Source organism: Pseudomonas sp. FW305-28 (assembly GCF_017351395.1).
GTDB lineage: Bacteria > Pseudomonadota > Gammaproteobacteria > Pseudomonadales > Pseudomonadaceae > Aquipseudomonas > Aquipseudomonas fluorescens_AA.
On record NZ_JACNDD010000022.1, the window covers coordinates 1 to 55759 of the forward strand.

A 55759-nucleotide genomic window follows, 5' to 3' on the forward strand; every position below is an offset into this window, starting at 1 on the left:
GAGCGGGAGCAAGCTCCCTCGCCACGGTGAATCAAGCGCGACCTCATTAACCAAACGATAATTCCTCTTATTCAAACTGCCCCGCCCTGTTAGACTTTGCGCCCTCTTTTCACCTATCTCCCAGGTCGCCCGATGCCGTCGTTGCCTCTTCGTTTATGTGCACTGTTCATGGCCCTGGGCCTGAGTGCCTGCGATGATGCCCCGCGTTTTACCCAGGCCGAACCGGGTGAAGCCCGTTCCGGTGGCGCCGCGACGGTTCGCAAGAGCGATCAGAACGCCTTTTCCCTGCCCTCGGCCAACCTGCCACCTTCGCGGCGCGTGGATTTCAGCGTCGGCAACAGCTTCTTCCGCAGCCCGTGGGTGATCGCCCCCTCGACCACCACCGCCCGCGATGGCCTCGGTCCCTTGTTCAACACCAACGCCTGCCAGAACTGCCACATCAAGGACGGTCGCGGCCATCCGCCGGCGCCGGACGCGAGCAGCGCGGTGTCGATGCTGGTGCGCCTGTCGATTCCCGATGCGCCAGCCTACGCCAAGGTCGTCGAACAACTGGGGGTGGTGCCGGAACCGGTTTACGGCGGGCAGTTGCAGGACATGTCCGTCCCCGGTGTCGCTCCCGAAGGTAAAGTCCGGGTCGATTACAGCCCCGTCCCGGTGCGCTTCAAGGACGGCACCGTCGTGGAGCTGCGCAAGCCAAACCTGCAGATCACCCAATTGGCCTATGGGCCGATGCACCCGGACACGCGCTTTTCCGCCCGTGTCGCTCCGCCGATGATCGGCCTGGGGTTGCTGGAGGCGATTCCTGACGAAGCCATCCTGGCCAACGCCAAAGCCCAGGCGCGGGAAAACAACGGCATTTCCGGTCGTCCCAACCAGGTCTGGGACGATGCCCAACAGAAAACCGTACTTGGACGGTTTGGCTGGAAGGCCGGCCAACCCAACCTCAACCAACAGAACGTCCATGCGTTCTCCGGTGACATGGGCCTGACGACGAGCCTGCGGCCCTTCGACGACTGCACCGAAACCCAGGTCGATTGCAAGCGCGCCCCCAGCGGCAACGGCCCGGACGGCGAGCCGGAAGTCAGCGACAACATCCTGCGACTGGTGCTGTTCTACAGCCGTAACCTCGCCGTACCGGCCCGTCGCGAGGTGAATTCTCCCCAGGTATTGGCGGGCAAGAATCTGTTTTTCCAAACCGGTTGCCAGTCTTGCCACACCCCCAAATACACCACCGCTGCCAACGCCGCTGAACCGGAGCTTGCCAACCAGGTCATCCGCCCCTACAGCGACCTGCTGCTGCACGACATGGGCGAAGGCCTGGCCGATAACCGCAGCGAATTCAAGGCCAGCGGCCGTGATTGGCGAACCCCGCCGCTGTGGGGCATCGGCCTGACTGAAACCGTTAACGGCCACACCCAGTTCCTGCATGACGGTCGTGCCCGCAACCTGCTCGAAGCCGTGCTGTGGCATGGCGGCGAAGCACAAGCGGCGCAACGCCAGGTTTTAGCGTTCAATGCCGAGCAACGCGCTGCGTTGCTGGCCTTTCTGAATTCCCTTTAAATGCCTTTTCCAGAAATGGGAGCCTGACATGTTCCGTCCCAAGCTGTTGTTCACCAGCCTCGCCGCCCTCGCCCTGGGTGCCTGCTCGCCCCAGGACCCGCAAGCGGTCACCTCGGCCGCCATCGCCAAGCAGGTGATCCTGCCGACCTACAGCCGCTGGGTCGACGCCGACCGGCAACTGGCAACCAGCGCCCTGGCGTTCTGCCAAGGCAAGGAAAACCTGGACACCGCCCGCGCCGACTTCCTCAAGGCGCAAAAAGCCTGGGCCGAGTTGCAACCCCTGTTGATCGGCCCGCTGGCCGAGGGCAATCGCGCATGGCAGGTGCAGTTCTGGCCGGACAAGAAAAACCTGGTGGGTCGCCAGGTCGAGCAACTGGTCAACAGCCAGCCACAGATCGACGCCGCCGGCCTGGCCAAGTCCAGCGTGGTCGTACAAGGGCTCTCGGCCTACGAATACCTGCTGTTCGACGCGAAAATCGACATGGCCGACAGTGCCCAGAAAGCCAAGTACTGCCCGCTGCTCACCGCCATCGGCGAACGCCAGAAACAACTGGCCGAAGAGATCCTGTCGGGTTGGAACGCCAACGACGGCATGCTCGCGCAGATGAGCAAGTTCCCCAACCAGCGCTACGCCGACTCCCACGAGGCCATCGCCGATCTGCTGCGCGTGCAGGTCACGGCCCTGGACACGCTGAAGAAAAAACTCGGCACGCCGATGGGCCGCCAGAGCAAGGGCGTACCTCAGCCATTCCAGGCCGATGCCTGGCGCAGCCAGTCGTCGTTGCAAGGGCTGGAAGCCAGCCTGAGCGCGGCCAGGACCGTCTGGGCCGGGGTGGACAACAAGGGCCTGCGCGGCCTGCTGCCAAGCGACCAGAAACCGTTGGCGGACAAGATCGACGCCGCCTACGATGCCTCCTTGAAACTGTTCGCCAGCAGCCAGCGCTCCTTGACCGAAATGCTCAACGACGATGCCGGGCGCCAGCAACTCAACGATTTGTACGACAGCCTCAACGTCGTCCATCGCCTGCACGAAGGCGAACTGGCCAAGGCGCTGGGCATTCAACTGGGCTTCAATGCCAACGACGGTGACTGATCATGTTTCGACGTCAGGTCCTGGCACTGGGCAGTTTGCTGCTCGGCGCCGTCACCCTGGGCGGCTGGACGCTGTTCAAGCAAAAGGACAAGCACCCACTCTTGCTTTCGGCACGGGACGATGGCGACGGCAAGCACTACGCCGTCGGCTATCGACTGGACGGCACGCGGGTGTTCGCCACCCAGGTCGGCCAACGCTGCCATGACATCATCAATCACCCGACGCAGCCGATTGCGCTGTTCGTCGCCCGTCGTCCAGGCACCGAAAGCTACTTGATCGACCTGCGCGACGGGGCGCTGCTGCAAACCATCGCCTCGCTGCCGAACCGGCATTTCTACGGCCACGCGGTCATCCATAACAGCGGCGAATGGCTGTACGCCACCGAGAACGACACCACCGACCCGGGACGCGGCCTGTTGGGCGTTTACCGTTTCGAAGGCGAGCGGCTGGTGCACAGCGGCGAGATATCCACCCATGGCATCGGCCCTCACCAGGTGTCCTGGATGCCCGATGGCGAGACGCTGGTGGTGGCCAACGGCGGCATTCGCACCGAGGCCGAAAGCCGGGTCGAAATGAACCTCGACGCCATGGAACCGAGCCTGGTGCTGATGCAACGCGATGGCATCCTGCTGAGCAAGGAAACCCTCGCCCAATCGATGAACAGCGTGCGCCACCTTGGCATCGCCAGTGACGGCACCATCGTCTCTGGCCAGCAGTTCATGGGCGCTGCCCACGAATCGTCGGAACTGGTGGCGATCAAACGGCCAGGGCAGCCGTTCCACGCATTCCCGGTGCCCGAAGAACAATTGCAGGCCATGGGGCACTACACCGCCAGCGTCGCTGTGCACAGCGACCTGCGCCTGGTGGCCCTGACCGCCCCGCGCGGCAACCGCTTCTTCATCTGGGACCTGGACAGTGGCGAAGTCCGCCTGGATGCACCCTTGCCGGACTGTGCCGGCGTGGGCGCGGTAGCCGACGGTTTTGTCGTGACGTCGGGCCAGGGACGTTGCCGCTATTACGATTGTCGTCAGACACAACTGGTTGCAAAACCCCTGGATCTGCCGGCAGGGCTCTGGGACAACCATTTGCATCTGGTCTGAACAAGGGAGCGAAGCGCCATCGGCGCCAAGCTCCCTGCTTTTCGGAAAAGTCCCACGCACCACGGGCCCGTCAGCATCTGGAATAGCCCGCACTCTCAGGGTAATGTGCCCGCCTATCTGTATTTTCTCTCAATTTTTTTCCAAGGAAGTGGAACATGCTGCGACGCCGCATGCTGATCATGTTGGGTGTTGTCCTGCTGGTAGTGCTGTTGCTCGCCGGCTACAAGGCCTTTTCCGTTTACCAGGAGATCCAGTCGTTCTCCGAGCCAAAACCTCCGATCAGCGTCGCCGTGGCCACGGCCGCCCAGCAACCCTGGCAGGCTCGCCTGCCCACCGTGGGCAGTCTGAAGGCCCTGCAAGGGGTGGACCTGAGCCTGGAGATCGCCGGGACCGTGCAGAAGGTGCAGTTCCAGTCGGGGCAAAAGGTCAAGGTTGGTCAGCCGCTCCTGCAACTGGACAGCGAAGTCGAAAGCGCCCTGCTGGAAACCGCCGAGGCCGACCTGGGCCTGTCGCAAGTGGATTTCGGTCGCGGCCGACAGCTGGTGGGCAGCCAGGCGATCTCCAAGGGCGAATTCGACCGGCTCTCGGCGCAACTGAAGAAGAACCAGGCCACGGTCAACCAACTCAAGGCGTCGCTGGCCAAGAAACACATCCTGGCGCCGTTCAGCGGCACCATCGGCATTCGCCAGGTGGATGTCGGCGACTACCTGGCCAGTGGCACGGTGATCGCCACCCTGCAAGACCTCAGCAGCCTGTACGTGGACTTCTACGTGCCTGAGCAAAGCGTGCCCCGGCTCGCTGTAGCCCAATCGGTCAACGTCAGCGTCTCGGCCTATCCCGGGCAGACCTTCGTCGGCACCATCAGCGCGATCAACCCCAAGGTCGAGGACAGCACCCGCAACGTCCTGGTGCGCGCCACCCTGGCCAACCCCGACGGCAAGCTGCTGCCCGGCATGTTCGCCAACCTGCAGGTGATCCTGCCGGACGTGGCCGCCGGCATCGTCGTGCCGGAAAGCGCCGTGACCTACACCCTCTACGGCAACTCCATGTACGTGGTGACGCAAAAGAAAGCCGCCGACGGCACCGTCGAGAAAGACGACAAGGGCCAGCCCGTCCTGATCGCCGAACGGCGTTTCGTTGAAACCGGCGAGCGACGCGACGGCCAAGTGCTGGTTTCCAAGGGCGTGCAGAGCGGCGAACAAGTCGTGATCGCCGGCCAGATCAAGCTCGATAACGGTACGCCGATCGCCATCAGCGACGACAAGACCCTGACCGAACAGAACAGCACGCCGCGCGCGGACTGATCAAGGAACCCCCATGGCTTTTACCGATCCGTTCATCCGTCGTCCGGTGCTCGCCACCGTGGTCAGCCTGTTGATCGTACTGCTGGGCTTCCAGGCCTGGAGCAAGCTGCCCCTGCGCCAGTATCCACAAATGGAAAACGCCCTGATCACAGTGACCACTGCCTACCCCGGGGCCAACGCCGAGACCATCCAGGGCTACATCACCCAACCGATGCAGCAGAGCCTGGCCAGTGCCGAGGGCATCGACTACATGACCTCGGTCAGTCGCCAGAACTTCTCGGTGATTTCGGTCTATGCCCGCATCGGCTCCAACAGCGACCGGCTCTTTACCGAACTGCTGGCCAAGGCCAACGAGGTCAAGAACCAGTTGCCCCAGGATGCCGAGGACCCGGTCCTCAGCCGCGAGGCCGCCGATGCCTCGGCGCTGATGTACATCAGCTTCTTCAGCAAGGAACTGAACAACCCGCAGATCACCGACTACCTGTCACGGGTGGTCCAGCCCAAGCTGGCGACACTGCCCGGCATGGCCGAGGCGGAGATCCTCGGCAACCAGGTCTTCGCCATGCGCCTGTGGCTGGACCCGGTCAAGCTCGCCGGCTTCGGCCTGACCGCCGCCGACGTGACCAATGCCGTGCGCCAGCACAACTTCCTCTCCGCCGCCGGTGAAGTGAAAGGCGAATACGTCGTCACCAGCATCAACGCCAACACCGAACTCAAGTCCGCCGAGGCCTTCGCCGCGATCCCGCTCAAGACCGACGGCGACAGCCGCGTGTTGCTGCGGGACGTGGCCCGCGTGGAAATGGGCGCCGAGAACTACGACACCATCAGCTCCTTTGGTGGCACGCCTTCGGTGTACATCGGGATCAAGGCCACGCCGGGCGCGAACCCGCTGGATGTGATCAAGGAAGTGCGCAAGATCATGCCGGAGATGGAGGCGCAACTGCCGACCAACCTCAAGGCCGAGATTGCCTACGACGCCACCCTGTTCATCCAGGCTTCCCTCGACGAGGTGGTGAAGACCCTGTTCGAAGCGGTGCTGATCGTCATCGTCGTGGTGTTCCTGTTCCTCGGCGCCCTGCGTTCGGTGATCATCCCGGTGGTGACCATCCCGCTGTCGATGATCGGCGTGATGTTTTTCATGCAGTTGATGGGCTACTCGATGAACCTGCTGACGCTGCTGGCCATGGTGCTCGCCATCGGCCTGGTGGTGGACGACGCCATCGTGGTGGTGGAAAACATTCATCGGCACATCGAGGAAGGCAAGACTCCGTTCGACGCCGCGATAGAAGGTGCCCGGGAAATCGCCATGCCGGTGGTCTCGATGACCATCACCCTGGCGGCGGTGTATGCACCGATCGGCCTGCTCGAGGGCCTGACGGGCGCCTTGTTCAAGGAGTTCGCCTTGACCCTGGCTGGCGCGGTGGTGATCTCCGGGATCGTCGCCCTGACCCTGTCGCCCATGATGTGCGCCCTGCTCCTGCGTCACGATGAGAACCCCTCGGGGCTGGCCCATCGGCTGGACACGCTCTTCGAACGCTTGAAGAGCCGTTACCAGCGCATGCTCCATGGCACGCTCAACACCCGGCCGGTGGTGCTGGTGTTCGCGGTGATCGTGCTGCTGCTGATCCCGGTGCTGGTCATGTTCAGCAAGTCCGAACTGGCTCCCGACGAGGACCAGGGCATCATCTTCATGATGGCCAACGCCCCGCAGCCCACCAACCTCGACTACCTGAACACCTATACCGATCACTTCATTACCATTTTCAAGGAGTTCCCGGAGTACTACTCCTCCTTCCAGATCAATGGCTACAACGGCGTGCAGTCGGGCATCGGCGGCTTCCTGCTCAAGCCCTGGAACGAACGCGACCGCACCCAGATGGAAATCCTGCCCGAGGTGCAGGCCAAGCTGGAAAGCGTGCCTGGCTTGCAGATCTTCGGCTTCAACCTGCCCTCGCTGCCGGGCACCGGCGAAGGCTTGCCGTTCGCGTTCGTCATCAACTCCCCGAAGGACTACGCAACGCTGCTGGAGGTTGCCGACCGGGTCAAAAAGCGCGCATTGGAATCCGGCAAATTCGCCTTCATGGACATCGACCTTGCGTTCGACAAGCCAGAAGTCGTGGTGGATATCGATCGCGCCAAGGCCGCCCAGATGGGCGTTTCCATGCAGGACCTGGGCGGCACCCTGGCGACGCTGCTGGGGGAATCGGAGATCAATCGCTTCACCCTCGAAGGCCGCAGCTACAAGGTCATCGCCCAGGTCGAACGGCCGTTCCGGGACAACCCGGACTGGCTGAACAATTACTACGTGAAAAATGCCAAGGGTGAATCGCTACCGCTATCGACCCTGATCAAGGTCAGCGACCGGGCGCGGCCGCGACAACTGAACCAGTTCCAGCAGCTCAATGCGGTGACGATTTCAGGCTTTCCCATCGTGAGCATGGGCGAGGCCATCGAGACCGTCCGCCAGATCGCCCGGGAGGAAGCGCCGGTGGGGTTCGCCTTCGATTACGCCGGGGCTTCACGCCAATTCGTACAGGAGGGCAGCGCGTTGTGGGTGACCTTTGCCCTGGCCCTGGCGATTATCTTCCTGGTGCTGGCCGCGCAGTTCGAAAGCTTCCGGGATCCGCTGGTGATCCTGGTGACCGTGCCGTTGTCCATCTGCGGCGCCCTGATTCCGCTGTTCCTCGGCTGGTCGAGCATGAACATCTATACCCAGGTGGGCCTGGTGACGTTGATCGGCCTGATCAGCAAGCACGGGATCCTGATTGTCGAGTTCGCCAACCAGTTGCGCAGGGAACAGAACCTGTCGCCGCGCGAAGCCGTGGAACAAGCCGCGTCGATTCGTCTGCGACCGGTGCTGATGACCACCGCGGCGATGGTGTTCGGCATGGTGCCGCTCATCTTCGCCACAGGCGCCGGGGCAGTGAGCCGCTTCGACATCGGCACGGTGATCGCCACGGGCATGTCGATTGGCACCTTGTTCACCCTGTTTGTGCTGCCCTGCGTCTACACACTGCTGGCCAAACCCGATAAACCCTGAAGGCGGCCAGAAGGGAACCGGATGGTTTTTGTGGCGAGGGAGCTTGCTCCCGCTCGGCTGCGAAGCCGTCGTCAATGCGCCAAGGCTACCTGAGCAATCGATTGGGACCGCTTCGCGGTCCAGGGGAGCAAGCTCCCTCACCACAGGTTTTAGTGCTCGACTGGTGATTGCGGCAGAAAAAAAGGCCTCGCACAAGCGAGGCCTTTTTGGCTTCGTGATGTTCAACTCTGAGGCCTCATCCCCTGGGACAGGCTGAACATGAACAGCAGCAGATCATCGTCCGGTCGGATCGCTTCGCTCGCCTTTGCCACACGCGGCAGGGGACAATGCGCCCCCTCACTGGAGGCACTGAGGATCTGCGAGCGTGGCTGTTCCCATACAGCCACCGCCATTGACGCAACTGCCAGGGCTCCGACTAAAAACAAACCTCTAGCAATTTCTAGTTTCATGGCTATAAACCTTTGATAGCGCTGCCAAACGCCGTCTCATAAAAGTAGACGAGTTTTTTCCAATCGACATCGCTGAACGACGAATGGCGCCGCAGTTGCTTCAGGTCATGGGAGGCCGCACGCCGGGCAGTCAGACGCTGGCGACATTTCTCCAGATCCAGCAGGGCCACTTCGGCCTTGGCCGCTTCGCCCTCTCCTGTCACCCGCACAAAAACATGCTTGATGTAGAGGCAGCCATGCTGCCAACGGCCCTTGTGCATGCGGGCCAGGTTCTCAGCCAGGGCCTGGAGGATTTGATCATGCACCGCTTCGCCATGGCGCTCACGTCCGCCGCCGGCATACCAATGCTCGATCTCCTCGAAGCCTTCCAGCGCATGGGTCACTAACAGCGCACGCCACTTGTGGTCGGGGTCACGCTGGGCACCACAAAAGATCAGCTCTGGCACGCGGACATTCAACTGGGTCAACGCCAGCAACGCGTCTTGCTCACGCAGCACGGTCGGTCGACCGAGCGGATACAACCAACTGCGATAAATGTGCCCCGTTTGACGCTTGGCATACAACAGCTCGCCGTCGTTGCTGTTGATCCGCTGCACGCCGCTTTCACCGCCACGTCGCACGTTGGGTTCTTCCACCCACTCACCTTGCTGGTTCCAAAAATGTTCGAAGCTGTTGCGGGAAATGCCAGTTGTCTCTACTGCCTGCACAACCATGCTCTTACCTCTTGCGTAATACATAAACTCGCCACATGGCATAGAGCGGTAGGAAATCCAGCCGTTCCTGAATGCGAAACCCAGCCTGTCGAAACTCTTCCTCTACTGTATCTGTCGGTAACACAAATCGATTCTGGTAGTCTTTCTGCCCACGGGTGCGCTCCAGACGCTTGCGTTTCCAGGCCTTGAAATTGCCATCGACCCACAATGAAACGATCACGCTGTCACGGCTGACACGCTCGAATTCCTTCAGAATCGCCAATCGATGCGCGGGTTCACCGATGTGATGCAACAAACGCATACAAAAAATACTGTCGACGGCGTTATCAGGCAAGGCGATGTCGAACGCAGAAGTGTGCAAGGGCCGTACCCGTTTCACCACATCGGTCGGTTGGGCCTCCAATGCAGTACTGAGCATGGCCTCGGAATTGTCGGCGCCGATGATGACTCGGTTCGGCTTTTCGGCCAACAAAGACCAGAAGCGCCCGGCACCGCAGGGCAGGTCCAGGACCAGGCCGGGGTCTCCGACGAGGGCCAATGCACGCCGGGCCAGTTGTTGGTCTCGCTGGTTGGACAGACGGCGACTCAAGCCACGGCGATGCTTATGAAAATATTCCCTGGCGTGCTGCTCGTCGTATTTTTCAGAAAATTCCAGCTTGATGGGTTTGGACATTAGGTGGGCCTCGATGACTGATCGGCCCACCTTATGAATCGGAATGTCATGCCTTTGTGAAAATAAAGTCAGGTAAACGCTCCAATATTTACAAGACTTTTCAACAGAGGGGCTTAGCCCTTTGGATTCAATTCCACTTCGAAATGGCAACCATTGGGCTCCATCGTACTGAGGCTGACTGTCCAGCCCTGGTTTTCGCAAATGCGCTGCACCAGGGACAAGCCCAATCCCAAGCCCTCGCCGCGTTTTTCGTTACCGCGCACGAACGGCTCGAACATCGCTTCGCGCTTCTCCTCAGGAATCCCCACGCCGCTGTCCTCGACCACGAATCCGGTGGTGGTCAGCGAAAGGCGGATGAATCCCTGGTCGGTGTAGTGCAGGGCATTACGCAACAGATTGCCCATCACGGCCGTCAGGAACGTGGCGTTATACAGGGTGTCGACGGTTTGCCCAGGTTCGAAGATCAGCGTCAGGCCTTTGGATTCGATGGGCGCACGCCATACGCCAAGGAGGTTCTCGGCCACCTGCCCCAGGGTCAGCCGAGGCGACATGCCGTTGTCTTCACGCTCGGCCCTGGCGAGCATCAGGAAGGTCTGCACCAGCTCGCGCATCTCTTCACTGGCCCGATTGATACGCTCGACCTGGGTACGACCGCGCGGATCCAGCGCCGGGTTTTCCAACAGCAACTCACACGAGGTCGCCAGGACCATCAACGGTGTGCGCAACTCGTGGCTCACGTCGCTGGTAAACAACCGCTCGCGGGTCAAGGCCTGGCGCAAACGTCCCAGTGTGGCGTCGAACGCCACCGCCAGTTCTCCCACCTCATCGGCGGCATAGTCCGGGGCCAGCGGCGGCGCGAGCCCCAGAAGCTGATCGCGATGACGCACTTGCCGGGCCAGACGAACCACGGGCGCCATCACACGGCGGGCCAGGACCCAGCCCAGAAATACCGCCAGCGCCAGGCTGAGCACGAAGCCCACCAGCACCACGGCGAACAGCACCCGTTCGCGCTCTTCGAAGTCGCTCTGGTCTTGCAGCAACACGTAGTGCCGACCGTCAACGATCTCGACCATGGCGTGATAGGACAACTGCTCGCGAAACACCTCGTGGAAACCGCGCTCCAGATGGCGCAGATCCTTGGGCAACTCGAAATCCCCCGGGCCGCCGCTGAAATAAAACAACTGGTCGGGTTCCGGCCGATGGTTCCAGTCCGAGACACTGTCCATCAACAGCAGGCGTTGCAAATCACCGCCAAGCCCGGCGGAAATCAGTTTCTCTTCCACCAGATGGACCGTCGCCACGATGCCCATGGCGAACGCACCGGCCACCAATGCGCTCATCAGCGCAAACGCGATGATGATCCGTTGGGCAAGGCTTTGCTTAAACTCCATCGCGGCCCTCGGCCAGGCGATAGCCGACGCCGTGCACGGTGTGCAACAACGGCTTGTCGAAAGGTTTGTCGATGACCTGGCGCAGTTGATGGACATGGCTGCGCAAGCTGTCGCTGTCCGGGCAATCGTCACCCCACAACGCTTCCTCGAGGATTTCGCGGCGCAGCACATGGGGACTTTTCTGCATCAGCACCGCCAACAGCTTCAGGCCGACGGGGTTGAGCTTGAGCAGCTTGCCTTCGCGCGTCACTTCAAGGGTATCGAGGTCGTAGCTCAGGTCGCCGACCTGCAAGGCCCGCCGGCCACCGCCCTGGGCTCGACGCATGACGGCTTCGATCCGCGCCGCCAGTTCCGACAAGGCGAACGGTTTGATCAGGTAATCATCGGCACCGGACTTGAAGCCCTGCAGGCGATCGTCCAACTGGTCCCGGGCGGTGAGCATGATCACCGGCGTATCACGCCGGGCGTCTTCGCGCAGGCGCTTGCACAAGGTGTAGCCATCGATGCCTGGCAGCATGATATCGAGCACGATCAGGTCGTAATGTTCGGTCGCCGCCAGGTGCAACCCCGACAAACCGTCCTGGGCGCAATCGACGGTGTAGCCCTTGAGCCCCAGGTAATCGGCCAGGTTGGCCAGGATGTCGCGGTTGTCTTCGACCAATAGAATTCGCATGGGTACCTCTGCGTACACAGTTAACGGCTGGCTTGGCCCGCGCAGCTTACGGCCAAGCGTGGCTCACGGCTAGGGTTGTATCCGCCGTAGCGGCGCGGGTCCCCTGTGGGAGCGAGCTTGCTCGCGAATGCGGTGGATCAGTCGCCATCCATGTTGAATGTAGCGACGCTTTCGCGAGCAAGCTCGCTCCCACAAAGGTCAAGCACCCAGGAACAGGGCTGCACGGTCATTGACGAGTTTTTCACCCAACATTCACACCGCCCCAACGCAGCGCAGGCCAGACTGCGCAACGCGCTGCTTAAGAAAACTCCCATCAAAGGTATTGCCATGGTCTCCACCGCCCTCCGCCCCGCTTCCAGGCCGCTGAATTTCCGGGTTGCCTTGGGCCTGCCTGCCGTTGTCGCAGCCGTTCTGGTGCTGCTGGAACTGACCACCCTGGACATGGACGTGGCCAAGCTGTTTTACGACCCGATGGCGGGTGGTTTTATCGGTCGGCACAGTTTTTTTCTGGAGGACATCCTGCACGATCGAGCCAAGGAGGTGGTGATCGCGTTCTCCGTGCTGGCGATCCTCGGGTTCATCGGTACGTTTTTCATCGCCCGGCTCAAACCGTTCAAACGCGAGCTGGGTTGCCTGGTGCTGTCCTTGGCACTGGCGACGTCTTTCGTCACCCCGATCAAAGCCGTGACGGCTGTGCAATGCCCCTGGAGCCTGAAGGAATTCGGCGGCCAGGAAACCTACAGTGAGCTGCTCAGCCCACGCCCGGCCACCGACAAACCCGGTCGATGCTGGCCCGGTGGTCACGCTGCCACCGGGTTCACATTGTTTGCGCTGTTCTTCGTCCTGCGCGACCGCCGCCCGCGCCTGGCCCGCCGGGCCTTGGTACTCGCCTTCACGTTGGGCACGGTGTTTTCCCTGGGGCGGATGATGCAAGGGGCGCACTTCTTTTCCCATAACGTGTGGACGGCGGTGTTCTGTTGGCTGATTTGCCTGGGGTGTTACTACTACATCCTGTACCGACCGGCCGCCACAGCCGAGCGTGTCGCTGTCACCAGTCCCGCCAATGCCTGAAGCCCCCCGGACAAACCCTGTGGGAGCAAAGCTTGCTCGCGATTGCGAGGGCAGCTTCAGCATCCTGACAAGCTGACCCACCGTGATCGCGAGCAAGCTTTGCTCCCACAGAAACAGCTGGCACAGAAACAGCTGGGCCCAGCCCAATGACGGGATAAATCCAAGGCAATAAAAAACCCCGCTTGCTTTCGCAGGCGGGGTTTTTCGCTACAGGGGTAAGGCTGGCTTACATCATGCCGCCCATGCCACCCATGCCGCCCATGTCTGGCATGCCGCCGCCAGCTGGAGCGTCTTCCTTGATTTCAGCGATCATCGCCTCGGTGGTGATCATCAGGCTGGCAATCGACGAAGCCGCTTGCAGAGCCGAACGAGTCACTTTGGCCGGGTCCAGGATACCCATTTCGATCATGTCGCCGTATTCGCCGGTAGCAGCGTTGTAACCGTAGTTACCCGAACCCTGCTTGACCTTGTCGACCACAACGCTTGGCTCGTCACCGGAGTTGGCAACGATCTGGCGCAGCGGTGCTTCTACCGCGCGACGCAGCAACTGGATGCCCACGTTCTGGTCATCGTTGTCGCCTTTGAGTTCGCTGATGGCTTGCAGGGCACGAACCAGTGCCACGCCACCGCCAGGTACCACGCCTTCTTCGACGGCTGCGCGGGTAGCGTGCAGGGCGTCTTCAACGCGGGCTTTCTTCTCTTTCATTTCAACTTCGGAACCTGCACCGACCTTGATCACTGCAACGCCGCCGGACAGCTTGGCCAGACGCTCTTGCAGCTTTTCACGGTCGTAGTCGGACGAAGTCTCGGCCACTTGTGCGCGGATCTGGGTCACGCGAGCCTGGATGTCAGCCTCGACGCCGGCACCGTCGATCACGGTGGTGTTTTCCTTGGACAGGATCACGCGCTTGGCGTTACCCAGGTGCTCCAGGGTGGTGCTTTCCAGGCTCAGGCCGATCTCTTCGGAGATAACGGTACCGCCGGTCAGTACGGCGATGTCCTGCAGCATGGCCTTGCGACGGTCGCCGAAGCCTGGAGCCTTGACGGCTGCGACTTTAACGATGCCACGCATGTTGTTCACAACCAGAGTCGCCAGGGCTTCGCCTTCAACGTCTTCAGCCACGATCAGCAGTGGGCGACCGGCTTTGGCAACGGCTTCCAGCACGGGCAGCATTTCGCGGATGTTGGAGATCTTCTTGTCCACCAGCAGGATCAGCGGGCCGTCGAGCTCGGCGGTCATGGTGTCCGGCTTGTTGACGAAGTACGGGGACAGGTAGCCACGGTCGAACTGCATGCCTTCAACAACCGACAGTTCGTTTTCCAGGCCCGAGCCTTCTTCAACGGTGATCACGCCTTCTTTACCGACTTTTTCCATGGCTTCGGCAATGATGTCGCCGATGGAGTTGTCGGAGTTGGCGGAGATGGTGCCGACCTGAGCGATCGCCTTGGTGTCAGCGCATGGCTTGGACAGGGCTTTGAGCTCTTTGACAATGGCGATGGTCGCCTTGTCGATGCCGCGCTTGAGGTCCATCGGGTTCATGCCGGCAGCGACGGCTTTCAGGCCTTCGTTGACGATCGACTGAGCCAGTACGGTCGCAGTGGTGGTGCCGTCACCGGCGTCATCGTTGGCACGGGAGGCAACGTCTTTGACCAGCTGCGCGCCCATGTTTTCGAAGCGATCTTTCAGCTCGATTTCCTTGGCTACGGAAACGCCGTCCTTGGTGATGGTCGGAGCGCCGAAGCTCTTCTCGATGATCACGTTACGGCCTTTCGGGCCCAGGGTCGCTTTTACTGCGTCAGCCAGGACGTTGACACCGGCGAGCATTTTCTTGCGGGCGGAATCGCCGAATTTAACTTCTTTAGCAGCCATGATCGATATTCCTTAAATACTTTGTAGTCGCGGGAAAATGAGCGGGAAATCAGCCTTCGACAACAGCGAGAATTTCGCTCTCGCCGATAACCAGCAGGTCTTCGCCATCAACTTTCACAGTGTTGCTACCGGAGTAAGGGCCGAACACAACCTTGTCACCCACTTTCACGGACAGCGCACGTACTTCACCGTTTTCCAGGGCCTTGCCTGGACCTACAGCGAGGACTTCACCCTGGTTTGGCTTTTCAGCAGCCGAACCTGGCAGGACGATACCGCCAGCGGTTTTCTTTTCTTCTTCGCTGCGACGGACGACGACGCGGTCATGCAGAGGACGAAGCTTCATTGTCGATCTCTCCTAATTGTGGTTTTCATCGGCCGGTGTAGTCCCGGCGGGTTTAACGAATCCGGCTGTGCCGGGTGCGGTTCGTCAAGCGAACCGCGGAAGTCTGTCCGGTGTTGCCACCGGAAACCTTGCGGTGACCCATACATAAGGGCGCACAAGGCGATTACAAGGGCAGGGCATGAAATTTTTTACTTCTCGGAGCCGAAAACGAACACGGCACCCGAAGGTGCCGTGTCGCGGTTTTTTACTTGGGGTCGCGATGTTCGAATTCGCCTTCGATCACGTTGGGCTCACGGCCCAGGGGTTCTCGCGGAGCCGGCCCGCCACGGGGCTGCAGGTCATCGGCGAAGGCCCGCTGGCGCATCGCCTGCTCTTCGGCGCGCTGGCGCATTTTATTGGCCAGCAACCGACGGGTGAACGGCAACAGCATGACCAGGCCCAGCACGTCGCTGATAAAGCCTGGCAGGATCAACAGGCCGCCACCCAATGCCAGCATCAGGCCTTCGAGCATGGTCTGGGCAGGCAGCTCGCCACGGTTCAGGCTTTCACGGGCACGCAATGCCGTGGCGAGGCCGGCGATGCGCAGCACGAACACGCCGAGCATCGAGCCGAGAATGACCAGCAACAGCGCCGGGAAAAACCCGATCGCACCGCTGACCTTGACGAATACGAACAGCTCCAACACCGGAAACAGCAGAAAGAGCAACAAAAAAGGGCGCATCAAATGGTTCCTCAACGCAAGAATGCCTTGCTATGAAACCTTAAATGACGTCGCCCTTTCGTGAATTCAAGCGTCGGCCTCGGCATTTTTTGGCCATTGCTCGGCGTGAGCCAAGTAAACCAAGGCTTCGCGCACTTGTGTCGGCGTGTTGCAAGGTGCCGCAAACGCCAGCCAGTGCAGGCCCTGGCCAATGCGCAGGTGCATGCCCTCGCTGTCGATGCCCACCAGTTGCGCCGGTTCGCTTTTCGGCAGGCCGGCCAGTTCCACGTAATGGGCGATGGCTTTGGCGTGATCGGCGTTCATGTGCTCGATCATGCTGGCTTCGGCTTTGCCGGCGAAGGGGTTGGCCAGGGTGAGCCGGTCGATCCAGTGAATGGCGCCAAAGCCGCCGATGTAGCGATGGCGCACCGGCTCGAGCACCCAGAAATCGAAATCATGGGCCTTGTGGTAGTTCTGCGAGTCAGGGAAATAGCGGTAATAACGCTCGGCGGCCGCTTCGATGGCGGCGCTGTCTTCGAGCTTCCGGGCTTCGGCCAGATAGGTCAGGCGCCCCACCGCCTGCACATCCTCGGCACCGCGCTCGCCCACCAGCATCGAACACTTGGGGTCTTTTTGCAGATTGTGAGTGTGCTGGGCAATGCGGCTGATCAGGATCAGCGGCCAGCCTTGTGCGTCCAGGCAATACGGGACGACGGAGCCGAACGGAAAGCCGGGCATGGATTTGGAATGAGTGGAGAGCATTCCACGGTATTCCTTGAGCAGCAGTTCCCGGGCATGTCTGGCAGCTTCAACGCTCAATTTATGACTCCTTTTATGAAATCCGTCTAGAAAACGGTCGGGCGACTGGAGTAATGTTCCGATACACCTAGGGGACAGTTCGCGTGTGCAGTCGGGCTGCACCGTCACAAATTCGAGAAACCTCCCAACAGGTCCCCCCTCCACCGCTGCGCCATCTGGAACATGAGAATGCAACTCACTGACAAAGTAATCATTATCACCGGCGGTTGCCAGGGCCTGGGCCGCTCCATGGCCGAGTATTTCGCCGACAAAGGCGCAAAGCTGGCGCTGGTGGACCTCAACCAGGAAAAACTCGACCAGGCGGTGGCCGCCTGCGCAGCCAAGGGCGTCGAGGCCCGCGCCTACTTGTGCAATGTCGCCAATGAAGATCAGGTGATCGACATGGTTGCCCGGGTGGCCGAGGACTTCGGCGCGATCCACGGCTTGATCAACAACGCCGGGATCCTGCGCGATGGCCTGCTGCTCAAGGTCAAGGACGGCGAAATGACCAAGATGAGCCTGGCCCAGTGGCAGGCCGTGATCGACGTCAACCTCACCGGCGTGTTCCTGTGCACCCGTGAGGTGGCGGCGAAAATGGTCGAACTGAAGAACAGCGGCGCCATCATCAATATCTCGTCGATTTCCCGCGCCGGCAATGTCGGCCAGACCAACTATTCGGCCGCCAAGGCCGGTGTGGCCGCCGCCACCGTGACCTGGGCGAAGGAACTGGCGCGCTACGGCATCCGTGTCGCCGGCATCGCACCGGGCTTCATCGAAACCGAGATGACCCTGGGCATGAAACCCGAAGCCCTGGAGAAAATGACCTCGGGGATTCCGCTCAAGCGCATGGGCAAGCCCGAGGAGATCGCCCATTCGGCGGCGTATATCTTCGAGAATGACTACTACACCGGGCGGATCTTGGAGATGGATGGCGGGTTGCGGATCTAAGGTCAGCGCAAACCAAATGAAATGTGGGAGCGGGCCTGTGGGAGCACAGCTTGCTCGCGATAGCGATTCTAAGGCCAACAGATGTGTTGTAGGTGAAGCCGTCATCGCGAGCAAGCTGTGCTCCCACAGGCTTGCTCCCACATAAGACTGCAGTTCAGTCGATCAATCGTCGCTGACGGTGATGTTCGGCATCGCCGGTGAAGCGGCCTCCTGCAACACGATCCGCGCGCCCACATGGCGGGCCAGTTCCTGATAGACCATGGCGATCTGGCTGTCCGGTTCGGCGATGACCGTCGGTTTGCCGCCGTCGGCCTGTTCGCGGATCACCATCGACAGCGGCAGCGAAGCCAGCAGTTCGACGCCGTACTGGGTCGCCAGCTTTTCCCCGCCACCTTCGCCGAACAGGTGCTCGGCATGTCCGCAATTGGAGCAGATGTGCACGGCCATGTTCTCTACCACGCCCAGCACAGGGATGTTCACCTTGCGGAACATCTCCACGCCCTTGCGCGCGTCCAGCAGGGCCAGGTCCTGGGGGGTGGTGACGATCACCGCACCGGCCACCGGGACTTTCTGCGCCAGGGTCAGCTGGATATCGCCGGTGCCCGGCGGCATGTCGATCACCAGGTAATCCAGGTCGCCCCACGCGGTTTGCGTGACCAGTTGCAGCAAGGCCCCGGAAACCATCGGTCCGCGCCAGACCATCGGCGTGTTGTCGTCGGTCAGGAAGGCCATGGACATGACTTCCACGCCATGGGATTGCAGCGGCACGAACCACTTCTGGTCCTTGATCTGCGGCCGGGTGCCCTCGGCGATCCCGAACATGATGCCCTGGCTCGGGCCGTAGATGTCCGCGTCGAGAATCCCGACCTTCGCCCCTTCACGGGCCAGGGCCAGGGCCAGGTTGGCGGCGGTGGTGGACTTGCCCACGCCGCCCTTGCCCGAGGCCACGGCGATCACGTTCTTGACGTTGGCCAGCCCCGGCACCTGCGCCTGAGCCTTATGGGCAGCGATCACGCTGGTGACCTGGACTGTCGCGGCGGTCACGCCGTCGAGGCCTTCGATCGCCATTTGCAGCATCTGCGCCCAGCCGCTCTTGAACAGGTCGGCGGCGTAGCCGATTTCCAGCTGGACACTGACGCGATCGCCCTGGATGTCGATGGCGCGCACGCATCCGGCGCTGACCGGGTCCTGGTTCAGGTAGGGGTCGGTGTACTGGCGAAGGACGGTTTCCACCGCTGCGCGGTTGACGGCGCTCATGGGCAACTCCGATAGCAAGACTTGAAAAACAGGCCGCTATCCTACGCCGAGCCTGCTTGTGTGGCGAGGGAGCTTGCTCCCGCTGTGTGGGAGCAAGGCTTGCCCGCGATGCAGGCGATGCGGTCTTTCAGAAATCGAGGTGCCCGTTTCGCGAGCAAGCTTTGCTCCCACAATCCCCTCGCCACAGATTGTGCCTGGCTCAGGCCTTTCGCCGTTCCCAACCGATGCATGCGGAAACAGGCCAGTGGGGTGAAATATATTTCCCGGCGCTTTATAGTGGCCGACCTCCGTTTCATCAAGTAGCCGAGCCCCATGTCCGAGCCACGCAAGATTCTCGTCACCAGCGCCCTGCCCTATGCCAATGGTTCGATTCACCTCGGCCATATGCTGGAATACATCCAGACCGATATGTGGACGCGCTTCCAGAAACATCGCGGCAACCAGTGCATCTATGTCTGCGCCGACGACGCCCACGGTTCGGCCATCATGCTGCGCGCGGAAAAGGAAGGCATCACCCCGGAGCAACTGATCGCCAACGTCCAGGCCGAACACAGCGCCGACTTTGCCGAGTTCCTGGTGGACTTCGACAACTTCCACTCCACTCACGCCGAAGAAAACCGTGAGCTGTCGAGCCAGATCTACCTGAAGCTGCGTGACGCCGGGCACATCGCCACCCGTTCGGTCACCCAGTATTTCGACCCGGAAAAGAACATGTTCCTGGCCGACCGCTTCATCAAGGGCACCTGCCCGAAATGCGGCACCGAAGACCAGTACGGCGACAACTGCGAAAAATGCGGCGCCACCTACGCACCGACCGACCTGAAAGACCCGAAATCGGCGATTTCCGGCGCCACCCCGGTGCTCAGGGACTCCCAGCATTTCTTCTTCAAGCTGCCGGATTTCCAGGAAATGCTGCAAACCTGGACCCGCAGCGGCACGTTGCACGACGCGGTGGCCAACAAGCTCGCCGAATGGCTCGACTCCGGCCTGCAAGAGTGGGACATCTCCCGCGATGCGCCGTACTTCGGCTTCGAAATCCCCGGCGAGCCCGGCAAGTATTTCTACGTGTGGCTGGATGCGCCCATCGGCTACATGGCGAGCTTCAAGAACCTTTGCGACCGCACGCCTGAGCTGGACTTCGACGCGTTCTGGGGCAAGGACTCCACGGCCGAGGTGTATCACTTCATCGGCAAGGACATCGTCAACTTCCATGCGCTGTTCTGGCCCGCCATGCTCGAAGGCGCCGGTTTCCGCAAGCCGACCGGCATCAACGTCCACGGCTACCTGACCGTCAATGGCCAGAAGATGTCCAAGTCCCGCGGCACCTTCATCAAGGCCCGGACCTACCTGGACCACCTGTCGCCGGAATACCTGCGCTACTACTACGCGTCCAAGCTCGGCCGCGGCGTCGACGACCTGGACCTGAACCTCGAAGACTTCGTGCAGAAGGTCAACTCCGACCTGGTGGGCAAGGTCGTCAACATTGCCAGCCGTTGCGCCGGGTTCATCCACAAGGGCAACGCCGGGGTCCTGGTCGCCGGTAACGCCGCGCCGGAACTGACCGACGCTTTCCTGGCGGCGGCACCCAGCATCGCCGACGCCTACGAGAGCCGCGACTTTGCCCGCGCCATGCGCGAAATCATGGCCCTGGCCGACCGCGCCAATGCCTGGATCGCCGACAAGGCCCCGTGGTCGCTGGCCAAGCAGGAAGGCAAGCAGGACGAAGTCCAGGCCATCTGCGCCTTGGGCATCAACCTGTTCCGCCAGTTGGTGATCTTCCTCAAGCCGGTACTGCCGTTGCTGGCCGCTGATGCCGAAGCGTTCCTGAACGTCGCGCCGCTGACCTGGAACGACCACCAGACACTGCTGAGCAACCATCAACTGAACGCATTCAAGCCGTTGATGACCCGTATCGATGCCACCAAGGTCCAAGCCATGATCGACGCCTCCAAGGAAGACCTGGCCGCCAGCCAGACCGACACCGGCGGCCCGACCGGCAACGGTGAGTTGACCAAGGATCCGTTGTCGCCGGAAATCGACTTCGACGCTTTCGCCGCCGTTGACCTGCGCGTGGCGCTGATCCTCAAGGCCGAGGCCGTCGAAGGGGCCGACAAGCTGCTGCGCCTGACCCTGGACATCGGCGATGAGCAACGCAACGTGTTCTCCGGCATCAAGAGTGCCTACCCGGACCCGGCCAAGCTCGAAGGTCGGTTGACGATGATGATCGCCAACCTCAAGCCGCGCAAAATGCGCTTCGGCATCTCCGAAGGCATGGTGATGGCGGCAGGCCCCGGTGGCGAGGAAATCTACCTGTTGAGCCCTGACAGCGGCGCCAAGCCGGGCCAGCGGATCAAGTAACGCGACCGCGTGCTGCACCGATCCCACAGTCGCCTTGCAGGTGGCTGTGGGATTTTCATATCTGGCCCGCACTCCCGGCGTGCCGGATAATGCCTAATCTTGTAACAGGCCCTTTGTTCGCCCACACGCCCATGACCGAAATCGTCCTCACGCTGTTCAGCGCTGCCCTGATCAACAACCTGGTGTTGCATTGGCCGCTGGGCGTCGATCCGCTGCTGGCGGCCAACGGCAGAAGACAGGTGCACGCCCTGGGCCTGGCAACGGCGTGCCTGATGCTGATCGTCGGCACCCTGGGTTATCTGGTCGATCATGGGGTGCTCGTGCCAACCAATCTGACATTCCTGCGCCTGTTGGTCTGGCTGTCCTTGAGCATCTTGCTGATCGGGCCGTTGCTGCGCCTGCTGACACGCTGGCTGCCCGCAATGCCGTTCGATGGATTGTGGCCGCTGCTGCTCGGCAATGCCGGCATCCTGGGCGTCACGCTGCTCAACGGCCAGGAAGACCGAGGCCTGGGCCACGCCGTGGCGCTGAGCCTGGGGGCCGGGCTGGGCTTCTGGCTGGTGCTGGGCCTGTTCGACGATCTGCGCCAGCGCACCTTCAATCACGCTATTCCCTTGCCCTTCAGGGGCCTGCCAATACAGTTGATCAGCGCCGGACTGATGGCGGTGGCCTTTCTCGGATTGCGCGGGCTGGTCAAAACATGAGCCTGATTCAACGTATCGACGCCCTGTTGCCGCAGACCCAATGCGGCAAATGCGGTCACCCCGGGTGCAAGCCCTACGCCGAAGGCATCGCCCAGGGCGAGCCGATCAACAAATGCCCGCCCGGCGGACGCGAAACCATCGCGGCCCTGGCCGAGCTGATGAAAATACCAGTGCTGGAACTGGACACCAGCCGCGGCGTGGCTCCGGCGCAAATCGCCTTCATCCGCGAAGCCGAATGCATCGGCTGCACCAAGTGCATCCAGGCCTGTCCGGTGGACGCGATTGTCGGCGCGGCCAAGCTGATGCACACCGTCCTCATCGACGAATGCACCGGCTGCGACCTGTGCGTGGCGCCCTGCCCGGTCGACTGCATCGAAATGCGGCCCCTGCCGACGGCAAGCGTGTTGCCGATTGTCGGCGGCCTGGCCTTCAGCGCCGCCGAGCAACAGGCGCGAACGGCCAAGCGCAACCACGCCCGGCGCCGCTTCGAACAACGCAATGCGCGCCTGCGCCGCGAAGAAGAACAGCGCCAGGCGGAGCGCTTGGCCCGTACCCAGCGCGCGGCCCAGGCCAAGGAACCGGAACAGCCGCTCGATCCCGTACAAGCCGCACTGGAACGCGTGCGCGCGCAAAAAGCCGCCACCGCCGATGCCGCCTTGAAAAAAGCCAAGGTTGACCTGGCCATGAGCCGGGCGCAGTTGAACAAATCCTTGAAAGCGTTCGGCCATCCGCCAACCTTCGAGCAGCAGTCGCAACTGATCCTGCTGCAACGCCAGTTCGAAGCGGCCGAGCAGGCCCTGAGCCAACTGGAAAACGCCGCACCCGCGATCACGCCAGCCCCGGCTCCGGCACAAAGCGCCGAACTGAAGCGGGCCAAGATCCAACTGGCGATGCGCCGCGCCGAACTCAGCAAAGCCCGTACGGCAGCGGCATCGGATGAACAACTGCAGGCGTTGGAGCAAGCGGTGAAGGATGCCGAGCGCCAGGTGGACGTCCATGCCGCTTCCTGACACCGTGGACGAACGGCTGCGGCCCGCGATGACGCGGGTGTTGCTGGCGACACTGCCCGGCGTGCTGGCGTTGCTGTGGTTCCAGGGCTGGGGCGTGTTACTCAACCTGCTGTTGTCCGGCCTCACCGCGCTGGCGGTCGAAGCGTTGGTGCTGCGTTTGCGCCGCCGGCCGCTCAAACCCGAACTGAACGATGGCAGCGCGCTGGTCAGTGCCACGCTGCTGGCCCTGGCCTTGCCGGCGTATTGCCCCTGGTGGCTGACCGTCACCGCGGCCGCCTGCGCCTTGCTGTTCGGCAAGCACCTGTGGGGCGGCGTCGGCAGCAACCCGTTCAACCCGGCGATGCTCGGCTATGCCCTGGTCCTGGTGGCGTTTCCCGCCCATATGAGTCCCGCGCCCCACGGTTTGGGCCTGCTTGAAGGCTTGCAACAGGTGTTCGGCACTCATCCGACGCCCGACGCCTGGGCTGGGGCCACCGCGCTGGACAGCCTGCGAACCAACACGAGCCTGACCATCGATGAACTGTTCGCCAGCGATCCGGCGTTCGGGCGTTTCGGTGGCCGCGGTGCCGAATGGGTCAATCTGGCCTTTCTGGCAGGCGGTCTGTTTCTGTTGCAGCAACGGGTGTTCAGCTGGCATGCGCCAGTGGGCCTGCTGGGGAGCCTGTTTATCGTCAGCCTGCTGTGCTGGAACGGGTCGGGGTCCGACTCCCATGGTTCCCCGCTGTTTCATCTGTTCAGCGGCGCAACCATGCTCGGCGCGTTTTTTATCGCGACCGAACCGGTCTCGGGCGCCAAGGCCCCTCTCGCCCGCCTGCTGTTTGGCGCGGGCATGGGGCTGCTGGTCTACCTGATCCGCACCTGGGGCGGCTACCCGGATGGCGTGGCGTTCGCGGTGTTGCTGATGAACCTCGGCGTGCCGGCACTGGATCGGTTTGCCGAGGCGCGACAACGGCGGCCACTGACATGAAGAATCCCGGCGGCGTGGCAATCCTGATCCTGTTGATCGGCCTCGGTTGCAGTGCCACTTACCTCACACACCTCGGCACCGCCGGGCGCATCGAGACCCAGCGGCAAGCGCTGGCGAACAGGACCTTGCTTGAGGTGCTGCCCACCGGCCTCTACGACAATCAGCCATTGGCGCACCCCGTTCTCACCGCCCCGGAGACCTTGACCCATAGCTCGCTGCTGGGCGGTTATCTGGCGACCCGCAATGGCCAGCCCAGCGCCGTGCTGCTGCGTAGCCAGGCACCGGGCTATGAGGGCAGCATCGAATTGCTGGTCGCCATCGATCCACAGGGCCGGCTGCTGGGCGTCAAGACGCTGCGCCAAGCCGAAACTCCCGGGTTGGGCGCGGCGATTGCCGGCTGGCCGAACACCTGGATGCAGGTTTTCACCGGCAAATCACGCCAGGCGCCTGACGACAGCGGCTGGGCCCTGAAGAAGGACCAGGGACAGTTCGATCAACTGGCCGGCGCAACGGTGACATCCCGGGCGGTGCTCCAAGCGGTTCACGACGCGTTGCGTTACTTCGACGAGCACAAAGCTCAGTTGGGAGTGCCTGCCAATGAATAAGCCATGGGGCCTGACGCACGGCCTGCTGCTCGTCCCACTGGTGGGCGCCAGCGATTCGCTGATGGCCGCACTGGTGCTATGGCTGGCCTGGGCCTTGATGTTCTTCTGCCAGGGCCTGGCGATGGGGTGTGTCCGACAACGCCTGACAACCGCGCAACAACTGCTCGCCGCCATCGTGCTGGCCGCTACCCTGACCACCTGCATAGGTTTTGTCATCCAGGCCTGGGCATTGGAACTGTATCGACCGCTGGGGCTTTACCTGGGCTGGATCGCCTTGAGCTGCGTGGCGCTGGAGCATGCGGGTTTCTTCGTTGAGTCTCGCTTGCCTGGACGCCTCAGGCTGGCTGGGGTGTTCGGTCTCTTGATGGTCAGCCTGGGCACCCTGCGTGAGCTGATCGGCAGCGGCCTCCCCCTGGCCTTGCTCGCCCCGGGCGGGTTCATTCTGCTCGGCCTGCTACTGGCGGCCCGACAGGCCTGGACGGCAGCCAAATCCCCTTCAACCACCGAGGAAACGCCGCGCCCATGAACGCCGCAAAACGCCTGGAAATATTCCGTCGCTTTCACGAGGACAACCCGGAACCGAAAACCGAACTGGCCTATTCCTCGCCGTTCGAATTGCTGATCGCGGTCATCCTGTCGGCCCAGTCCACCGACGTCGGCGTCAACAAGGCCACGGCTAAATTGTTCCCGGTCGCCAACACCCCGGAGGCGATCTACGCCCTGGGCGTCGAAGGGTTGTCCGAGTACATCAAGACCATCGGCCTGTTCAACAGCAAGGCCAAAAACGTGATCGAAACCTGCCGCCTGCTGATCGAGCGCCACGGCAGTGAGATCCCGCAGACCCGTGAAGCGCTGGAAGCCCTTCCAGGCGTCGGCCGCAAGACCGCCAACGTCGTGCTCAATACCGCGTTTCGGCAGTTGACCATGGCGGTCGACACCCACATTTTCCGCGTCAGCAACCGTACCGGGCTGGCCCCCGGCAAAAACGTGGTGGAGGTGGAGAAGAAGCTGATGAAGTTTGTCCCCAAGGAATATCTGCTGGACTCCCATCACTGGCTCATCCTCCATGGGCGCTACGTCTGCCTGGCGCGCAAGCCCCGCTGCGGCAGCTGCCGAATCGAAGATTTATGCGAATACAAGCACAAGACCTCGGACGATTGAGGCGCTATTGCTTTTATCGATCTATCGATTGAAAAAATCTTTTTTACCCGCCCGTGGTTTATCGATATAAGGAGCGCCAATGGCAGTCTTAGCCTGGAGTCGAACCCATGAGTGCTGGCAAAGAACAACTGGATGTAGAAGACGAATTCATCGCCGCTGAGGCCGACGACGGTGAACCTGCGGTCGTGCCGGAAGTAGCGAAAACCAACCTGAGCAAGCGCCGCACCATCGATAACCTGCTGGAAGAGCGTCGTTTACAGAAGCAACTGGCCGATTACGACTTTGACCTCTGACACGTAAAAGCCTCCCTGATGGAGGCTTTTTACTGAGTACGCGTGACAGCAGCCTCACACCAACCCATTACGCTGCGCCAGCTCGATCAGGTCGACCAGCGAACGGGCATTGAGCTTCAATAACAGACGGGTCTTGTAAGTACTGACGGTCTTGTTGCTCAAGAACATTCCATCGGCGATTTCCTTGTTGGTCTTGCCGCGCGCCAGTTGCTGCAAGACCATCATCTCCCGCCCCGACAACCGATCGACCATATCGGACTCACTGGCATTACCCAGGCTCGATCGCACCGTATGCAATGCCTGGTTGGGAAAGTAACTGTAGCCGGACAGTACTGCCTTGATTGCACTTAATAATTCAGTAAGGTCCTGTTGCTTGCAGACATACCCGGCCGCCCCTGTCTGCATGCAACGCATTGAAAAATGCCCAGGCGCCTGGGAAGTCAGTACCAATACCTTCATTGACGAAGGTATGGCCGTCAAACGGGCAATGACCTCCAACCCGTCCAGTTTCGGAATACCGATATCGAGAATGACGATATCGGGCATAAGTTCACGAGCAAGTTGTAACGCATCGACGCCGTTGTCGGTTTCGGCAACGACCTCATAACCATGACGCTCCATCAGCAAACGTACAGCAAGACGAATGACGGGATGATCATCCACGATCAGCACTTTATTCATGGGCAAATCCAACTTCGCTGTTCGAATTTTTAGAGCACGCACAATAGCCTAGTCATTTCTACCTTGGCATGCCGCCCCCCCCTGACCGCTCGCACCGAGAGACAGATCCTACAAGCTATACAGAAAACTCCTACAAATCCCGCCGGGAAAAATGTGTCCTCAATTTTTTACAGAGAAGGACCGAGCGCCCTTGAGCATCCGTTACCCCTATGAATAATGCGCTCTTTCGCCGCCCTACCTGCTTGCGGACCGGTCATTGGAAAGCACTTTACTCATAAAGAGTAACTGAATTATTTACTGTTAAAACTGCCCCCCTCACTTCAGCAGCGGAAATTCCTATATAAGAGACGTTCAGGCACCCGATATAAAATATCGACAGCCCTGATTGTTTTAGCGACACCTTATTAGCCACCGATATTATTTTTTCCAAACCACTCACGAGCATGAATATTCCATGAGCATTAACCATGAACAAACCTTTGAAGACCATCACCAACCCCATGACCCTTATCGCCATATTCGCAACTTTATCCGAAACGTCCGCGGCTGTTTCCCTGCCCTTTCTGGATGATCAGGATCGTGAGTATTACCTCTGGTTCCTGATCAGCTTCCCCTTCTATTTATTGCTGCTTTTTTTCATCACCCTCAACTTCAATTATCGTTCCTTGTATTCACCTTCGGATTTTCGCAAGAGCAAGCACTTCATAAAGACCATGGATGACTCGACCTGTCGGCGCAAACGAATGCTACGTCGGGCGGGCAAGGACCAACGGCGGCGACTGATAGGTCTTCATCGCCCCAGGCATGAACCGCCGGACACCTTTTGCATCCTGTGCCGCCAATCCCGTCGCCTGAGCGAAACTTGCCAACCTGAGCATTTGAAGCACGCCGGCATCGTCGTGTACGTCATTTACCACCACGCAGACCTTGCAACCCACGGGCAGGATGGATGAGCCATCAGGAGACAGTGCTGCAGACAAGAGGCTGCCCTTGCAAAACAGAGGGCAAAAAAAACGGCCTGCTCAAGGCAGGCCGTTTTTTATATCGCCAGGGTCAGAACAGCTTGCGACCCTTGTTCGCCGCGATGCGCATGCGCAGGGCGTTGAGCTTGATGAAGCCGGCCGCGTCGGCCTGGTTGTAGGCACCGCCGTCTTCTTCGAAGGTCGCGATGTTGGCGTCGAACAGCGACTCGTCCGACTTACGCCCGGTGACGATCACGTTGCCCTTGTACAGCTTCAGGCGTACCACGCCATTCACATGAGCCTGGGAGGCGTCGATCATCTGCTGCAGCATCAGACGCTCAGGGCTCCACCAGTAGCCGGTGTAGATCAGGCTGGCGTACTTGGGCATCAGCTCGTCCTTGAGGTGAGCCACTTCGCGGTCCAGGGTGATCGATTCGATCGCCCGGTGAGCGCGCAGCATGATGGTGCCGCCCGGGGTTTCGTAGCAGCCACGGGACTTCATGCCGACATAGCGGTTCTCGACGATGTCCAGACGACCGATGCCGTGTTCGCCGCCGATGCGGTTCAGGGTCGCCAGCACGGTGGCCGGGCTCATTTCCACGCCGTCCAGGGCGACGATATCGCCATTGCGATAGGTCAGCTCCAGGTATTGCGGGGTATCCGGGGCCTTCTCGGGAGAGACGGTCCAGCGCCACATGTCTTCTTCGTGCTCGGTCCAGGTGTCTTCCAGCACGCCGCCTTCATAGGAGATGTGCAGCAGATTGGCGTCCATCGAGTACGGGGATTTCTTCTTGCCGTGACGCTCGATTGGAATCGCGTGCTTCTCGGCGTAGTCCATCAGTTTTTCACGGGACAGCAAGTCCCATTCACGCCACGGGGCGATGACTTTCACGCCCGGCTTGAGGGCATAGGCGCCCAGCTCGAAACGCACCTGGTCGTTGCCTTTGCCGGTAGCGCCGTGGGAAATGGCATCGGCGCCGGTTTCGTTGGCGATTTCGATCAGGCGCTTGGCAATCAACGGACGGGCGATGGACGTACCCAGCAGGTACTCGCCTTCGTAAACGGTGTTGGCGCGGAACATCGGGAACACGAAGTCGCGGACGAACTCTTCGCGCAGGTCATCGATGTAGATCTCTTTGACGCCCATGGCCTGGGCCTTGGCGCGTGCAGGCTCGACTTCCTCGCCCTGCCCCAGGTCAGCGGTGAAGGTCACCACTTCGCAGTTATAAGTGTCCTGCAGCCACTTGAGGATCACCGAAGTGTCCAGGCCGCCGGAATACGCCAGAACGACCTTGTTTACGTCCGCCATGCCATCACTCCACGGGTTGTACGGAAAGCCGTGAAGTCTAACGTCCAGCGCGGATAATTTACAGGGGCGCGACAGCTTATGACGACGAAGCGACAGATTATGTCGAACGCGCGACGGTCAAAATCGAATCAGGAGGTCCGCGCGGTCGTCCCGACGGGCGTGGGTGCCGGTGTCTTGGCCGGTGCAGCGGTGGGCGCAGCGGTTGGCGTCGGCGCTTTGGCAGGGGGCGCAGCGGGTGCAGGCTGCGCGGCGGGCGCCTGGGGTGCCGGGGCTTCGCTAGCCGCCACGCGCTCGAGACGCACGACCACCCGACGGTTCTTGGCGCGGTTGGCGGCGTTGGTGTTGGGCACCAGGGGATAACGCTCGCCGTGGAAGCGCAGGGTAATCTGCGACTCCTGGAAACCATTGGCCTTGAAGAAATCCTGGACCGCCAGGGCCCGGCGGCGCGACAGCTCGCGGTTGGTCAGGCGATTGCCGCTGTTGTCGGAGTGACCGTCAAGCTCGACATGATTGACGCTCGGATCGGCCTTGATGAAGTCGAGCATCACCTGCAACTGGGCCTTGGCGTGGGCATCGAGTTCGACTTCTTCGCCGGGGAAGCCGATCTGGGTCTGCTTCACCTGCTCGAAATTCTTCGGCAACAATTTGGCCACACAGCTCTGATAATCGCCGAAGGCTTTGTTGAAACGCACCGGCAGCAACCGGACTTCCGACACTCTACCGTCCTCGGTGTTGCGCCGTACCACAGGGCTACGACCGTCCATCAGCCCACTGATCAAGCGTCCGGCCTGGACCTGGGAGCTGTTGAACAATACATCGCCACTGCCAATGCTGACCGAGCCCAGGTTGATATCGCCGCGCCCCGGTTGCCACGGTGCGGCGGCCGCCAGCAAGGTGGCCGAACCGCCGCCCAGCATCGGGTTATAGCTCTTGAGGCGGAACGTGGCCTGTTCGCCCGCCCGGCGCACGAACTCGCCAGTGCCGAAATCGGTGATCGGCTGGCTCAGCCGGCACTCGAACTTGTCGCCTTCGACCGTCCACTCAATGCTCTCCAGACGGGTCTGGAAAGTGAGCGCCATGGCGGGAAGGCTGGCAAACACACTGAGCAAGGCTAGATAACGCTGGCGCACGGGAGGCTCCACTGACTTTTATACAAAGATCGACGCATGCTTGAGGGCATGACGCCTGTCCGGGGCACTGCACGGATTCGTGGCACACCTGTAGGAGCTATCGGTAAGTTGTGGCAGAACTTGATAGCGGGTGCCTGAATCGGTCTTTTCCGGTAGCATTCCCCAGAGTTTGACCCGCCTGGAAGCCCCCCAATGTCCGACCGCCTGACCCTGCTGCGTCCCGACGACTGGCATATTCATCTTCGCGATGGTGCTGTGTTGACCCATACCGTCGCCGATGTCGCGCGCACCTTCGGGCGCGCAATCATCATGCCTAACCTGGTTCCGCCCGTGCGCAACGCCGCCGAGGCCGATGGCTATCGCCAGCGTATCCTCGCCGCGCGCCCGGCTGGCAGCCGCTTCGAACCGCTGATGGTGCTTTACCTCACCGACCGCACCCAGCCCGAAGAGATTCGCGACGCCAAGGCCAGCGGTTTTGTCCATGCCGCCAAGCTGTATCCCGCCGGCGCGACGACCAACTCCGATTCCGGTGTCACCAGCATCGACAAGATCTTCCCGGCGCTGGAGGCCATGGCCGAAGTCGGCATGCCGTTGTTGATCCATGGTGAGGTTACCCGGGGCGACGTCGATGTGTTCGACCGCGAGAAAATCTTCATCGACGAACACATGCGCCGCGTCGTGGAGCGTTTCCCGACCCTCAAGGTGGTGTTCGAACACATCACCACCGGCGATGCCGTGCAGTTCGTCAACGAGGCCCCGGCCAACGTCGGCGCGACCATTACCGCCCACCACCTGCTGTACAACCGCAACCACATGCTGGTGGGCGGGATCCGGCCGCATTTCTATTGCCTGCCGATCCTCAAGCGCAATACCCACCAGGAAGCCTTGCTGGACGCCGCTACCAGCGGCAGCGCCAAGTTTTTCCTCGGCACCGACTCGGCACCCCACGCCCGTCACGCCAAGGAAGCAGCCTGCGGTTGCGCCGGTTGCTACACCGCCTATGCCGCCATCGAGATGTACGCCGAGGCGTTCGAACAGCGCAATGCGCTGGAAAAACTCGAAGGCTTCGCCAGCCTGCATGGCCCGCGCTTCTATGGCCTGCCGGTGAACACCGACCGTATTACCCTGGTCCGTGACGAATGGACCGCCCCTGTCAGCCTGCCCTTCGGCGAGCAGACCGTCATCCCGCTGCGCGCCGGTGAAAAACTGCGCTGGCGCCTGCTGGAGGAAAACGCGTGAGTGAAGATCATTTCGACGACGAACTGGACGGCAACGGTGGTTCGGGCGGCGCCCGTCACCCCATGGCCGCGCGGTTCCGTGGTTACCTGCCGGTCGTCGTCGATGTAGAAACCGGTGGTTTCAATTCCGCCACCGACGCCTTGCTGGAAATCGCCGCGACCACCATCGGCATGGACGAAAAAGGCTTTGTGTTCCCTGACCACACCTATTTCTTCCGTGTCGAACCGTTCGAAGGTGCCAACGTCGAAGCGGCGGCTTTGGAATTCACCGGGATCAAGCTCGATCACCCGTTGCGCATGGCAGTCAGCGAAGAAACGGCCCTGACCGACATCTTCCGTGGTGTGCGCAAGGCGCTCAAGGCCAACGGTTGCAAGCGCGCAATCCTGGTCGGCCACAACAGCAGCTTCGACCTGGGCTTTCTCAACGCCGCCGTCGCGCGCCTGGACATGAAGCGCAACCCGTTCCACCCGTTCTCCAGCTTCGACACCGCGACCCTGGCTGGCCTGGCGTATGGCCAGACCGTCCTGGCCAAAGCGTGCCAGGCAGCCGACATCGATTTCGATGGTCGTGAGGCGCACTCGGCCCGCTACGACACCGAGAAGACCGCCGAGCTGTTCTGCGGCATCGTCAACCGGTGGAAAGAGATGGGCGGCTGGCAGGATTTCGACGACTAAAGAGCAGAGCCAATGTGGGGCGGTGCCACTCTGTGGGAGCAAGGCTTGCTCGCGACACAGGCGACTCGGTTCTTGGAAGACCGCATCGCCGCCATCGCGGGCAAGCCTTGCTCCCACAGATAAATCCCCTCACCACAGGGTTCTGTGTTTCAGCCGACAAGTTTGGAACACCCATAAAAAAACCGGCCCATCGAGGGCCGGTTTTTTTATGCCTGGAGGCGCTTACAGCTTGTCGCTGTGCTCGCCCAGGTAAGCGGCAACGCCTTCAGGCGATGCGGTCATGCCCTTGTCGCCTTTTTTCCAGTTGGCCGGGCAGACTTCGCCGTGCTCTTCGTGGAATTGCAGCGCGTCGACCAGACGGATCAGCTCTTCCATGTTACGGCCCAGCGGCAGGTCGTTGATGATCTGCGAACGGACAACGCCCTTGTCGTCGATCAGGAAGGCACCACGGAAGGCCACGCCGCCTTCGGACTCAACGTCGTAGGCCTTGGCGATTTCGTGCTTCATGTCGGCAGCCATGGTGTATTTCACCTGGCCGATACCGCCATTGTTGATCGGGGTGTTGCGCCAGGCGTTGTGAGTGAAGTGCGAGTCGATCGACACAGCGACCACTTCAACGTTGCGCGCCTTGAAATCATCCATGCGGTGATCCAGTGCGATCAGCTCGGACGGGCAGACGAAGGTGAAGTCCAGCGGATAGAAGAACACCAGGCCGTATTTGCCTTTGATGGCCGAGGACAGGGTGAAGCTGTCGACGATTTCGCCGTTGCCAAGCACGGCTGGCACGGTGAAGTCAGGGGCTTGTTTGCCTACGAGTACGCTCATTGGATATCTCCTGATGTAATTAGCGTGAAAACAAAGTCCGGGCCAGCCTGCCACCCTCAGGCGACAGCCCTGTGACACGAACCCGCTTGCAAGGGCCGACCATCATACACCGCGCATTTGGACTGTCTTCAACGGTTTTTCGGTGGTATCGAAAAATCGCCGCCCCGCTGCGTGCCGCCTTCGTTGCCCAAGGAAAAAACCGTTCGTCAGCCTGGCACCGCTCTGGCGCAAGACCTTGAGAAACCACTTTGACAATCATTCTCGTTAACATTAAGATCCGTCTCAATTGAGTCACAACCAGCGACGGTTCTCACTTATGTATGTATGCCTCTGCACTGGCGTCACCGACGGACAAATCCGCGAAGCGATCTATGAAGGTTGCTGCAGCTATCGCGAAGTCCGCCAGGCCACCGGCGTAGCCAGCCAATGCGGCAAATGTGCCTGCCTGGCCAAGGAAGTGGTGCGTGAAACCCTCGCCAAGGTGCAAACGGCACAGGCCTCGATCCCCTACCCGGTAGAATTTACTGCCGCGTAAAGACAGCTTTTCAAGGAACCGGACTCAATGTCCGGTTTTTTTATGCCTGTAAATCAAATGCTTAGCGTCCAGACGCGGAACACAAACATTCTTATTCCGATTAATTTTCATTTATTATTCAATAACTTAGGTTTGACACTGATAAATACGCGGCTCAAACTCTGCCCTATACACAGCTATTACAGGGCAGGCCTCATCATGAAAGGCGACATTACAGTCATCCAGCATCTCAACAAGATCCTTGCCAATGAGCTGGTCGCGATCAACCAATACTTCCTGCATGCGCGCATGTACGAGGATTGGGGCCTGAACAAGCTGGGCAAGCACGAGTACCACGAGTCCATCGACGAGATGAAACACGCGGACAAGCTGATCAAGCGCATCCTGTTTCTCGAAGGCCTGCCGAACGTCCAGGACCTGGGCAAGCTGCACATTGGCGAACACACCCGGGAAATGCTCGAGTGCGACCTGCGCATCGAGCGCACCGGCCACGCCGACCTGAAAGCCGCCATTGCCCATTGCGAAAGCGTTGGCGACTTCGGTAGCCGTGAACTGCTGGAAGACATCCTCGAATCCGAGGAAGAGCACATCGACTGGCTGGAAACCCAACTGGGCCTGATCGACAAAGTCGGTCTGGAGAACTACCTGCAATCGCAGATGGGCGAAGAGTAACCTTCCCCGGCAGCAGGCCACTAAAAAGCCCCGCCCTCTTTCGAGAGGCGGGGCTTTTTATTGCCTGGATTCTCCCAGGCCCTACTCAAAACCACTGTGGGAGCGAGCTTGCTCGCGATGGCGGTGGATCAGATATAAAAATGCTGACTGACACACCACTATCGCGAGCAAGCTCGCTCCCACAAGGTTTCCCGTTCACCACAACCGGCGTGGTGAACAGGCTTCCATGGATCAGGCTTCGGTCTTGTTCGCGGACGCTTTTTCTACCGCAGCCTTGATCGTGGCCTGCAAGGAACCGTCGGCGGCCATCTCGGTCATGATGTCGCTACCACCGACCAGCTCACCGCCCACCCACAATTGCGGGAAGGTTGGCCAGTTGGCGTACTTGGGCAGGTTGGCGCGGATTTCCGGGTTCTGCAGGATGTCCACGTAAGCAAACTTCTCGCCACACGCCATCACAGCCTGAGCAGCCTTGGCCGAGAAACCGCACTGTGGCGCGTTCGGCGAGCCTTTCATGTAAAGCAGGATGGTGTTGTTGGCAATCTGGTCTTTAATCGTTTCGATGATATCCACGGAGCACCTCGGCTTAAACTTTGCGACGTCAGTTGTCGACACGGTGGCGCATTGTAACGGAAAGCAGAACGTGCTGCTCAGAGACAATTTTACGCAGTCGCCACCTTCACCGGTACACCGTTGAGCGCCGCGTTACCGGACAACTCATCGAGCTGGCAATCATCGGTCAGGTCATTGGCGCTGGATCCCGGCTGCCCACTGGCAATGGTCATCTGCACGCCCGGCCGGGCATGGCCCCAGCCGTGGGGCAGGCTGACCACGCCTTTCATCATGTCCAGGCTGCCCAGTACCTCGACTTCGATGGCCCCCACCCGCGAGCTGACCGTCACGCGCTGCCCGTCGGCAAGGCCGCGGGAGGCGAGGTCATCCGGGTGCATCAGTAATTGATGACGCGGCTTGCCTTTCACCAGTCGATGGAAGTTATGCATCCAGGAGTTGTTGCTGCGCACATGGCGGCGACCAATCATCAGCAACTCATCCGGTTCTGGCGCCTGCAACGCGGCAAAGCGCGCAAGGTCGGCAAGAATCACCGCCGGCGCGGCCTGCACCCGCTGGTTTTCGGTTTTCAAGCGCGGGGCCAGGTTCGGCTTGAGTGCGCCGAGGTCGATGCCATGGGGATGGTCGAACAAGGTCGCCAGAGACAGTTTGTGCGGCGAGGCATCGCCATACGCTCCGCTGCGCAGGCCAAGATCGATCATCTGCGCCGGCGGCATGGTCGGCTTGAGCTCTTTGCCGGTGTGGGCAGCGAAGGCCTTGGCCAGGCCGACAAAGATCTCCCAGTCGTGCAGCGCCCCCTCGGGCTTGGGCAGGATCGCCCGGTTGAAACGGGTCACGTTGCGCACCGCGAACAGGTTGAAGGTGGTGTCGTAATGATCGTTTTCCAGCGCCGAGGTCGAGGGCAGGATCAGGTCGGCGTAGCGGGTGGTTTCGTTGATGTACAGATCGACACTGACCATGAACTCCAGCCCATCCAGGGCCTGCTCCAACTGCCGCCCGTTGGGTGTAGACAGCACCGGGTTGCCGGCCACGGTGACCAGCGCCCGAATCTGGCCTTCGCCCTCGGTCAGCATCTCCTCGGCCAGGGCCGACACCGGCAGCTCCCCTGCGTACTCGGGACGCCCGGAGACCCGGCTCTGCCAACGATTGAAATGCCCGCCCGAGGTGGTCGCCACCAGATCCACCGCCGGCTCGGTACACAGCGCACCGCCCACCCGATCCAGATTGCCGGTCACCAGGTTGATCACCTGGATCAGCCAGTGGCACAGCGTACCGAACGCCTGGGTCGACACCCCCATCCGCCCGTAGCACACCGCTGACGGGGCGGCGGCGAAGTCCCGGGCCAATTGACGGATCTGCGCGGCCGGCACCGCACAGAGCGGGCTCATCGCTTCAGCCGTGAAAGCAGCAACGGCCGCGCGCACCTCATCCAGGCCGTCCACCGGCAGGTGGCTGTCACGGGTCAGGCCTTCGCTGAACAGGGTATTGAGCAAGCCAAACAGCAGCGCGGCATCGCCACCGGGACGCACGAAGACATGCTGGTCGGCAATGGCCGCCGTTTCGCTGCGGCGCGGATCGACCACCACCACTTTGCCGCCACGGGCCTGGATCGCCTTGAGACGCTTCTCCACGTCCGGCACGGTCATGATGCTGCCGTTGGAGGCCAATGGGTTGCCGCCCAGGATCAGCATGAAGTCGGTGTGATCGATGTCCGGAATCGGCAGTAGCAAGCCGTGGCCGTACATCAGGTGGCTGGTCAGGTGATGGGGCAGTTGGTCCACCGAGGTTGCCGAGAAACGGCTGCGGGTCTTCAACAGGCCCAGGAAATAGTTGCTGTGGGTCATCAGCCCATAGTTATGCACGCTGGGGTTGCCCTGGTAGACCGCCACCGCGTTCTGGCCGTGGCGCGCCTGGATATCCGCCAGGCGCGCGGCCACCAATGCGAAGGCGTCGTCCCATGCGATGGGGTGCCATTCGTTGCCGATGCGCTGCATGGGTTGGCGCAGGCGGTCCGGATCGTTCTGGATATCCTGCAGGGCCACTGCCTTGGGGCAGATGTGTCCGCGACTGAAGGTGTCCAGCGCATCGCCCTTGATCGAGGTGATCGCCAGGCCCTGGCCGTCGGTTTCGGTGGTTTCGAGGGTCAAGCCGCAAATGGCTTCACACAGATGGCACGCACGGTGGTGGAGAGTCTTGGTCATGGCCAGTCTCTGTTTTATTCGTGGCGGGCACTTTCGGCCGCGGGAACAAAACTATGGCCCGTGCTTCCCGGCAGCGCCAGCGACGTTCGTCCTGTGAATTGCCGGGCATCAGGCCCGCCGATGAAGTGCCATCAAGGGCCCTCGGGGGGCGGTGCCAGGAGTTGGATTTCCTCGACGGTTTCCACTTCCTCCTGGGCGATGGGCACACCGGTCAGTTCGCCAATCAATCGCCAATGCTCGTCGAGGCCGCTGCTGATCGTGGCCATGCGATCGATCATCCGGCGGCCTGCGGCCTTGGTCACTTCATCATCGCTGCGCAGCAATTCGAATGACATGGACGTCACCGATGCCGTCAGGTGGGTCAGCGAGCGTGCGGTCAGCCCCAGCAATTCCATCAATTGTCGCTCTTTCGAATCCATTTCGGGCTCCTGTGCCGCTGAGGCTCATTTATAACCCAGGCCTTTGCATTAGGAAATGTTTCACAACCACCAGCAGGCAGGCGCAAGAGTCGAAGGACATGGCATAAACCGCCACCATCCATGGCGCGCCCGGCCGCGCTTGATTGCCAAGCCGAGCAGCGCCAGTGTACAAATGGGCCGCTGCAGTCAGGAAACCGGCCTCAAATACGTCATCGCATTCGCGTGATGGCTTCGCTGAAATCCCCAAAAACCGTAGCCCTATTGGTAAGACGCGACATTTAATGTCAATATCGCGCCTTCCCCTATTTTCGTCGCCCCGTGCGGCTTTTGCCGCAGGTCTCGCCCGTTTTTTCATTAAACAAGGCTTTGAGCATCTGCGGTCAGTTACAAAAAGGTAGTCAATCATGAGCGCAAGGCACTTTCTCTCCCTGATGGATTTCACGCCCGATGAGTTGCTCGGCGTGATCCGTCGAGGCGTGGAGCTCAAGGACCTGCGTAATCGCGGCGTACTGTTCGAGCCCTTGAAAAACCGCGTGCTGGGGATGATCTTCGAGAAATCATCGACCCGCACCCGCATCTCTTTCGAAGCCGGCATGATCCAACTGGGCGGCCAGGCGATTTTCCTGTCGCCCCGCGACACCCAACTGGGCCGTGGCGAACCCATCGGCGATTGCGCCATCGTCATGTCGAGCATGCTGGACGCGGTGATGATCCGTACCTTTGCCCACAGCACCCTGACCGAGTTCGCGGCCCATTCCCGCGTACCGGTGATCAACGGCCTGTCCGACGACCTGCACCCCTGCCAGTTGCTGGCCGACATGCAGACCTTCCTCGAGCACCGTGGCTCGATCCAGGGCAAGACCGTGGCCTGGATCGGCGATGGCAACAACATGTGCAACAGCTATATAGAAGCGGCGATGCAATTCGACTTCCAACTGCGCGTCGCCTGCCCCGAAGGTTTTGACCCCAATGCCGAGTTGCTGGCCAAGGCCGGGGACCGGGTGTCCATCGTCCGTGACCCGAAACAGGCCGTGGCCGGTGCGCACCTGGTGAGCACCGACGTCTGGACCTCCATGGGCCAGGAAGAAGAAACCGCCAGGCGCCTGGAGTTGTTCGCGCCATTGCAGGTCAACCGGGCCCTGCTCGACCTGGCGGATGCCGACGTGTTGTTCATGCACTGCCTGCCGGCCCACCGTGGCGAGGAGATCAGCATGGACCTGCTGGATGACCCGCGTTCGGTAGCCTGGGACCAGGCCGAGAATCGCCTGCATGCGCAAAAGGCCTTGCTCGAGTTCCTGGTCGAGCCGGCGTATCACCACGCATGAGCCACGCCTTGCTGCTGAACTTGCACAACCTGGCCTGCGGTTATCAGGACCAGCGGGTCGTGCAGAACCTCAACCTGCACCTCAATGCCGGTGATATCGGTTGCCTGCTCGGTTCGTCCGGGTGCGGCAAGACCACAACCTTGCGCGCCATTGCCGGCTTCGAACCGGTGCACGAGGGTGAAATCCAGTTGGCCGGGGAAACCATCTCCCGCGCCGGCTTCACCCTGGCCCCGGAAAAACGCCGCATCGGCATGGTGTTCCAGGACTACGCCCTGTTCCCCCACCTGAGCGTGGCCCAGAACATTGCCTTTGGCATCCGCAAGCATCCGAACAAGGACCGCGTCGTCGAAGAATTGCTGGAACTGGTCAACCTGAAACACCTGGGCAAGCGTTTTCCCCATGAACTGTCCGGCGGACAACAGCAGCGCGTGGCCCTGGCCCGTGCGCTGGCGCCGGAACCGCAGCTGCTGTTGCTCGATGAACCGTTCTCCAACCTCGATGGCGAGCTGCGCCGCAAGCTCAGCCATGAAGTGCGGGACATTCTCAAGGCCCGCGGCACCAGCGCGATCCTGGTCACCCACGACCAGGAAGAAGCCTTCGCCGTGAGTGACCATGTCGGCGTATTCAGGGAAGGTCGCCTGGAACAGTGGGACACGCCCTACAACCTGTATCACGAACCACTGACGCCATTCGTCGCCAGTTTCGTTGGCCAGGGCTACTTCATTCGCGGCCAGCTCGACAGCCCGGAATCGGTACAGACCGAGCTTGGCCTGCTGCGCGGCAACCGGGCCTACACTTGGCCCATCGGCGGCGCGGTGGACGTGCTGCTGCGGCCAGACGACATCGTCTACGCCTCGGACAGCCCGCTTACTGCCAGAATCGTTGGCAAGACCTTCCTGGGTGCTTCAACCTTGTACCGCCTGCAATTACCCACAGGTGCGCAACTGGAATCGATCTTCCCCAGCCATGCCGACCATCAGGTCGGCGCCGCCGTCGGCATCCGCGTGGCGGCTGAACACCTGGTGCTGTTCCAGGCCTCGGGCAGCACTGCGGCGCATATCCCACCAGTGGACAGCGGTGTCCGACGCTACAGCGCGGCCAGCTAATCATTGTGGGAGCGGACACATTCAGCATCGATGCAGGCTGAACCAGCGCTATCGCGAGCAAGCTCGCTCCCACATGGAAATTTTCAACAGGCACAAATCGACTGTCATCCACAAATCCTGTGGGAGCGAGCTTGCTCGCGATGACATAGCCACATTCAGCATCAGTGCAGGCCGAACCACCGCTATCGCGAGCAAGCTCGCTCCCGCATTTTGATGTCATTGACTTGAGTGCAGCATCAACGTCCCGCTGGCCACCAACGTCGCGTTCCCGCCGATCTTCACCCGTTCACCCTCCAACCGGCAAAACAATGCCCCGCCCCTGGCCGAACACTGATAAGCCGTCAGTCCGTGCTTGCCCAGGCGCTTGGACCAATAGGGAATCAGGCTGCAGTGGGTCGAGCCGGTCACCGGGTCTTCGTTGATGCCGATCGCCGGGGCAAAATAGCGCGAGACAAAATCATGCTTGCTCCCCGGCGCGGTGACGATAGCGCCGGGCCAGGGCAGTTTTGCCAGGGCCACCATGTCCGGCTTGCAATCGAGCACCGCTTGCTCCGATTCCAGCACCACGAACAACTCGTTGGAACTCAGCACATCCACCGCCTCGACGCCCAAGGCACTCTGCACGGCCAGGGACACGCCCAGCTCGGCAGGCACGACGGCCGGAAAATCCAACCACAGCCGATCACCCTCACGCGTCACGCTCAACGAACCGGACCGGCAGATGAAATCCAGGCGCTCGACGGTTTCGTGATAGACCTCGAACAGCACATAAGCGCTGGCCAACGTGGCGTGACCGCATAGCGGGACTTCGGTGGTGGGGGTGAACCAGCGGATATGCCAATGCTGACCTTCACGCACCAGGAACGCGGTTTCAGCCAGGTTATGCTCGGCGGCGATCTTCTGCATCAGGTCGTCCGCCAGCCAGCCGTCGAGCCGGTAGATCATCGCCGGGTTGCCGCCGAACGGCCGGTCACTGAACGCATCGACCTGATGAAACGCAAGCTGCATGGCACTTCTCCTTATTTTTCTGATGCGCCAGCATGGGGTGTAGCGACACGGATTATCCAGTGACAGATCAGCAGAATTTTCACCCTACAGGCTGCGCAGCGGCCACCCTGCTCTATCAAGCACGCCCGATATCAGCAAACACCGCCGCGGTGTGTTCCTTCAATACCGAAGGCGCCAACTCGACTTCCAACCCACGCCGCCCCGCACTGACGAACATGCTGGCGAGTGGCTGTGCGGAATTGTCGATAAACGTGCGCAAACGCTTCTTCTGCCCCAGCGGGCTGATACCGCCGAGCAAATAACCGGTCGAACGCTGCGCGGCGGCCGGGTCGGCCATCTCGACCTTTTTCACGCCGGCGGCGTGGGCCAGGCCTTTCAAATCCAGGCTCCCGGCCACGGGCACTACCGCCACCAACAGCTCACCTTTTTCACTGGCCGCCAACAACGTCTTGAACACCTGCGCCGGATCCAGCCCGAGCTTTTCCGCCGCCTCCAAGCCATAGGAGGCGGCCTTGGGATCGTGTTCATAACTGTGGATGCGATGTTCGGCGCGTACTTTCTTAAGCAGATCCAACGCGGGTGTCATGACCGCTCCTGATAAGGAAATCAAAAAAGAGTGAGCGGATTCTAAGCCATCGCCTCTGAAAAGGCTTTGCGGCTGCGCTGCCTCTATCGGTGACGCATCGCCAAGGGGAGAGTCATTCACAGCACGAATAGTTGAAATGTGACCAATGGTTCACTTTCGACCTTTGACACCAGCGTTTCTTGTCTATATTTTTTCGAAACTGAAAGCCACATTACATGTCTCAAACAGCAACCCGAGTTCAGGATGGGGATCCTGCCTCGGTGGAAATCGCGTAATCGTGCTGTACTGAACGCGCTGCAAAACAACAAAAAACCGAGGTTTGAATGACAACTGCTTTACAACAGCCGTCCCTGTCCAGCCAATGCCTGGCGGAATTCCTGGGAACTGGCCTGCTGATTTTTTTCGGCACCGGCTGCGTCGCGGCGCTCAAGGTCGCGGGTGCGAGCTTCGGTTTGTGGGAAATCAGCCTCATCTGGGGCGTCGGCGTCAGCATGGCGATCTATCTGAGCGCAGGCATTTCCGGCGCCCACCTCAACCCCGCCGTCAGCATCGCCCTGTGCATGTTCACCGACTTCGAAAAGCGCAAGCTGCCTTTCTATATAGTGTCCCAAGTGACCGGTGCTTTCTGCGGCGCCCTTCTGGTCTACACGCTGTACAGCAATCTATTCTTCGATTTCGAACAGTCCCGGCACATGGTTCGCGGCACCGAAATGAGCCTCGAACTGGCTTCGGTGTTCTCCACCTACCCGCACGCGGCACTCTCCACTGGCCAAGCCTTCCTCGTGGAAGCGATCATCACCGCCATCCTGATGGGGGTGATCATGTCCCTGACCGATGACAACAACGGTTTGCCCCGTGGTCCACTGGCCCCCTTGTTGATAGGCCTGTTGATAGCCGTGATCGGCAGCTCCATGGGGCCGCTGACGGGCTTTGCGATGAACCCGGCGCGGGACTTCGGTCCTAAACTGATGACTTTCTTCGCAGGCTGGGGTGAAATTTCCCTCACGGGTGGACGCGACATCCCGTACTTCCTGGTTCCGATTTTTGCACCGATCGTGGGTGCGTGCCTCGGTGCTGCGGCCTATCGCGGGCTGATTGCCCGCCACCTGCCCAGCGCTGTAACAGCTACAAAGGATGCAGAACCGGCCATTGACGGCAAGCCCAGAACATCCTGAAACAGTCGGCGCAGGCCCTGCCATTCGAAGCCTGCGCCGTGGCTTCTTTTACGTCTCCCTTTATGAAAGACCCGAGGCAATCGACATGACCGATATCCAGAACAAGAACTACATCATTGCCCTCGACCAGGGTACGACCAGCTCGCGCGCGATCATCTTCGACCGTGACGCCAATGTGGTCTGCACCGCCCAACGCGAATTCGCCCAACATTACCCGCAGGCCGGCTGGGTCGAACACGACCCGATGGAAATCTTCGCCACCCAGAGTGCGGTCATGGTCGAAGCGCTGGCCCAGGCCGGCCTGCACCATGACCAGGTGGCCGCCATCGGCATCACCAACCAGCGGGAAACCACCGTGGTCTGGGACAAGACCACCGGCCGGCCGATCTACAACGCCATCGTCTGGCAGTGCCGCCGCAGTACCGAGATCTGCCAACAGCTCAAGCGCGACGGCCACGAGCAATACATCAGCCAGACCACCGGCCTGGTCACCGACCCGTACTTCTCCGGCACCAAGCTCAAGTGGATCCTGGACAACGTCGAAGGCAGCCGCGAGCGTGCGCGCAACGGTGAGCTGCTGTTCGGCACGGTCGATAGCTGGCTGATCTGGAAATTCACCGGTGGCAAGGTCCACGTCACCGACTACACCAACGCCTCGCGCACCCTGCTTTTCAACATCCACTCGCTGGAATGGGACGCGAAGATGCTCGAGATCCTCGACATCCCCCGGGAAATGCTCCCGGAAGTGAAGTCGTCCTCGGAAATCTATGGCCGCACCAAAAGCGGTATCGCCATCGGCGGCATCGCCGGCGACCAGCAGGCCGCCCTGTTCGGGCAGATGTGCGTGGAGCCGGGCCAGGCGAAAAACACCTACGGCACCGGCTGCTTCCTGCTGATGAACACCGGGAAAAAGGCCGTGAAATCCAATCATGGCATGCTCACCACCATCGCCTGCGGCCCCCGTGGCGAAGTGGCCTACGCCCTGGAGGGCGCTGTATTCAACGGCGGCTCCACCGTCCAGTGGCTGCGCGATGAACTGAAGATCATCAACGACGCCCTGGATACCGAATACTTTGCCAACAAGGTCAAGGACAGCAACGGTGTGTACCTGGTGCCCGCCTTCACCGGCCTGGGCGCGCCGTATTGGGACCCCTATGCCCGTGGCGCACTGTTTGGCCTGACCCGCGGCGTACGGGTCGATCACATCATTCGCGCAGCACTGGAGTCGATTGCCTACCAGACCCGCGACGTACTCGACGCCATGCAACAGGATTCGGGTGAACGCCTCAGGGCCCTGCGCGTCGACGGTGGCGCGGTGGCGAACAACTTCCTGATGCAGTTCCAGGCCGACATCCTCGGCACCCAGGTCGAGCGGCCGAAAATGCGTGAAACCACGGCCCTGGGTGCGGCGTACCTGGCCGGCCTGGCGTGCGGCTTCTGGGGCAGCCTGGAAGAACTGCGCGGCAAAGCGGTGATCGAGCGCGAATTCGAACCGCAACTGGACGAGGCGGCGAAAGAAAAACTCTATGCCGGCTGGCAGAAAGCGGTCAGCCGCACCCGCGATTGGGAGCCCCATGAAGACGCTGAATAAAGCCTGATAAGGTTCTGAAACTGGTCGGGAGTGGATTCCTGCGGCATCATGGGCAAATTTTGTATGGCAGCCCAAAGGAAGCCCCATGAATCTGCCTCCCCGCCAGCAGCAAATCCTCGAACTGGTCCGCGAACGCGGCTATGTCAGCATCGAGGAAATGGCGCAGTTATTCGTTGTCACTCCGCAAACCATCCGCCGCGACATCAACCAACTGGCGGAAGTGAACCTGCTGCGCCGCTACCACGGCGGCGCCGCCTACGATTCAAGCGTGGAAAACACCGCCTACGCCATGCGCGCCGACCAGATGCGCGACGAAAAACAACGCATCGCCGAAGCCATCGCCGCCCAGATCCCCGATCACGCCTCGCTGTTCATCAACATCGGCACCACCACCGAATCCATCGCCCGGGCCCTGCTCAATCACAACCATCTGAAGGTCATCACCAACAACCTGCACGTGGCTTCGATCCTCAGCGCCAAGGACGACTTCGAAGTCCTGATCGCCGGCGGCAACGTACGGCGTGACGGCGGCGTGGTGGGCCAGGCCAGCGTCGACTTCATCAACCAGTTCAAGGTCGACTTCGCCCTGGTGGGCATCAGCGGGATCGATGAAGACGGCAGCCTGCTGGACTTCGACTACCAGGAAGTGCGGGTTTCCCAAGCCATCATCGCCAACGCCCGGCAAGTGCTGTTGGCCGCGGACTCCAGCAAGTTCGGACGCAATGCCATGGTCCGCCTGGGCCCCATCAGCCTGATCGATTGCCTGGTGACCGACCAGCAACCGGTGCCGGCCCTGGCGCAGTTGTTGAGCCAGCACAAGATTCGGCTGGAGGTGGTCTGACTGCCATCTATCCCTCCAGCGTTACGGGCCTGAAAATTCTGCTAGTTTGAAAGTAGCCAAGCTGTCGAATACCAGATTTGCTGACAGACCCTGACATTGGGTTTGTGCCCTCTCATTCCTGCGTTCGTTTGGAGATCCGCTGCGCACCAGCCGAGCGGGCGTTAACCAAATGACCACGGCACGTAGTAGCTGCCATAACTTGAGTGTGTGGAGCTACTACTATGAACGATCCGATAAAAAGCCTGCGTTATCTTCCCGGCATCCATCTTCTTGATCGTCCGATGGTCATGGACGTCCCTCCAGAGTCGGGGGTGCTGGATTTGCCCGCGGTTCCTGACTCAGGGGTTGTGGTCCGCGTGGCGGTCTATCCGGAAATGGCAAAAAACGACACGGTCCAGCTGTTATGGCGAGGCAGTCATGAAGCGAGCAGTTACTACACGAAGTTATCCGTAAGAGATACGGAGCGCTTTCTGGATTTCATTGTGCCCAAGAGCGTTCTACTGGCAGACCCAGGCACGCCTGCGGGAGGTGATATAGCGCGCCCTCAGGTCAGCTACGAGGTTTTTCCGGCTTCCGGTGGTACGAAGAAGGAGTCGGCGATTACCGGACTGTATTTTGTAGTCTCCTGGGCATCAACCCCGTCGAACCCACCTCCTACTGTGCCCGCGGCAGCTGATGGCCTGCTGGACCCGGACCAGATCGCCGCCCCCGGGCTCACTGTTCTTTTCCCCCGACTTGTGGTTATTGACGCTCGATGGACAAGCTATGGACGCGACGGCAGAGTGATCTATATGGAGCGCTTTGGGGTAGGCCCTGATCTCTCTGTAGTCATTGTTCGCCCTATCCTGGACCTGACCGAGGATGGCGGAGAAGTACGCATTACCTACTACACGGGTAATGATGAAAACGTTCTCATACATTCGCTTTCCGCCGTCCTGCAAGTCAGCCGCAGTTGATACCAAGCAAGCCCCGGCGATGCGCTATCCGTGTCGCCGGTGCCATTTCCCCAAGCCTGCCCCCACGCCCTAATTTCTTCGAAAATTTTCCTTTCACTTTCCTTTGATCAGTATTTTCAATCAAAGACGGCTGGCTGTTGCCGTCTTTATGGGCTAGTATTTTCGCAAATGAACATTTATGTTCGAATTCAAATATTACGAAAAGAACCCGAGGCCAGCCGATGCCCACTTCTACCTTGCCTACGCCCCCTCTCGCCGAGATCTATGACGTCGCCGTCATTGGCGGCGGTATCAATGGCGTGGGGATTGCCGCGGACGCTGCCGGTCGCGGTCTTTCGGTGTTCCTTTGTGAAAAGGACGACCTGGCCAGCCATACCTCGTCGGCCAGCAGCAAGCTGATCCACGGTGGCCTGCGCTACCTCGAACATTACGAGTTCCGCCTGGTGCGCGAAGCACTGGCCGAACGCGAAGTGCTGCTGACCAAGGCCCCGCACATCGTCAAGCAAATGCGCTTCGTGCTGCCCCACCGCCCGCACCTGCGCCCGGCCTGGATGATTCGCGCCGGCCTGTTCCTCTACGATCACCTGGGCAAACGTGAACAGCTCGCAGGCTCCAAAAGCCTGAAATTCGGTGCCGACAGCGCATTGAAAAGCGAAATCACCAAAGGCTTCGAATATTCCGACTGCTGGGTCGACGATGCGCGACTGGTGGTGCTCAACGCCATGGCCGCCCGGGAAAAAGGCGCACATGTCCACACCCGCACCCGCTGTGTGAACGCCCGCCGCAGCAAAGGCCTGTGGCACTTGCACCTGGAACGCGCCGACGGCAGCCTGTTTTCGATCCGCGCCAAGGCGCTGGTGAACGCCGCCGGTCCTTGGGTCGCCAAGTTCATTCGCGACGATCTGAAGATGGAGTCGCCCTACGGTATCCGCCTGATCCAGGGCAGCCACCTGATCGTGCCGAAACTCTACGAAGGCGAGCACGCGCACATTCTGCAAAACGAAGATCAGCGCATCGTGTTCACTATTCCGTATCTGAACCAGTTCACCTTGATCGGCACAACTGATCGGGAATACACCGGTGACCCGGCCAAGGTAACGATCACCGAAGGCGAAACCGATTACCTGCTGAAGGTGGTCAACGCCCACTTCAAGAAGCAGATCAGCCGCGACGATATCCTGCACAGCTATTCCGGCGTACGTCCGCTGTGCAACGACGAGTCCGACAACCCGTCGGCCGTCACCCGGGACTACACCCTGGCGCTTTCCGGTGGCGGCGAAGAAGCGCCCTTGCTGTCGGTGTTCGGCGGCAAGTTGACCACTTATCGCAAGTTGGCCGAATCGGCCATGGCGCAATTGGCGCCCTACTTCACGCAGATGCGCGGAAGCTGGACCGCCGTAGAGGCCCTCCCCGGCGGCGAAAACATGACCACCCCGCAAGCGCTGTGCTCGGCGTTGCGGGACAAGTTCGACTGGCTGCCGACCGACATCGCCCGCCGCTGGGCCACCACTTATGGCAGCCGTACCTGGCGCATGCTCGAAGGCGTGCATGACCTGGGCGACCTGGGCGAACACCTCGGCGCCGGCCTCTACACCCGCGAAGTCGATTATCTGTGCAGCGACGAGTGGGCCATCGATGCCCAGGACATCCTGTCGCGCCGCAGCAAGCTGGGCTTGTTCACCACCCCGGCCGAGCAGGAGAAGCTGCAGCAATACCTGGATAAGGTCGAGCACAACCGTCGCAAGATCGAAGCGGCCTGACCGATATCCCGCAACCCCCAAAGCCCCTGAATCCAGCGATTCAGGGGCTTTTTGCTATCTGGCGTCCACCGATGCCCCTGTGGGAGCGAGCTTGCTCGCGATGAGGCCAGCACATTCAACATCCATGGGACTGACACACCGCTATCGCGAGCAAGCTCGCTCCCACAATGAATCGGGGGGCACGCTCAAGCCATTCGGTTTTCCGAACACGACCCGCCAGTCAGTTCGGCTAACCGGATAAAACAGCCCGCCTAAAACCTGAAACAAAACATTAATCACCATTTAAAACAACAAGTTAAACAGACCACCCTGGCCTGGCACGAGTCATGCTCTACACTTCTGGAGACGAATGCCTGTACGCCAACACACCAGGAGCTGCCAGGTATCTCGAAGTACTCAGGGCCGACGAACCGGCCGAAATAAAAAAAACAATGTCGAGGAAACATCGATGCGTATCGTTCCCCATCTCCTGGGCGCAGCCATTGCTGCCGCTCTGATCAGCACTCCGGTTTTCGCAGCCGAACTGACCGGCACACTGAAAAAGATCAAAGAGTCCGGCGTCATTACGCTTGGGCATCGCGACGCTTCCATTCCGTTCTCCTACATCGCGGACGCCTCCGGCAAGCCGGTCGGCTACTCCCACGACATCCAGCTGAAAGTCGTCGAAGCGATCAAGAAAGACCTGGACCTGCCCAACCTGCAGGTCAAGTACAACCTGGTCACCTCGCAAACCCGTATCCCGCTGGTGCAGAACGGCACCGTGGACCTGGAATGCGGCTCCACCACCAACAACGTCGAGCGTCAGCAGCAGGTTGACTTCTCCGTTGGCATCTTCGAGATCGGCACTCGGCTGCTGACCAAGAAAGATTCCAAGTACAAGGATTTCGACGACCTCAAGGGCAAGAACGTCGTGACCACCGCCGGCACCACGTCCGAGCGCCTCCTCAAGTCCATGAACGCCGACAAGCAAATGGGCATGAACGTCATCTCCGCCAAGGACCATGGCGAGTCCTTCCAGATGCTCGAAGGCGGCCGTGCCGTTGCCTTCATGATGGACGACGCCCTGCTGGCCGGCGAAGCCGCCAAGGCCAAGAAAGCCGACGACTGGGCCGTGACCGGTACACCACAGTCCTACGAAATCTACGGCTGCATGATGCGCAAGGGCGACGAGCCGTTCAAAAAGGCTGTGGATGACGCCATCAAGGCCACCTACGCTTCGGGCGAGATCAACAAGATCTACGAAAAATGGTTCATGCAACCTATCCCGCCAAAAGGCCTGAACCTGAACTTCCCGATGAGCGACGAACTCAAGGCATTGATCGCCAAGCCAACCGATAAAGCGGCTGACGACAAGAAATCCTGATTTCTGACTAACCTTATCTCCTGAAGGGGCCCGGCCCTTTCAGGGGATGGTCACTCCCTGCTGGCAAATTTGGAAAACACTCGAACCGGTGGCTGTCGAGCCGATCGCGTGTGCCTGGCCTCCAAGCCGGGCGGGAACGGAGCTTCCCCAGGCGGGCATTTGTATCTCGAACGATCTGAGGGGAGACCCTAATGAATTACAACTGGGACTGGGGCGTGTTCTTCAAGTCCACCGGCGTGGGCAGCGAGATTTATCTCGACTGGTACCTGGCCGGCCTGGGCTGGACCATCGCCATCGCCGTCGTGGCCTGGATCATCGCCCTGCTGCTGGGCTCGGTGCTCGGCGTGATGCGCACCGTGCCGAACCGGCTGGTGTCGGGGATCGCCACCTGCTACGTGGAACTCTTCCGTAATGTGCCGCTGCTGGTTCAGCTGTTCATCTGGTACTTCCTGGTGCCGGACCTGCTGCCCGCCGATATGCAGGAGTGGTACAAGCAGGACCTGAACCCGACCACCTCGGCCTACCTGAGCGTCGTCGTGTGCCTGGGCCTGTTCACCGCCGCCCGAGTCTGCGAACAAGTGCGCACCGGTATCCAGGCGCTGCCGCGCGGCCAGGAATCCGCCGCCCGAGCCATGGGTTTCAAGCTGCCGCAGATCTACTGGAACGTGCTGCTGCCCCAGGCCTATCGGATCATCATTCCGCCGCTTACCTCGGAATTCCTCAACGTCTTCAAGAACTCCTCCGTGGCCTCGCTGATCGGGCTGATGGAGCTGCTCGCGCAGACCAAGCAGACCGCCGAGTTCTCCGCCAACCTGTTCGAAGCCTTCACCCTGGCGACGCTGATCTACTTCACCCTGAACATGAGCCTGATGCTGCTCATGCGCATGGTCGAGAAGAAAGTCGCGGTGCCCGGCCTGATCTCCGTGGGGGGTAAATGATGGAATTCGATTTCACTGGCGTCATACCGGCCATTCCCGGCTTGTGGAACGGCATGGTCATGACCCTCAAGCTGATGGCCATGGGCGTGGTCGGCGGGATCATCCTGGGGACGATCCTGGCGCTGATGCGCCTGTCCCACAACAAGCTGATCTCCAACATCGCCGGCGCCTACGTCAACTATTTCCGCTCGATTCCGCTGCTGCTGGTCATCACCTGGTTCTACCTGGCGGTGCCGTTCGTGCTGCGCTGGATCACCGGCGAAGACACGCCGATCGGTGCATTCGGTTCTTGCGTCGTGGCGTTCATGATGTTCGAGGCGGCGTACTTCTGCGAAATCGTGCGGGCCGGCGTGCAGTCGATCCCCAAGGGCCAGATGGGCGCGGCACAGGCACTGGGCATGAACTATGGCCAGACCATGCGCCTGATCATCCTGCCCCAGGCATTTCGCAAGATGACCCCGCTGCTGCTGCAACAGAGCATCATCCTGTTTCAGGACACCTCGCTGGTCTACACGGTCGGCCTGGTGGACTTCCTCAATGCTTCGCGGGCCAATGGCGACATCATCGGCCGCTCCAATGAGTTCCTGATCGTCGCAGGTCTCGTGTACTTCACAATCAGCTTTGCCGCCTCGCTGCTGGTCAAGCGTCTGCAAAAAAGGTTCGCCGTATGATCTCTATCAAGAACATCAACAAGTGGTATGGGGACTTCCAGGTACTGACCAATTGCAGCACCGAGGTCAGCAAGGGTGAAGTTGTGGTGGTGTGCGGGCCATCGGGTTCGGGCAAATCCACGCTGATCAAATGCGTGAACGCCCTGGAGCCGTTCCAGAAAGGCGACATCGTGGTCGATGGCACCTCCATCGCCGACCCGAAGACCAACCTGCCGAAACTGCGTTCGCGCGTGGGCATGGTGTTCCAGCATTTCGAGCTGTTCCCGCACCTGACCATCACCGAAAACCTGACCATCGCGCAGATCAAGGTGCTGGGCCGCAGCAAGGAAGAAGCCACCAAGAAAGGCCTGCAACTGCTTGAGCGGGTCGGTCTCTCGGCCCACGCCCACAAGCACCCGGGCCAGCTCTCCGGCGGCCAGCAGCAACGCGTGGCGATTGCCCGTGCCCTGGCGATGGACCCGGTGGTGATGCTGTTCGACGAACCGACCTCGGCCCTTGACCCGGAAATGGTCAACGAAGTGCTCGACGTGATGGTGCAACTGGCCCACGAAGGCATGACCATGATGTGCGTGACCCACGAAATGGGCTTCGCCCGCAAAGTGGCGAACCGGGTGATCTTCATGGACCAGGGCCAGATCATCGAGGACTGCAAGAAAGAAGAGTTCTTCGGCGACATCAGTGCCCGCTCCGAACGCGCGCAGCATTTCCTTGAGAAAATCCTGCAGCACTAAAAACACCGCTCCCACAAGGGATCGGAGTTGGCTTGTAGATTTGTGTTGTGGTTGACCCAAGGCTTCTGTGATGAAATGCGACCCCACCCTTTATCGCGCCGCACCGCCATCACTCGCCGTGAAACCTCGCCTGATCCGCCATCTGTTCCTGCCGCCGCTGGTCATTGCGCTGATGATCGGCCTGGGTTACCTCGGCTTCTGGATCAGCGAGCACTATGGCGTACGTGGCCTCGCCGAGAATGGCGAGCGCCAGCTGGAACTGCACGCCCGTGCGGTCGAGAGCGAGATCAGCAAGTACACCTACCTGCCCAGCCTGCTGGAGCTTGAATCGAGTGTCTCGCAACTGCTCGACGACCCCACGCCCGAGCATCGCAAGACCGTCAACGAATACCTCGAAGGCCTGAACCGCCGCAGCCGCAGCCGGGCCATCTACGTGATGGACACCACCGGTCGGGTGATGGCCACCAGCAACTGGCGCGATGTCGACAGTTACCTGGGCGAAGACCTGTCCTTCCGCGCCTATTTCCAGAACGCCGTACGCGGCCAGCCGGGACGGTTCTACGGCATCGGCAGCACCAATGGCGAACCCGGCTACTACCTGGCCCATGGCCTGGAGCAACAGGGCAAGATCATTGGCGTGGCCGTGGTCAAGGTGCGCCTCGAAGCCATGGAAGAGCGCTGGCAGCGAGCGCGGCTGGAGGCGTTCGTCAGTGATGAGAACGGCATCATCATCCTGTCCAGCGACCCGGCGCGACGGCTCAAGTCGGTGCGCCCCCTGAGCGACGAGACCAAGGAGCGCCTGGCCCGCAGCCTGCAATATTATTGGTTCCCGCTCAACGAACTGGTGCCCCTGGCCCGGGAACGCCTGGCCGAAGGCATGGAGAAGCTGACCTTCCCGGCCAACACCGAACTGGTGTCCGACGAACGCGCCATCAGCTACCTGTCGCAGACCCGCCCCTTGAGCGATACCCCGTGGAATTTCACCCTGCTGACGCCTCTTGAAGACCTGCGTCGCCAGGCGATCAACCAAGGCATCCTGGTGGCCGTGGCCTTCGCCCTGGTGGCGTTCCTGCTGATCGCCTGGAACGAACGACGCAAGGTCATCGCCACCCGCCTTGCGGCCCGGGAAGCCTTGCAGGAAGCCAACAACCAGCTCGAGCGTCGGATTACCGAACGCACCACCGACCTGCGCGCCAGCAACGAACGACTCAAGGGCCAGATCCGCGAGCGGCGCCAGGCCGAAGAGACCTTGCGCCGGGCCCAGGACGAACTGGTCCAGGCCGGTAAACTGGCGGCCATCGGCCAGATGTCCACCAGCATCGCCCATGAGCTCAACCAGCCGCTGGCGGCGCTGCGCACCTTGTCCGGCAATACCGTGCGCTTCCTGGAGCGCGGCCAGCTGGACATCGCCAGCACCAACCTCAAGACCATCAACGAATTGATCGACCGCATGGGCCGGATCACCGCCAGCCTGCGCGCCTTCGCCCGGCGCGGCGACGACCAGGGCCGGGCGAGCCTGGGCAAGGCCGTCGAGGCCGCATTGCAATTGCTGGGCGGGCGCCTGGAAAACCTGGACATCCAGATCCACAGCGGTTTCGATGACGTCCAATTGCAAATCGACCAGACCCGCCTCGAACAGATCCTCGTGAACCTGATCGGCAACGCCCTGGACGCCATGCAAACGCAACCCGAGCCGAAACTGTGGCTCGACGGCCAGGCCGCCGATGGCAAATATCGCCTTCGGGTGCGGGACAATGGTCACGGCATCGATCCTGAAGCCCGCAAGCATTTGTTCGAACCGTTCTTCACCACCAAACCCGGGGAACAGGGCCTGGGCCTGGGCCTGACGCTCTCGGCGAGCCTGGCCGCCGCCGCGGGCGGGCACCTGGGCGTCGAGTACCCGCTCGAGCGTGGCACTACGTTTGTCCTCAATCTACCGTTGGTCAGCCTTTCACCTGCCGAGCCGCTATGAACCACGACCTGAGCGTACTGATCGTCGAAGACGACCCCCACGTCCTGCTGGGCTGCCAGCAGGCCCTGAGCCTGGAGGACATTCCCTGCATCGGCGTGGGCAGCGCCGAAGAGGCCCTGGAGCGAGTCGACGATAACTTTGCCGGCATCGTCATCAGCGATATTCGGCTGCCGGGCATCGACGGCCTGGAACTGCTGACTCGTCTCAAGGCGCGGGACCGCAGCCTGCCGGTGGTGCTGATCACCGGCCACGGCGACATTTCCATGGCCGTCGGAGCCATGCAAAAAGGCGCCTATGACTTCATGGAGAAACCCTTCTCCCCTGAGCGCCTGGTGGACGTCGCCCGTCGCGCCCTGGAACAGCGCAGCCTGGCCCGGGAAGTGTCATCGCTGCGTCGGCAACTGGCCGAACGCGACTCCCTGGAAGGCCGGATCATTGGCCGCTCGCCGGCCATGCAGCATCTGCGCGCGCTGATCGCCAACGTCGCCGACACCTCGGCCAACGTCCTGATCGAAGGCGAAACCGGCACCGGCAAGGAACTGGTCGCCCGCTGCCTGCATGATTTCAGCCGGCGCCACGACAAGCAGTTCGTCGCGCTGAACTGCGGCGGCCTGCCGGAGAACCTGTTCGAAAGCGAGATTTTCGGCCACGAGGCCAACGCCTTCACCGGGGCCGGCAAACGCCGGATCGGCAAGATCGAGCACGCCGATGGCGGCACGCTGTTTCTCGATGAAGTGGAAAGCATGCCCCTGCCCTTGCAGATCAAGTTGCTGCGCGTGTTGCAGGAACGCACCCTCGAACGCCTGGGCTCGAACCAGAGCGTGGCGGTGGATTGCCGGGTGATCGCCGCCACCAAGTCCGACCTGGACGAAATGGGCCGGTCCGGGCAATTCCGCAGCGACCTGTATTACCGCCTCAACGTGGTGACCCTGGAACTGCCGCCCTTGCGCGAGCGGCGCGAAGACATCCTGCAATTGTTCGAGCATTTTCTTCAGCAGTCGTCCCTGCGCTTCGACCGCACGGTGCCGGAGCTGGACAACCAGACCCTGTCGAACCTGATGAGCCACGACTGGCCGGGCAATGTACGCGAACTGCGCAACGTCGCCGAGCGCTACGCCCTCGGCCTGCCGGCGTTCAAGCGCTCCGGTGCCAGTGGCGGCAGCCAGGGCCTGGCCTTCGCCGAAGCGGTGGAAGCGTTCGAGCGCAACCTGCTGGTGGACGCCCTGCAACGCAGCGGCGGCAACCTGACCCAGGCCAGTCAGGAGCTGGGCATGGCCAAGACCACGCTGTTCGACAAAGTCAAAAAATATGGCCTGAGCCATTAACCGAAGGGTGAACGTGTGGACCTGATTTTCAAGGCGGCGCTGGGTGCAGCCGTGGTGGTCATCCTGGCGATGCTGGCCAAGACCCGGAATTACTACATCGCCGGGCTGGTACCGCTGTTCCCCACCTTCGCCCTGATCGCCCACTACATCGTTGGCAAAGGCCGCTCGGTGGACGACCTGAAGACCACCATCGTGTTTGGCATGTGGTCGATCATTCCGTACTTCGTCTATCTCGCAACGCTGTACGTCATGGTCGACCGCCTGCGCCTCGAAGCCTCATTGGCCGTGGCAGCCGTCGCCTGGCTGATGGCTGCGACGGTGCTGGTCACCGTTTGGGTGCGGGTGCACGGCTGATCCCTGTAGGCGCTGCTCGACAGCGCCTACAAAACCTACGGCTCAATAGCCGACAGTAAATCGCGTCCGCGAAAACTGCGGCGTCTCCACTTCATCGATCAGCGCAATGGCGTAGTCGGCAAAGCTGATCCAGCTACGCCCGTCGGCGTCGAACAGCAGGTGATCCTTGCCGACACGGAACTGGCCCGTGCGCTCGGTTTCCACGAACTCCGCCGAAGGCGAGAGGAAGGTCCAGTCCAGGTCCTGTTCCTTGCGCAGCACATCCAGGAACAAGGCACCGGCGCTGGCTTCAGCCAGGTATTCCTCCGGGAAGCCGTCGCTGTCGATCACCCGGCTGTTATCCGGCAGCAGCAACGAACCGGCCCCGCCGACCACCAGCAAGCGCTTGACCCCGGCGGCTTTCACCGGTGCGATGACCTTGTCTGCCGGCACGCTGGCAAAGTGCGTGGCACTGATCACCACGTCATGCCCGTCGATGGCGGCGATCAGCGCCTCGCTGTCCAATACGTCCACCTGCTTGCTGACCACCCCGGCCCTTTCGCCGATTTTCGCGGTGTTGCGGGCAATGGCCGTCACGCTGTGACCACGGCGCAGGGCCTCTTCCAACAGTTGGCTGCCGGCCCGGCCGGTGGCGCCGATGATTGCGATCTTGCTCATGGTGTTCTCCAGTGATTACACATAAATGCCATTTGAAACGGTTGACGCGGTACATCGTCGTGGCATATGTGGCGAGGGAGCTTGCTCCCGCTGGGTCGCGCA

The 55759-nt window shown here is 61.0% G+C and carries 53 protein-coding genes and 1 pseudogene; 34 read left to right on the forward strand and 20 right to left on the reverse strand.

The features are described 5' to 3' along the window. Window positions 1-132: 132 nt before the first annotated feature. The 5 genes from J4E53_RS07585 to J4E53_RS07605 all read left to right on the forward strand — a co-directional run bounded on the left by J4E53_RS07585 (window position 133) and on the right by J4E53_RS07605 (window position 8097). Window positions 133-1560 (forward strand): di-heme oxidoredictase family protein, encoded by a 1428-nt coding sequence (locus J4E53_RS07585; protein WP_103308461.1) that lies wholly within the window; start codon window positions 133-135, stop codon window positions 1558-1560. A gap of 28 nt (window positions 1561-1588) precedes the next feature. Beyond that, window positions 1589-2653, forward strand: coding sequence for an imelysin family protein (locus J4E53_RS07590; RefSeq protein WP_060740963.1), 1065 nt, complete (start codon window positions 1589-1591; stop codon window positions 2651-2653). 2 nt (window positions 2654-2655) lie between these two features. Next, on the forward strand, window positions 2656-3753 hold the full coding sequence (locus tag J4E53_RS07595; RefSeq protein WP_103308462.1) for a DUF1513 domain-containing protein: 1098 nt from the start codon (window positions 2656-2658) through the stop codon (window positions 3751-3753). A gap of 155 nt (window positions 3754-3908) precedes the next feature. Continuing rightward, window positions 3909-5057 carry an efflux RND transporter periplasmic adaptor subunit gene (locus J4E53_RS07600; RefSeq protein WP_060740961.1) on the forward strand — a complete coding sequence of 383 codons (1149 nt, stop codon included), beginning with the start codon at window positions 3909-3911 and terminating at the stop codon, window positions 5055-5057. A 13-nt stretch (window positions 5058-5070) separates the two neighbouring features. Further along, window positions 5071-8097 carry a multidrug efflux RND transporter permease subunit gene (locus J4E53_RS07605; RefSeq protein ID WP_060740960.1) on the forward strand — a complete coding sequence of 1009 codons (3027 nt, stop codon included), beginning with the start codon at window positions 5071-5073 and terminating at the stop codon, window positions 8095-8097. A gap of 221 nt (window positions 8098-8318) precedes the next feature. Here J4E53_RS07605 and J4E53_RS07610 read toward each other — a convergent pair whose 3' ends face one another. The 5 genes from J4E53_RS07610 to colR all read right to left on the reverse strand — a co-directional run bounded on the left by J4E53_RS07610 (window position 8319) and on the right by colR (window position 11996). Next, window positions 8319-8546, reverse strand: a complete 228-nt coding sequence (locus J4E53_RS07610) for a hypothetical protein (protein ID WP_060740959.1) — start codon at window positions 8544-8546, stop codon at window positions 8319-8321. Between the two features lie 2 nt (window positions 8547-8548). After that, the gene (locus tag J4E53_RS07615) at window positions 8549-9259 is read right to left on the reverse strand and encodes a lipopolysaccharide kinase InaA family protein (RefSeq protein ID WP_103308463.1); all 711 of its coding nucleotides are present in this window, start codon (window positions 9257-9259) and stop codon (window positions 8549-8551) included. 4 nt (window positions 9260-9263) lie between these two features. Next, window positions 9264-9932: a class I SAM-dependent methyltransferase gene (locus tag J4E53_RS07620; protein ID WP_060740957.1), complete on the reverse strand. Its 669-nt coding sequence runs from the start codon at window positions 9930-9932 to the stop codon at window positions 9264-9266. 113 nt (window positions 9933-10045) lie between these two features. Further along, entirely contained in the window at window positions 10046-11323 is a 1278-nt protein-coding gene (locus tag J4E53_RS07625) for a HAMP domain-containing sensor histidine kinase (RefSeq protein ID WP_103308464.1), read from the reverse strand. Further along, a complete protein-coding gene (gene colR / locus J4E53_RS07630) occupies window positions 11313-11996 on the reverse strand; it encodes a two-component system response regulator ColR (RefSeq protein ID WP_025215158.1) in 684 nt (227 codons plus the stop codon). The genes J4E53_RS07625 and colR overlap by 11 nt, the downstream gene beginning before the upstream one ends. Window positions 11997-12323: 327 nt before the next feature. Here colR and J4E53_RS07635 point away from each other — a divergent pair, with 327 nt between their 5' ends. Next, window positions 12324-13067 carry a phosphatase PAP2 family protein gene (locus J4E53_RS07635; protein WP_060740955.1) on the forward strand — a complete coding sequence of 248 codons (744 nt, stop codon included), beginning with the start codon at window positions 12324-12326 and terminating at the stop codon, window positions 13065-13067. Window positions 13068-13293: 226 nt separating this feature from the next. Here the strand turns inward: J4E53_RS07635 and groL are convergent, their stop codons facing one another. The 4 genes from groL to J4E53_RS07655 form a co-directional block, all read right to left on the reverse strand. After that, window positions 13294-14937 (reverse strand): chaperonin GroEL, encoded by a 1644-nt coding sequence (groL, locus tag J4E53_RS07640; protein ID WP_053124505.1) that lies wholly within the window; start codon window positions 14935-14937, stop codon window positions 13294-13296. 49 nt (window positions 14938-14986) lie between these two features. Then, on the reverse strand, window positions 14987-15280 hold the full coding sequence (locus tag J4E53_RS07645; protein WP_024619193.1) for a co-chaperone GroES: 294 nt from the start codon (window positions 15278-15280) through the stop codon (window positions 14987-14989). Between the two features lie 244 nt (window positions 15281-15524). Next, window positions 15525-16001, reverse strand: a complete 477-nt coding sequence (locus tag J4E53_RS07650) for an FxsA family protein (protein WP_060740954.1) — start codon at window positions 15999-16001, stop codon at window positions 15525-15527. A 66-nt stretch (window positions 16002-16067) separates the two neighbouring features. Beyond that, window positions 16068-16799: a HugZ family protein gene (locus J4E53_RS07655; protein ID WP_060740953.1), complete on the reverse strand. Its 732-nt coding sequence runs from the start codon at window positions 16797-16799 to the stop codon at window positions 16068-16070. Between the two features lie 168 nt (window positions 16800-16967). On the opposite strand from J4E53_RS07655, the gene J4E53_RS07660 reads away from it, so the two are divergent. Then, window positions 16968-17726 (forward strand): SDR family oxidoreductase, encoded by a 759-nt coding sequence (locus tag J4E53_RS07660; protein ID WP_060740952.1) that lies wholly within the window; start codon window positions 16968-16970, stop codon window positions 17724-17726. A gap of 162 nt (window positions 17727-17888) precedes the next feature. On the opposite strand, the gene apbC is transcribed toward J4E53_RS07660, so the two are convergent. Next, entirely contained in the window at window positions 17889-18983 is a 1095-nt protein-coding gene (apbC, locus tag J4E53_RS07665) for an iron-sulfur cluster carrier protein ApbC (protein ID WP_060740951.1), read from the reverse strand. A gap of 312 nt (window positions 18984-19295) precedes the next feature. On the opposite strand from apbC, the gene metG reads away from it, so the two are divergent. The 8 genes from metG to J4E53_RS07705 all read left to right on the forward strand — a co-directional run bounded on the left by metG (window position 19296) and on the right by J4E53_RS07705 (window position 26081). Continuing rightward, complete coding sequence (gene metG / locus J4E53_RS07670) at window positions 19296-21341, forward strand: methionine--tRNA ligase (RefSeq protein WP_060740950.1); 2046 nt, start codon at window positions 19296-19298, stop codon at window positions 21339-21341. A gap of 131 nt (window positions 21342-21472) precedes the next feature. Then, window positions 21473-22045 (forward strand): Rnf-Nqr domain containing protein, encoded by a 573-nt coding sequence (locus tag J4E53_RS07675; RefSeq protein WP_060740949.1) that lies wholly within the window; start codon window positions 21473-21475, stop codon window positions 22043-22045. Continuing rightward, window positions 22042-23055, forward strand: coding sequence for an electron transport complex subunit RsxB (gene rsxB / locus J4E53_RS07680; RefSeq protein ID WP_060740948.1), 1014 nt, complete (start codon window positions 22042-22044; stop codon window positions 23053-23055). The genes J4E53_RS07675 and rsxB overlap by 4 nt, the downstream gene beginning before the upstream one ends. Continuing rightward, window positions 23042-24022 carry an RnfABCDGE type electron transport complex subunit D gene (locus J4E53_RS07685; RefSeq protein ID WP_103308466.1) on the forward strand — a complete coding sequence of 327 codons (981 nt, stop codon included), beginning with the start codon at window positions 23042-23044 and terminating at the stop codon, window positions 24020-24022. Before rsxB ends, J4E53_RS07685 begins: the two co-directional genes overlap by 14 nt. After that, the gene (locus tag J4E53_RS07690; RefSeq protein WP_060740946.1) at window positions 24019-24627 is read left to right on the forward strand and encodes an RnfABCDGE type electron transport complex subunit G; all 609 of its coding nucleotides are present in this window, start codon (window positions 24019-24021) and stop codon (window positions 24625-24627) included. Before J4E53_RS07685 ends, J4E53_RS07690 begins: the two co-directional genes overlap by 4 nt. Continuing rightward, window positions 24620-25153, forward strand: a complete 534-nt coding sequence (locus J4E53_RS07695; protein ID WP_103308467.1) for an Rnf-Nqr domain containing protein — start codon at window positions 24620-24622, stop codon at window positions 25151-25153. Before J4E53_RS07690 ends, J4E53_RS07695 begins: the two co-directional genes overlap by 8 nt. Further along, the gene (nth, locus tag J4E53_RS07700) at window positions 25150-25788 is read left to right on the forward strand and encodes an endonuclease III (protein WP_053124528.1); all 639 of its coding nucleotides are present in this window, start codon (window positions 25150-25152) and stop codon (window positions 25786-25788) included. The genes J4E53_RS07695 and nth overlap by 4 nt, the downstream gene beginning before the upstream one ends. A 107-nt stretch (window positions 25789-25895) precedes the next feature. Beyond that, on the forward strand, window positions 25896-26081 hold the full coding sequence (locus tag J4E53_RS07705; RefSeq protein WP_060740943.1) for a PA3496 family putative envelope integrity protein: 186 nt from the start codon (window positions 25896-25898) through the stop codon (window positions 26079-26081). A 54-nt stretch (window positions 26082-26135) separates the two neighbouring features. Here J4E53_RS07705 and J4E53_RS07710 read toward each other — a convergent pair whose 3' ends face one another. Continuing rightward, entirely contained in the window at window positions 26136-26762 is a 627-nt protein-coding gene (locus tag J4E53_RS07710) for a response regulator transcription factor (protein WP_053124532.1), read from the reverse strand. A 467-nt stretch (window positions 26763-27229) separates the two neighbouring features. Between J4E53_RS07710 and J4E53_RS07715 the strand changes: the two are divergent. After that, window positions 27230-27487, forward strand: a pseudogene (locus J4E53_RS07715) (hypothetical protein); the annotation flags it as partial. 328 nt (window positions 27488-27815) lie between these two features. Here J4E53_RS07715 and J4E53_RS07720 read toward each other — a convergent pair. Continuing rightward, window positions 27816-29033, reverse strand: a complete 1218-nt coding sequence (locus J4E53_RS07720) for an argininosuccinate synthase (protein WP_003204943.1) — start codon at window positions 29031-29033, stop codon at window positions 27816-27818. 128 nt (window positions 29034-29161) lie between these two features. After that, complete coding sequence (locus J4E53_RS07725; protein WP_103308469.1) at window positions 29162-30163, reverse strand: OmpA family protein; 1002 nt, start codon at window positions 30161-30163, stop codon at window positions 29162-29164. 192 nt (window positions 30164-30355) lie between these two features. Between J4E53_RS07725 and pyrC the strand changes: the two genes are divergently transcribed. Then, window positions 30356-31402 (forward strand): dihydroorotase, encoded by a 1047-nt coding sequence (gene pyrC, locus J4E53_RS07730; protein WP_060740940.1) that lies wholly within the window; start codon window positions 30356-30358, stop codon window positions 31400-31402. After that, window positions 31399-32076 carry a ribonuclease T gene (gene rnt, locus J4E53_RS07735; protein WP_003204947.1) on the forward strand — a complete coding sequence of 226 codons (678 nt, stop codon included), beginning with the start codon at window positions 31399-31401 and terminating at the stop codon, window positions 32074-32076. The genes pyrC and rnt overlap by 4 nt, the downstream gene beginning before the upstream one ends. 222 nt (window positions 32077-32298) lie before the next feature. Here the strand turns inward: rnt and J4E53_RS07740 are convergent, their stop codons facing one another. Next, window positions 32299-32901: a peroxiredoxin gene (locus J4E53_RS07740; protein WP_003204949.1), complete on the reverse strand. Its 603-nt coding sequence runs from the start codon at window positions 32899-32901 to the stop codon at window positions 32299-32301. Window positions 32902-33217: 316 nt separating this feature from the next. On the opposite strand from J4E53_RS07740, the gene J4E53_RS07745 reads away from it, so the two are divergent. Both J4E53_RS07745 and bfr read left to right on the forward strand, forming a co-directional pair. Then, window positions 33218-33436 carry a bacterioferritin-associated ferredoxin gene (locus J4E53_RS07745; protein ID WP_003178704.1) on the forward strand — a complete coding sequence of 73 codons (219 nt, stop codon included), beginning with the start codon at window positions 33218-33220 and terminating at the stop codon, window positions 33434-33436. A 198-nt stretch (window positions 33437-33634) separates the two neighbouring features. Continuing rightward, window positions 33635-34108, forward strand: coding sequence for a bacterioferritin (bfr, locus tag J4E53_RS07750; RefSeq protein ID WP_003178701.1), 474 nt, complete (start codon window positions 33635-33637; stop codon window positions 34106-34108). Window positions 34109-34339: 231 nt separating this feature from the next. Here bfr and grxD read toward each other — a convergent pair whose 3' ends face one another. The 3 genes from grxD to J4E53_RS07765 form a co-directional block, all read right to left on the reverse strand. Next, window positions 34340-34681, reverse strand: coding sequence for a Grx4 family monothiol glutaredoxin (grxD, locus tag J4E53_RS07755; protein ID WP_060740939.1), 342 nt, complete (start codon window positions 34679-34681; stop codon window positions 34340-34342). An 89-nt stretch (window positions 34682-34770) separates the two neighbouring features. Continuing rightward, a complete protein-coding gene (locus J4E53_RS07760) occupies window positions 34771-36879 on the reverse strand; it encodes a molybdopterin oxidoreductase family protein (protein ID WP_103308470.1) in 2109 nt (702 codons plus the stop codon). A gap of 131 nt (window positions 36880-37010) precedes the next feature. Continuing rightward, the gene (locus tag J4E53_RS07765; RefSeq protein ID WP_060740937.1) at window positions 37011-37298 is read right to left on the reverse strand and encodes a hypothetical protein; all 288 of its coding nucleotides are present in this window, start codon (window positions 37296-37298) and stop codon (window positions 37011-37013) included. A gap of 404 nt (window positions 37299-37702) precedes the next feature. On the opposite strand from J4E53_RS07765, the gene argF reads away from it, so the two are divergent. Then, complete coding sequence (argF, locus tag J4E53_RS07770) at window positions 37703-38623, forward strand: ornithine carbamoyltransferase (RefSeq protein ID WP_072408711.1); 921 nt, start codon at window positions 37703-37705, stop codon at window positions 38621-38623. Beyond that, window positions 38620-39729, forward strand: a complete 1110-nt coding sequence (locus J4E53_RS07775; protein WP_103308471.1) for an ABC transporter ATP-binding protein — start codon at window positions 38620-38622, stop codon at window positions 39727-39729. Before argF ends, J4E53_RS07775 begins: the two co-directional genes overlap by 4 nt. A gap of 216 nt (window positions 39730-39945) precedes the next feature. Here J4E53_RS07775 and J4E53_RS07780 read toward each other — a convergent pair whose 3' ends face one another. Together J4E53_RS07780 and ybaK are read right to left on the reverse strand one after the other, a co-directional pair. Further along, window positions 39946-40737: a PhzF family phenazine biosynthesis protein gene (locus J4E53_RS07780; RefSeq protein ID WP_103308472.1), complete on the reverse strand. Its 792-nt coding sequence runs from the start codon at window positions 40735-40737 to the stop codon at window positions 39946-39948. A 115-nt stretch (window positions 40738-40852) separates the two neighbouring features. Further along, window positions 40853-41323, reverse strand: coding sequence for a Cys-tRNA(Pro) deacylase (ybaK, locus tag J4E53_RS07785; protein WP_060740933.1), 471 nt, complete (start codon window positions 41321-41323; stop codon window positions 40853-40855). Window positions 41324-41646: 323 nt separating this feature from the next. Here ybaK and J4E53_RS07790 point away from each other — a divergent pair, with 323 nt between their 5' ends. The 12 genes from J4E53_RS07790 (at window position 41647) to J4E53_RS07845 (ending at window position 55000) form a co-directional block, all read left to right on the forward strand. Continuing rightward, window positions 41647-42498, forward strand: a complete 852-nt coding sequence (locus J4E53_RS07790) for an MIP/aquaporin family protein (RefSeq protein ID WP_103308473.1) — start codon at window positions 41647-41649, stop codon at window positions 42496-42498. 85 nt (window positions 42499-42583) lie between these two features. Continuing rightward, window positions 42584-44089, forward strand: coding sequence for a glycerol kinase GlpK (glpK, locus tag J4E53_RS07795; protein WP_060740931.1), 1506 nt, complete (start codon window positions 42584-42586; stop codon window positions 44087-44089). Window positions 44090-44174: 85 nt separating this feature from the next. Continuing rightward, the gene (locus J4E53_RS07800; protein WP_003204973.1) at window positions 44175-44930 is read left to right on the forward strand and encodes a DeoR/GlpR family transcriptional regulator; all 756 of its coding nucleotides are present in this window, start codon (window positions 44175-44177) and stop codon (window positions 44928-44930) included. 221 nt (window positions 44931-45151) lie between these two features. Further along, window positions 45152-45886 carry a hypothetical protein gene (locus J4E53_RS07805; protein WP_103308474.1) on the forward strand — a complete coding sequence of 245 codons (735 nt, stop codon included), beginning with the start codon at window positions 45152-45154 and terminating at the stop codon, window positions 45884-45886. A 221-nt stretch (window positions 45887-46107) separates the two neighbouring features. Beyond that, entirely contained in the window at window positions 46108-47646 is a 1539-nt protein-coding gene (gene glpD, locus J4E53_RS07810; protein ID WP_103308475.1) for a glycerol-3-phosphate dehydrogenase, read from the forward strand. 448 nt (window positions 47647-48094) lie between these two features. Then, a complete protein-coding gene (locus J4E53_RS07815; RefSeq protein ID WP_060740928.1) occupies window positions 48095-49009 on the forward strand; it encodes a glutamate/aspartate ABC transporter substrate-binding protein in 915 nt (304 codons plus the stop codon). A gap of 191 nt (window positions 49010-49200) precedes the next feature. Then, entirely contained in the window at window positions 49201-49947 is a 747-nt protein-coding gene (locus J4E53_RS07820) for an amino acid ABC transporter permease (protein ID WP_092201528.1), read from the forward strand. After that, the gene (locus J4E53_RS07825) at window positions 49947-50618 is read left to right on the forward strand and encodes an amino acid ABC transporter permease (RefSeq protein WP_060743144.1); all 672 of its coding nucleotides are present in this window, start codon (window positions 49947-49949) and stop codon (window positions 50616-50618) included. The genes J4E53_RS07820 and J4E53_RS07825 overlap by 1 nt, the downstream gene beginning before the upstream one ends. Next, a complete protein-coding gene (locus tag J4E53_RS07830; RefSeq protein ID WP_003204983.1) occupies window positions 50615-51349 on the forward strand; it encodes an amino acid ABC transporter ATP-binding protein in 735 nt (244 codons plus the stop codon). Before J4E53_RS07825 ends, J4E53_RS07830 begins: the two co-directional genes overlap by 4 nt. 70 nt (window positions 51350-51419) lie before the next feature. Further along, a complete protein-coding gene (locus J4E53_RS07835; RefSeq protein WP_060740926.1) occupies window positions 51420-53321 on the forward strand; it encodes an ATP-binding protein in 1902 nt (633 codons plus the stop codon). Next, window positions 53318-54646 (forward strand): sigma-54 dependent transcriptional regulator, encoded by a 1329-nt coding sequence (locus J4E53_RS07840; RefSeq protein WP_058546102.1) that lies wholly within the window; start codon window positions 53318-53320, stop codon window positions 54644-54646. Before J4E53_RS07835 ends, J4E53_RS07840 begins: the two co-directional genes overlap by 4 nt. A 24-nt stretch (window positions 54647-54670) precedes the next feature. After that, on the forward strand, window positions 54671-55000 hold the full coding sequence (locus J4E53_RS07845) for a GlpM family protein (RefSeq protein ID WP_170842284.1): 330 nt from the start codon (window positions 54671-54673) through the stop codon (window positions 54998-55000). A 42-nt stretch (window positions 55001-55042) separates the two neighbouring features. Here J4E53_RS07845 and J4E53_RS07850 read toward each other — a convergent pair whose 3' ends face one another. After that, complete coding sequence (locus J4E53_RS07850; RefSeq protein WP_103308476.1) at window positions 55043-55657, reverse strand: NAD(P)-dependent oxidoreductase; 615 nt, start codon at window positions 55655-55657, stop codon at window positions 55043-55045. Window positions 55658-55759: the final 102 nt, after the last annotated feature.

Bases quoted from the DNA above. Each gene is read 5' to 3' on its own strand.
- J4E53_RS07790 (WP_103308473.1), top strand. From the start codon at position 41,647: ATGACAACTGCTTTACAACAGCCGTCCCTGTCCAGCCAATGCCTGGCG.
- J4E53_RS07635 (WP_060740955.1), top strand. From the start codon at position 12,324: ATGGTCTCCACCGCCCTCCGCCCCGCTTCCAGGCCGCTGAATTTCCGG.
- bfr (WP_003178701.1), top strand. From the start codon at position 33,635: ATGAAAGGCGACATTACAGTCATCCAGCATCTCAACAAGATCCTTGCC.
- J4E53_RS07585 (WP_103308461.1), top strand. From the start codon at position 133: ATGCCGTCGTTGCCTCTTCGTTTATGTGCACTGTTCATGGCCCTGGGC.
- ybaK (WP_060740933.1), bottom strand. From the start codon at position 41,323: ATGACACCCGCGTTGGATCTGCTTAAGAAAGTACGCGCCGAACATCGC.
- J4E53_RS07650 (WP_060740954.1), bottom strand. From the start codon at position 16,001: ATGCGCCCTTTTTTGTTGCTCTTTCTGCTGTTTCCGGTGTTGGAGCTG.
- J4E53_RS07625 (WP_103308464.1), bottom strand. From the start codon at position 11,323: ATGGAGTTTAAGCAAAGCCTTGCCCAACGGATCATCATCGCGTTTGCG.
- J4E53_RS07685 (WP_103308466.1), top strand. From the start codon at position 23,042: ATGCCGCTTCCTGACACCGTGGACGAACGGCTGCGGCCCGCGATGACG.
- glpK (WP_060740931.1), top strand. From the start codon at position 42,584: ATGACCGATATCCAGAACAAGAACTACATCATTGCCCTCGACCAGGGT.
- J4E53_RS07760 (WP_103308470.1), bottom strand. From the start codon at position 36,879: ATGACCAAGACTCTCCACCACCGTGCGTGCCATCTGTGTGAAGCCATT.
- glpD (WP_103308475.1), top strand. From the start codon at position 46,108: ATGCCCACTTCTACCTTGCCTACGCCCCCTCTCGCCGAGATCTATGAC.
- colR (WP_025215158.1), bottom strand. From the start codon at position 11,996: ATGCGAATTCTATTGGTCGAAGACAACCGCGACATCCTGGCCAACCTG.
- apbC (WP_060740951.1), bottom strand. From the start codon at position 18,983: ATGAGCGCCGTCAACCGCGCAGCGGTGGAAACCGTCCTTCGCCAGTAC.
- metG (WP_060740950.1), top strand. From the start codon at position 19,296: ATGTCCGAGCCACGCAAGATTCTCGTCACCAGCGCCCTGCCCTATGCC.
- J4E53_RS07825 (WP_060743144.1), top strand. From the start codon at position 49,947: ATGGAATTCGATTTCACTGGCGTCATACCGGCCATTCCCGGCTTGTGG.
- J4E53_RS07720 (WP_003204943.1), bottom strand. From the start codon at position 29,033: ATGGCGGACGTAAACAAGGTCGTTCTGGCGTATTCCGGCGGCCTGGAC.
- J4E53_RS07600 (WP_060740961.1), top strand. From the start codon at position 3,909: ATGCTGCGACGCCGCATGCTGATCATGTTGGGTGTTGTCCTGCTGGTA.
- J4E53_RS07710 (WP_053124532.1), bottom strand. From the start codon at position 26,762: ATGAATAAAGTGCTGATCGTGGATGATCATCCCGTCATTCGTCTTGCT.
- J4E53_RS07660 (WP_060740952.1), top strand. From the start codon at position 16,968: ATGCAACTCACTGACAAAGTAATCATTATCACCGGCGGTTGCCAGGGC.
- J4E53_RS07610 (WP_060740959.1), bottom strand. From the start codon at position 8,546: ATGAAACTAGAAATTGCTAGAGGTTTGTTTTTAGTCGGAGCCCTGGCA.
- J4E53_RS07645 (WP_024619193.1), bottom strand. From the start codon at position 15,280: ATGAAGCTTCGTCCTCTGCATGACCGCGTCGTCGTCCGTCGCAGCGAA.
- J4E53_RS07850 (WP_103308476.1), bottom strand. From the start codon at position 55,657: ATGAGCAAGATCGCAATCATCGGCGCCACCGGCCGGGCCGGCAGCCAA.
- J4E53_RS07800 (WP_003204973.1), top strand. From the start codon at position 44,175: ATGAATCTGCCTCCCCGCCAGCAGCAAATCCTCGAACTGGTCCGCGAA.
- J4E53_RS07620 (WP_060740957.1), bottom strand. From the start codon at position 9,932: ATGTCCAAACCCATCAAGCTGGAATTTTCTGAAAAATACGACGAGCAG.
- J4E53_RS07595 (WP_103308462.1), top strand. From the start codon at position 2,656: ATGTTTCGACGTCAGGTCCTGGCACTGGGCAGTTTGCTGCTCGGCGCC.
- J4E53_RS07745 (WP_003178704.1), top strand. From the start codon at position 33,218: ATGTATGTATGCCTCTGCACTGGCGTCACCGACGGACAAATCCGCGAA.
- groL (WP_053124505.1), bottom strand. From the start codon at position 14,937: ATGGCTGCTAAAGAAGTTAAATTCGGCGATTCCGCCCGCAAGAAAATG.
- argF (WP_072408711.1), top strand. From the start codon at position 37,703: ATGAGCGCAAGGCACTTTCTCTCCCTGATGGATTTCACGCCCGATGAG.
- J4E53_RS07690 (WP_060740946.1), top strand. From the start codon at position 24,019: ATGAAGAATCCCGGCGGCGTGGCAATCCTGATCCTGTTGATCGGCCTC.
- pyrC (WP_060740940.1), top strand. From the start codon at position 30,356: ATGTCCGACCGCCTGACCCTGCTGCGTCCCGACGACTGGCATATTCAT.
- J4E53_RS07820 (WP_092201528.1), top strand. From the start codon at position 49,201: ATGAATTACAACTGGGACTGGGGCGTGTTCTTCAAGTCCACCGGCGTG.
- rsxB (WP_060740948.1), top strand. From the start codon at position 22,042: ATGAGCCTGATTCAACGTATCGACGCCCTGTTGCCGCAGACCCAATGC.
- J4E53_RS07815 (WP_060740928.1), top strand. From the start codon at position 48,095: ATGCGTATCGTTCCCCATCTCCTGGGCGCAGCCATTGCTGCCGCTCTG.
- J4E53_RS07780 (WP_103308472.1), bottom strand. From the start codon at position 40,737: ATGCAGCTTGCGTTTCATCAGGTCGATGCGTTCAGTGACCGGCCGTTC.
- J4E53_RS07835 (WP_060740926.1), top strand. From the start codon at position 51,420: ATGAAATGCGACCCCACCCTTTATCGCGCCGCACCGCCATCACTCGCC.
- J4E53_RS07830 (WP_003204983.1), top strand. From the start codon at position 50,615: ATGATCTCTATCAAGAACATCAACAAGTGGTATGGGGACTTCCAGGTA.
- J4E53_RS07705 (WP_060740943.1), top strand. From the start codon at position 25,896: ATGAGTGCTGGCAAAGAACAACTGGATGTAGAAGACGAATTCATCGCC.
- J4E53_RS07740 (WP_003204949.1), bottom strand. From the start codon at position 32,901: ATGAGCGTACTCGTAGGCAAACAAGCCCCTGACTTCACCGTGCCAGCC.
- J4E53_RS07695 (WP_103308467.1), top strand. From the start codon at position 24,620: ATGAATAAGCCATGGGGCCTGACGCACGGCCTGCTGCTCGTCCCACTG.
- J4E53_RS07775 (WP_103308471.1), top strand. From the start codon at position 38,620: ATGAGCCACGCCTTGCTGCTGAACTTGCACAACCTGGCCTGCGGTTAT.
- J4E53_RS07590 (WP_060740963.1), top strand. From the start codon at position 1,589: ATGTTCCGTCCCAAGCTGTTGTTCACCAGCCTCGCCGCCCTCGCCCTG.
- nth (WP_053124528.1), top strand. From the start codon at position 25,150: ATGAACGCCGCAAAACGCCTGGAAATATTCCGTCGCTTTCACGAGGAC.
- J4E53_RS07765 (WP_060740937.1), bottom strand. From the start codon at position 37,298: ATGGATTCGAAAGAGCGACAATTGATGGAATTGCTGGGGCTGACCGCA.
- J4E53_RS07840 (WP_058546102.1), top strand. From the start codon at position 53,318: ATGAACCACGACCTGAGCGTACTGATCGTCGAAGACGACCCCCACGTC.
- J4E53_RS07805 (WP_103308474.1), top strand. From the start codon at position 45,152: ATGAACGATCCGATAAAAAGCCTGCGTTATCTTCCCGGCATCCATCTT.
- J4E53_RS07605 (WP_060740960.1), top strand. From the start codon at position 5,071: ATGGCTTTTACCGATCCGTTCATCCGTCGTCCGGTGCTCGCCACCGTG.
- J4E53_RS07615 (WP_103308463.1), bottom strand. From the start codon at position 9,259: ATGGTTGTGCAGGCAGTAGAGACAACTGGCATTTCCCGCAACAGCTTC.
- J4E53_RS07675 (WP_060740949.1), top strand. From the start codon at position 21,473: ATGACCGAAATCGTCCTCACGCTGTTCAGCGCTGCCCTGATCAACAAC.